At 67.4% G+C, this 55,404-nt stretch carries 50 protein-coding genes and 1 pseudogene (1 of these 51 only partly in view); 29 read left to right on the top strand and 22 right to left on the bottom strand.

Annotated elements, in window-relative coordinates; genetic code table 11:
• Nucleotides 1-366, bottom strand: partial view of an SGNH/GDSL hydrolase family protein gene (locus AC3A3X_RS15595; protein ID WP_487583936.1) — the start only. It extends 936 nt beyond the left edge of the window; 366 of the gene's 1,302 nt are visible here — the first part of the coding sequence; the start codon lies at nt 364-366; its stop codon lies beyond the left edge, outside the window.
• A 31-nt stretch (nt 367-397) separates the two neighbouring features.
• Nucleotides 398-1,642: an MFS transporter gene (locus tag AC3A3X_RS15590; RefSeq protein WP_487583935.1), complete on the bottom strand. Its 1,245-nt coding sequence runs from the start codon at nt 1,640-1,642 to the stop codon at nt 398-400.
• A 109-nt stretch (nt 1,643-1,751) separates the two neighbouring features.
• On the opposite strand from AC3A3X_RS15590, the gene AC3A3X_RS15585 reads away from it, so the two are divergent.
• Nucleotides 1,752-2,657 carry a LysR family transcriptional regulator gene (locus tag AC3A3X_RS15585; RefSeq protein ID WP_487583934.1) on the top strand — a complete coding sequence of 302 codons (906 nt, stop codon included), beginning with the start codon at nt 1,752-1,754 and terminating at the stop codon, nt 2,655-2,657.
• A gap of 238 nt (nt 2,658-2,895) precedes the next feature.
• Here AC3A3X_RS15585 and AC3A3X_RS15580 read toward each other — a convergent pair whose 3' ends face one another.
• Nucleotides 2,896-3,687 (bottom strand): DODA-type extradiol aromatic ring-opening family dioxygenase, encoded by a 792-nt coding sequence (locus tag AC3A3X_RS15580; protein WP_487583933.1) that lies wholly within the window; start codon nt 3,685-3,687, stop codon nt 2,896-2,898.
• Nucleotides 3,688-3,850: 163 nt separating this feature from the next.
• On the opposite strand from AC3A3X_RS15580, the gene AC3A3X_RS15575 reads away from it, so the two are divergent.
• The 6 genes from AC3A3X_RS15575 to AC3A3X_RS15550 all read left to right on the top strand — a co-directional run bounded on the left by AC3A3X_RS15575 (nt 3,851) and on the right by AC3A3X_RS15550 (nt 10,059).
• Nucleotides 3,851-5,314, top strand: a complete 1,464-nt coding sequence (locus tag AC3A3X_RS15575; protein WP_487583932.1) for a bifunctional 2-methylcitrate dehydratase/aconitate hydratase — start codon at nt 3,851-3,853, stop codon at nt 5,312-5,314.
• A gap of 173 nt (nt 5,315-5,487) precedes the next feature.
• Complete coding sequence (locus AC3A3X_RS15570) at nt 5,488-6,570, top strand: OmpA family protein (protein ID WP_487583931.1); 1,083 nt, start codon at nt 5,488-5,490, stop codon at nt 6,568-6,570.
• Nucleotides 6,571-6,825: 255 nt separating this feature from the next.
• Complete coding sequence (locus tag AC3A3X_RS15565; protein WP_487583930.1) at nt 6,826-7,905, top strand: OmpA family protein; 1,080 nt, start codon at nt 6,826-6,828, stop codon at nt 7,903-7,905.
• Nucleotides 7,906-8,143: 238 nt separating this feature from the next.
• Entirely contained in the window at nt 8,144-8,650 is a 507-nt protein-coding gene (locus AC3A3X_RS15560; RefSeq protein WP_487583929.1) for a hypothetical protein, read from the top strand.
• Nucleotides 8,651-8,767: 117 nt separating this feature from the next.
• On the top strand, nt 8,768-9,514 hold the full coding sequence (locus AC3A3X_RS15555; RefSeq protein ID WP_487583940.1) for a pseudouridine synthase: 747 nt from the start codon (nt 8,768-8,770) through the stop codon (nt 9,512-9,514).
• Between the two features lie 104 nt (nt 9,515-9,618).
• Nucleotides 9,619-10,059, top strand: coding sequence for a hypothetical protein (locus AC3A3X_RS15550; protein WP_487583928.1), 441 nt, complete (start codon nt 9,619-9,621; stop codon nt 10,057-10,059).
• A 185-nt stretch (nt 10,060-10,244) separates the two neighbouring features.
• On the opposite strand, the gene kbl is transcribed toward AC3A3X_RS15550, so the two are convergent.
• A complete protein-coding gene (kbl, locus tag AC3A3X_RS15545) occupies nt 10,245-11,450 on the bottom strand; it encodes a glycine C-acetyltransferase (RefSeq protein ID WP_487583927.1) in 1,206 nt (401 codons plus the stop codon).
• Between the two features lie 580 nt (nt 11,451-12,030).
• Between kbl and AC3A3X_RS15540 the strand changes: the two genes are divergently transcribed.
• The gene (locus tag AC3A3X_RS15540) at nt 12,031-12,705 is read left to right on the top strand and encodes a hypothetical protein (protein WP_487583926.1); all 675 of its coding nucleotides are present in this window, start codon (nt 12,031-12,033) and stop codon (nt 12,703-12,705) included.
• A gap of 48 nt (nt 12,706-12,753) precedes the next feature.
• Here the strand turns inward: AC3A3X_RS15540 and tdh are convergent, their stop codons facing one another.
• Complete coding sequence (tdh, locus tag AC3A3X_RS15535) at nt 12,754-13,788, bottom strand: L-threonine 3-dehydrogenase (RefSeq protein ID WP_487583925.1); 1,035 nt, start codon at nt 13,786-13,788, stop codon at nt 12,754-12,756.
• A gap of 156 nt (nt 13,789-13,944) precedes the next feature.
• Here tdh and AC3A3X_RS15530 point away from each other — a divergent pair.
• Both AC3A3X_RS15530 and AC3A3X_RS15525 read left to right on the top strand, forming a co-directional pair.
• A pseudogene (locus AC3A3X_RS15530) lies at nt 13,945-16,106 on the top strand (S46 family peptidase).
• Between the two features lie 204 nt (nt 16,107-16,310).
• Nucleotides 16,311-18,473: a S46 family peptidase gene (locus AC3A3X_RS15525; RefSeq protein WP_487583924.1), complete on the top strand. Its 2,163-nt coding sequence runs from the start codon at nt 16,311-16,313 to the stop codon at nt 18,471-18,473.
• Nucleotides 18,474-18,569: 96 nt separating this feature from the next.
• Here AC3A3X_RS15525 and AC3A3X_RS15520 read toward each other — a convergent pair whose 3' ends face one another.
• Nucleotides 18,570-18,974 (bottom strand): DUF3224 domain-containing protein, encoded by a 405-nt coding sequence (locus AC3A3X_RS15520; RefSeq protein ID WP_487583923.1) that lies wholly within the window; start codon nt 18,972-18,974, stop codon nt 18,570-18,572.
• Between the two features lie 151 nt (nt 18,975-19,125).
• Here AC3A3X_RS15520 and AC3A3X_RS15515 point away from each other — a divergent pair, with 151 nt between their 5' ends.
• The 7 genes from AC3A3X_RS15515 (at nt 19,126) to AC3A3X_RS15485 (ending at nt 25,623) form a co-directional block, all read left to right on the top strand.
• Nucleotides 19,126-19,767: a histidine phosphatase family protein gene (locus AC3A3X_RS15515; protein ID WP_487583922.1), complete on the top strand. Its 642-nt coding sequence runs from the start codon at nt 19,126-19,128 to the stop codon at nt 19,765-19,767.
• Nucleotides 19,768-19,883: 116 nt separating this feature from the next.
• Entirely contained in the window at nt 19,884-21,173 is a 1,290-nt protein-coding gene (folC, locus tag AC3A3X_RS15510; RefSeq protein WP_487583921.1) for a bifunctional tetrahydrofolate synthase/dihydrofolate synthase, read from the top strand.
• A gap of 95 nt (nt 21,174-21,268) precedes the next feature.
• Nucleotides 21,269-22,303, top strand: a complete 1,035-nt coding sequence (locus AC3A3X_RS15505; RefSeq protein WP_487583920.1) for an SPOR domain-containing protein — start codon at nt 21,269-21,271, stop codon at nt 22,301-22,303.
• 48 nt (nt 22,304-22,351) lie between these two features.
• A complete protein-coding gene (locus tag AC3A3X_RS15500; RefSeq protein WP_487583919.1) occupies nt 22,352-22,936 on the top strand; it encodes a CvpA family protein in 585 nt (194 codons plus the stop codon).
• A gap of 46 nt (nt 22,937-22,982) precedes the next feature.
• A complete protein-coding gene (gene purF, locus AC3A3X_RS15495) occupies nt 22,983-24,449 on the top strand; it encodes an amidophosphoribosyltransferase (RefSeq protein ID WP_487583918.1) in 1,467 nt (488 codons plus the stop codon).
• Between the two features lie 21 nt (nt 24,450-24,470).
• The gene (locus tag AC3A3X_RS15490) at nt 24,471-24,809 is read left to right on the top strand and encodes a ribonuclease E inhibitor RraB (protein ID WP_487583917.1); all 339 of its coding nucleotides are present in this window, start codon (nt 24,471-24,473) and stop codon (nt 24,807-24,809) included.
• Nucleotides 24,810-24,816: 7 nt separating this feature from the next.
• Nucleotides 24,817-25,623: a ferritin-like domain-containing protein gene (locus tag AC3A3X_RS15485; protein ID WP_487583916.1), complete on the top strand. Its 807-nt coding sequence runs from the start codon at nt 24,817-24,819 to the stop codon at nt 25,621-25,623.
• A 353-nt stretch (nt 25,624-25,976) separates the two neighbouring features.
• On the opposite strand, the gene lpxH is transcribed toward AC3A3X_RS15485, so the two are convergent.
• Nucleotides 25,977-26,711 carry a UDP-2,3-diacylglucosamine diphosphatase gene (lpxH, locus tag AC3A3X_RS15480; RefSeq protein ID WP_487583915.1) on the bottom strand — a complete coding sequence of 245 codons (735 nt, stop codon included), beginning with the start codon at nt 26,709-26,711 and terminating at the stop codon, nt 25,977-25,979.
• A gap of 152 nt (nt 26,712-26,863) precedes the next feature.
• On the opposite strand from lpxH, the gene gltX reads away from it, so the two are divergent.
• Nucleotides 26,864-28,270 carry a glutamate--tRNA ligase gene (gene gltX, locus AC3A3X_RS15475; RefSeq protein ID WP_487583914.1) on the top strand — a complete coding sequence of 469 codons (1,407 nt, stop codon included), beginning with the start codon at nt 26,864-26,866 and terminating at the stop codon, nt 28,268-28,270.
• Between the two features lie 27 nt (nt 28,271-28,297).
• Complete coding sequence (locus tag AC3A3X_RS15470) at nt 28,298-28,792, top strand: transcriptional repressor (RefSeq protein ID WP_487583913.1); 495 nt, start codon at nt 28,298-28,300, stop codon at nt 28,790-28,792.
• A 33-nt stretch (nt 28,793-28,825) separates the two neighbouring features.
• Here the strand turns inward: AC3A3X_RS15470 and AC3A3X_RS15465 are convergent, their stop codons facing one another.
• The 4 genes from AC3A3X_RS15465 to AC3A3X_RS15450 form a co-directional block, all read right to left on the bottom strand.
• A complete protein-coding gene (locus tag AC3A3X_RS15465; RefSeq protein WP_487583912.1) occupies nt 28,826-29,116 on the bottom strand; it encodes a hypothetical protein in 291 nt (96 codons plus the stop codon).
• Nucleotides 29,117-29,355: 239 nt separating this feature from the next.
• Entirely contained in the window at nt 29,356-30,597 is a 1,242-nt protein-coding gene (locus AC3A3X_RS15460) for an MFS transporter (protein WP_487583911.1), read from the bottom strand.
• Complete coding sequence (locus tag AC3A3X_RS15455; RefSeq protein ID WP_487583910.1) at nt 30,594-31,031, bottom strand: MarR family winged helix-turn-helix transcriptional regulator; 438 nt, start codon at nt 31,029-31,031, stop codon at nt 30,594-30,596. Before AC3A3X_RS15455 ends, AC3A3X_RS15460 begins: the two co-directional genes overlap by 4 nt.
• A 354-nt stretch (nt 31,032-31,385) precedes the next feature.
• Nucleotides 31,386-33,551 (bottom strand): TonB-dependent receptor, encoded by a 2,166-nt coding sequence (locus tag AC3A3X_RS15450; RefSeq protein ID WP_487583909.1) that lies wholly within the window; start codon nt 33,549-33,551, stop codon nt 31,386-31,388.
• Between the two features lie 101 nt (nt 33,552-33,652).
• On the opposite strand from AC3A3X_RS15450, the gene AC3A3X_RS15445 reads away from it, so the two are divergent.
• Together AC3A3X_RS15445 and AC3A3X_RS15440 are read left to right on the top strand one after the other, a co-directional pair.
• The gene (locus AC3A3X_RS15445) at nt 33,653-34,057 is read left to right on the top strand and encodes a MerC domain-containing protein (RefSeq protein ID WP_487583939.1); all 405 of its coding nucleotides are present in this window, start codon (nt 33,653-33,655) and stop codon (nt 34,055-34,057) included.
• Nucleotides 34,058-34,351: 294 nt separating this feature from the next.
• Entirely contained in the window at nt 34,352-34,546 is a 195-nt protein-coding gene (locus tag AC3A3X_RS15440; protein ID WP_487583908.1) for a 30S ribosomal protein THX, read from the top strand.
• Nucleotides 34,547-34,953: 407 nt separating this feature from the next.
• On the opposite strand, the gene AC3A3X_RS15435 is transcribed toward AC3A3X_RS15440, so the two are convergent.
• A complete protein-coding gene (locus AC3A3X_RS15435) occupies nt 34,954-36,156 on the bottom strand; it encodes a dipeptidase (RefSeq protein WP_487583907.1) in 1,203 nt (400 codons plus the stop codon).
• Between the two features lie 48 nt (nt 36,157-36,204).
• Complete coding sequence (gene hutI, locus AC3A3X_RS15430) at nt 36,205-37,431, bottom strand: imidazolonepropionase (protein ID WP_487583906.1); 1,227 nt, start codon at nt 37,429-37,431, stop codon at nt 36,205-36,207.
• Between the two features lie 77 nt (nt 37,432-37,508).
• On the opposite strand from hutI, the gene AC3A3X_RS15425 reads away from it, so the two are divergent.
• On the top strand, nt 37,509-38,855 hold the full coding sequence (locus AC3A3X_RS15425) for a formimidoylglutamate deiminase (RefSeq protein WP_487583905.1): 1,347 nt from the start codon (nt 37,509-37,511) through the stop codon (nt 38,853-38,855).
• A gap of 30 nt (nt 38,856-38,885) precedes the next feature.
• Here the strand turns inward: AC3A3X_RS15425 and AC3A3X_RS15420 are convergent, their stop codons facing one another.
• From AC3A3X_RS15420 to AC3A3X_RS15410, 3 genes are all read right to left on the bottom strand, one after another.
• Nucleotides 38,886-39,395, bottom strand: a complete 510-nt coding sequence (locus AC3A3X_RS15420) for a methylated-DNA--[protein]-cysteine S-methyltransferase (protein WP_487583904.1) — start codon at nt 39,393-39,395, stop codon at nt 38,886-38,888.
• On the bottom strand, nt 39,392-40,969 hold the full coding sequence (locus AC3A3X_RS15415) for a DNA-3-methyladenine glycosylase 2 family protein (protein ID WP_487583903.1): 1,578 nt from the start codon (nt 40,967-40,969) through the stop codon (nt 39,392-39,394). Before AC3A3X_RS15415 ends, AC3A3X_RS15420 begins: the two co-directional genes overlap by 4 nt.
• A 153-nt stretch (nt 40,970-41,122) precedes the next feature.
• On the bottom strand, nt 41,123-41,536 hold the full coding sequence (locus AC3A3X_RS15410; RefSeq protein ID WP_487583902.1) for a winged helix-turn-helix transcriptional regulator: 414 nt from the start codon (nt 41,534-41,536) through the stop codon (nt 41,123-41,125).
• Nucleotides 41,537-41,587: 51 nt separating this feature from the next.
• Here AC3A3X_RS15410 and AC3A3X_RS15405 point away from each other — a divergent pair, with 51 nt between their 5' ends.
• The gene (locus AC3A3X_RS15405; protein ID WP_487583901.1) at nt 41,588-42,172 is read left to right on the top strand and encodes a hypothetical protein; all 585 of its coding nucleotides are present in this window, start codon (nt 41,588-41,590) and stop codon (nt 42,170-42,172) included.
• Between the two features lie 108 nt (nt 42,173-42,280).
• Here the strand turns inward: AC3A3X_RS15405 and AC3A3X_RS15400 are convergent, their stop codons facing one another.
• The 3 genes from AC3A3X_RS15400 to AC3A3X_RS15390 form a co-directional block, all read right to left on the bottom strand.
• Nucleotides 42,281-43,117 (bottom strand): DUF2182 domain-containing protein, encoded by an 837-nt coding sequence (locus tag AC3A3X_RS15400; protein WP_487583900.1) that lies wholly within the window; start codon nt 43,115-43,117, stop codon nt 42,281-42,283.
• 9 nt (nt 43,118-43,126) lie between these two features.
• On the bottom strand, nt 43,127-43,759 hold the full coding sequence (locus tag AC3A3X_RS15395; protein WP_487583899.1) for a DUF1326 domain-containing protein: 633 nt from the start codon (nt 43,757-43,759) through the stop codon (nt 43,127-43,129).
• A 108-nt stretch (nt 43,760-43,867) separates the two neighbouring features.
• On the bottom strand, nt 43,868-45,145 hold the full coding sequence (locus tag AC3A3X_RS15390) for an alkaline phosphatase family protein (RefSeq protein ID WP_487583898.1): 1,278 nt from the start codon (nt 45,143-45,145) through the stop codon (nt 43,868-43,870).
• A 214-nt stretch (nt 45,146-45,359) separates the two neighbouring features.
• Between AC3A3X_RS15390 and AC3A3X_RS15385 the strand changes: the two genes are divergently transcribed.
• Together AC3A3X_RS15385 and AC3A3X_RS15380 are read left to right on the top strand one after the other, a co-directional pair.
• Nucleotides 45,360-45,719 carry a hypothetical protein gene (locus AC3A3X_RS15385; RefSeq protein WP_487583897.1) on the top strand — a complete coding sequence of 120 codons (360 nt, stop codon included), beginning with the start codon at nt 45,360-45,362 and terminating at the stop codon, nt 45,717-45,719.
• A 10-nt stretch (nt 45,720-45,729) separates the two neighbouring features.
• Nucleotides 45,730-46,191, top strand: coding sequence for a hypothetical protein (locus tag AC3A3X_RS15380; protein ID WP_487583896.1), 462 nt, complete (start codon nt 45,730-45,732; stop codon nt 46,189-46,191).
• 80 nt (nt 46,192-46,271) lie between these two features.
• Here AC3A3X_RS15380 and AC3A3X_RS15375 read toward each other — a convergent pair whose 3' ends face one another.
• Entirely contained in the window at nt 46,272-46,856 is a 585-nt protein-coding gene (locus AC3A3X_RS15375; protein ID WP_487583895.1) for a TetR/AcrR family transcriptional regulator, read from the bottom strand.
• 170 nt (nt 46,857-47,026) lie between these two features.
• Between AC3A3X_RS15375 and hutU the strand changes: the two genes are divergently transcribed.
• Together hutU and AC3A3X_RS15365 are read left to right on the top strand one after the other, a co-directional pair.
• Nucleotides 47,027-48,691, top strand: coding sequence for a urocanate hydratase (gene hutU / locus AC3A3X_RS15370; RefSeq protein WP_487583894.1), 1,665 nt, complete (start codon nt 47,027-47,029; stop codon nt 48,689-48,691).
• Between the two features lie 290 nt (nt 48,692-48,981).
• Entirely contained in the window at nt 48,982-49,668 is a 687-nt protein-coding gene (locus AC3A3X_RS15365) for a GNAT family N-acetyltransferase (protein WP_487583893.1), read from the top strand.
• A gap of 64 nt (nt 49,669-49,732) precedes the next feature.
• Here the strand turns inward: AC3A3X_RS15365 and AC3A3X_RS15360 are convergent, their stop codons facing one another.
• Entirely contained in the window at nt 49,733-50,557 is an 825-nt protein-coding gene (locus AC3A3X_RS15360; protein ID WP_487583892.1) for a helix-turn-helix domain-containing protein, read from the bottom strand.
• A 144-nt stretch (nt 50,558-50,701) separates the two neighbouring features.
• Between AC3A3X_RS15360 and AC3A3X_RS15355 the strand changes: the two genes are divergently transcribed.
• A complete protein-coding gene (locus tag AC3A3X_RS15355) occupies nt 50,702-51,688 on the top strand; it encodes an alpha/beta fold hydrolase (protein WP_487583891.1) in 987 nt (328 codons plus the stop codon).
• Between the two features lie 6 nt (nt 51,689-51,694).
• On the opposite strand, the gene AC3A3X_RS15350 is transcribed toward AC3A3X_RS15355, so the two are convergent.
• Nucleotides 51,695-53,014, bottom strand: coding sequence for an aminotransferase class V-fold PLP-dependent enzyme (locus tag AC3A3X_RS15350; protein ID WP_487583890.1), 1,320 nt, complete (start codon nt 53,012-53,014; stop codon nt 51,695-51,697).
• Between the two features lie 246 nt (nt 53,015-53,260).
• Between AC3A3X_RS15350 and AC3A3X_RS15345 the strand changes: the two genes are divergently transcribed.
• Complete coding sequence (locus tag AC3A3X_RS15345; RefSeq protein WP_487583889.1) at nt 53,261-54,934, top strand: PQQ-dependent sugar dehydrogenase; 1,674 nt, start codon at nt 53,261-53,263, stop codon at nt 54,932-54,934.
• The last annotated feature ends 470 nt before the right edge of the window (nt 54,935-55,404 follow it).

Raw genomic sequence — 55,404 nt, 5'->3', positions numbered from 1 at the left:
GACCACTGACGTCTTGCCGCCGAACGTCAGTGCGCGATCGCTCGCAGCGACGATGCGACCTTCGCCCTGGCTTCGCGCAACGCGCGCCGCGCCGATCCGCAACGGCTTGCTGCCGTACTCGTTCGAAAGCAGCAAGCGCACGCGCGGTCCGCCGATGCTCACCCGCGCGGTCTGCCGCACGGTCTGGTTCCACAGGTGATGGGGAACATTGGTGGGCAGTACGAAATCGCCTGCCCACAGCGGCTGCGGGCTCGCGGTCCAGGTGGTGGCCCAGTGCGTCGTTTCGCCCGCACGTGCGGGCAGCGGCGCTGCAGTGGCTGCGAACAGCAGCGCGACGAGCAGGGCGGGGGAGGCAATGTGGTTCATGGCACGCAAATCCTTCGCGAGTGGTTGAGAGTCAGGAACGCTCGGGCACGCAGCCCGCAGGCAATGCGGCGCCGCGCTCACGCACGCCTTCCAGCCGCACGCTCCACAATGCGACGGCCAATCCCGCGACGGTCACCGCCGCTGCCGCCCACGTCACCGCTTCCAGGCCGGGCCCACGTTCGATGACCACGCCGCCGAGCCACGCGCCCATCGCGTTGCCGAGGTTGAATGCGGCGATGTTGAAGCTCGATGCCAGGTTCTCGCCGGCACCGGAGGCGTGGCGCAGCACGCGCAGTTGCAGCGGCGAGACCGTGGCGAACGCAGCGATGCCCAGCGCGGTGACGAAGGCGACGATGGCGAACTGGTTGTGCAGGGCGAAGCTCATCAGGCCCAGCACGATGGCAAGCGCGGCCAGCGTGCCCAGCAACGCCGGCGTCGGCTTGCGGTCGGCGAGATGGCCGCCGAGCAGGTTGCCCACCACCATGCCGGCGCCGAACAGCAGCAGGATCGGTGAGACGGCGGTTTCGGAGAATCCGGCCAGGCCGGTCAGCAGCGGCTGGATGTAGGTGATCACCACGAACACGCCGGCGAAGCCCAGCATTGTCATCAGCAGACCGAGCAGGACCTGCGGGCGCACGATCGTGCGCAGTTCTTCGCGCACGGCAACCGGGGTCTGCACCTCGCGGCTGCGCGGCACCAGCAGTGCGATCACCAGCAGCGAGACCACGCCGACCAGGCTCATCGCCCAGAAGGTGGAACGCCAGCCCAGGTGCAGCCCGAGCCAGGCACCGGCCGGCATGCCCAGCAGTGTGGCCAGGGTCAGGCCGGAAAACATGATGGAAATGGCCGAGGCCTTGCGGTCGGCCGGTACCAGCCCGGTCGCCACGACCGCGCCGACGCCGAAGAAGGTGCCGTGGGTCAGCGAGGTCAGCACGCGCGCGGCCATCAGCGTGGTGTAGTCCGGCGCCAGCGCACAGGCGGCATTGCCGATGGTGTAGATCGCCATCAGTGCCAGCAGCACCGCCTTGCGCGGCATGCGCCGGGTCAGCAGGGTCAGCACCGGGGCACCGACGAACACGCCCAGGGCGTAGCCCGACACCAGCATGCCGGCGGCAGCGATGGAGACCTGCAGGTCGGCGGCGACCTGCAGCAGCAGGCCCATGATCACGAACTCGGCGCAGCCGATGCCGAACGAGCCGGCGGTCAGGGCGTACAGGGCCACCGGCATGCGGCCGGAGGTCGGGGCTGGAAGGGTCGGGGCGGTGGCGAGGGCCATGCTGCGGCGTCCACTCGAAGAGGAAGGGGAGGTGCGCAGGCTAGGCCGTTGCATATTCCGCAAAAACCGGCAGGATGGCTAAGCAGTTTCAACGTGGCGTTGATAATCCATGGATCGCATCGGCGACATCGGCCTGTTCCTGCGCGTGCTCGACCTGGGCTCGATCAGCGCCGCCGCCCGCAGCCTCGATCTGTCGGTCGCCGTCGCCAGCCAGCGCCTGAAGCGGCTGGAGCGCGACCTTGGGGTACGCCTGCTGCACCGGACCACGCGCCGGCTGCACGCGACGCCGGAGGGCGCTGCGCTGGCCGAACAGGGCCGCGCGCTGGTGGAGGACCTGGAGGCCCTGACCAGCAGCCTGGGCCTGGGCGGCAGCGAGATCGCCGGCACCCTGCGGGTGACGACGTCGGCCTCGTTCGGACGTCTATATGTATCGCCGCTGGTGCCGGAGTTCCTCGAGCGCCACCCGCGGGTGCGGTTGAGCCTCAACCTCAACGACCAGATGGTCGACCTGGTCAGTTCCGGGTTCGACTTGGCGATCCGGATCGGCGAGCTGGCCGATTCCAACCTGGTGGCGCGCCAACTGGCGCCGAACCGGAGGGTGCTGTGCGCTTCGCCCGACTACCTGCGCCGGCGCGGCGTGCCACGCACGCCGCAGGAGTTGGCCGAGCACGATTGCGTGCTGCTGGTCGGCAGCCAGGGGCGGCAGGACGTGTGGCGGATGAGCGATGGCGCCGGCGGTGAAGTGGCGGTACGCGTGCATGGCCGCATCGAAAGCAACTACGGCGAAGTGGTCCGCGATGCCGCCGTCGCCGGACTCGGCATCGCCCTGCATTCGACCTGGCATGCCGCCGACGATCTGCGCAGCGGCCGGCTGCAGCTAGTGCTGGCCGACTATCCGCTGGCCGAGACCGGCATCTACGCGGTGATGCCGCAACGCCGGCTGGTGCCGCCGCGCGTGCGTGCGTTTGTCGACTTCATGGAGGAGCGGTTGGCGCAGGTGTTGCCGCGGGACTAGGCCTGACAACTGTCATTCCCGCGCAGGCGGGAATCCATGGACGTCGCCTTTATTCCGTCATTCCCGCGCAGGCGGGAACCCAGCGTCTTCGCTGTTGCGTGAGGAGGTTCGCCACGACGCGAGAAGGAGCAGCGTCCATGGATTCCCGCCTGCGCGGGAATGACGAGTCGCTGGGTTCCCGCCTGCGCGGGAATGACGGGTTGGGGCGAAGGTCGCGCTTGGCCTCACGCACCGCAGCTCAGTCGAATGCGAACGCATCCAGCGACAACGAGCCCAGCTGGTGCGACCGATGGATCGCGCGGACGTTGGGCGTGTCCCCCGCGGCACCGAGTGCGACGAACAGCGGCATCAGGTGCTCGACCGTGGGATGCGCGTGCTGCGCGTGCGGCGCGCGCTGTTGCCAGTCCAGCAGGGCCGGCCAGTCGTGCGCGGCCAGCATCGTGTGCATCCAGTCGCCGAACGCCTGCGCCCAAGGTGCCAGCGGTGCCTGCGGATGCTTCCAGTCCAGATCGCCCAGGTTGTGCACGAAGCCGCCCGATCCGATCACCAGCACGCCTTCGTCGCGCAGCGGCGCCAGCGCCTGGCCCAGCGCGTAATGCTGCGACGCGTCGCCGTGCGGCATCACCGAGACCGGCACCACCGCCACGTCGGCGTCTGGATACATCCGCAGCATCGGCACCCAGACGCCATGGTCGAGGCCGTGGTTTTCGCGCACGCGCGGATTGAACCCGGCATCGGCGAGACGTTGCGCGATCTGTTCGGCCAGGTCGGGCGCGCCGGGCGCCGGGTAGCGGATCTGGTAGAGCGGTTCGGGGAAGCCGCCGAAGTCATGCACGGTGTGCGGCTGGATATGTCCGCCCACCATCGGCCGGTCGGTCATGAAATGCGCGGAGACGACCACGACCGCCCTCGGCCACGGCAGCTGCCGGCCGAGGCCGTCAAGGAAGCGGCCGGCAGGTGAGTCCTCCACCGCCAGCATCGGCGAGCCATGGGAGAGGAACAGCGTCGGAAGGCGGGTAGGGACGTCCATGCATCAAGGGTGGGCCTGTGGCGCGGCTTTTCCAAGCGCCATACGCGTGCCGGTGCGTTCCGCTGTGACCGACAGTCACGCTGGGTGAAATCTCGAGGCGCGCTCACACCCAGGCCACCGCCGCCCGCCGACAATGCGCACGGCACTGTCCACGGGATTGCTCATGAGCCACGCCGACCTGCGCTCCGCCGTCCGTCCGCCGCCCGATGCGGCGATGGCGGACATCGCCGACTACGTCGTCGACTACCGGATCGATTCGAGCGAGGCCTACGACACCGCCCGCACCATGCTGCTCGACTCGCTGGCCTGCGCGGCGCTGGCGATGGACCACCCCGAGTGCGTCAGGCACCTGGGGCCGCTGGTGCCCGGCGCGGTGCTGCCCGGCGGCGCGCGCGTGCCGTTCACCGCGCACGAGCTCGACCCGGTCCAGGCCGCCTACAACATCGGCGTGCAGATCCGCTGGCTCGACTTCAACGACACCTGGCTGGCGGCGGAGTGGGGCCATCCGTCGGACAATCTCGGTGCGATCCTCGCCGTGGCCGACTACCTGGGACGCAACGCGCAGGTCCAGGGCGGCGCGGTGATGACCGTGCGCGACGTGCTGGGCCATGCCATCAAGGCGCACGAGATCCAGGGCTGCTACGCATTGAAGAACTCCTTCAACCGCGTCGGCCTCGACCACGTGATCCTGGTGCGCCTGGCCTCGACGGCCGTTGCCACCGCGATGCTGGGCGGTGGCAAGGAGCAGATCGTCACCGCCATATCGCACAGCTGGATCGACAACGGCGTGTTGCGCACCTACCGGCACGCGCCCAACACCGGCCCGCGCAAGAGCTGGGCCGCCGGCGATGCATGCCGTCGCGCGGTCACCCATGCGCTCAACGCGGTCAAGGGCGTGGTCGGATATCCCAGTGCCCTGAGCGCACCGACATGGGGCTTCCAGGACGTCGCCTTCGAGGGCCAACCGTTCGAGTTCGAGCGGCCGTTCGGCAGCTACGTGATGGAGAACATCCTGTTCAAGATCAGCTACCCGGCCGAGTTCCATGCGCAGACCGCGGTGGAGTGCGCGATGCGACTGCACGCGCAGGTCGGAGCGCGAATCGATGCGCAAGGCGTGGACGCGATCGAGGCGATCGTCATCCAGACCCAGCAGGCGGCGATGCGCATCATCGACAAGACCGGCCCGCTGGCGAACTACGCCGACCGCGACCATTGCCTGCAGTACATGGTCGCCGTGCCGCTGCTGTTCGGGCGCCTGCGTGCCGACGACTATGGCGACGTGGTGGCGGCCGATCCGCGCATCGACGCACTGCGTGAGCGCATGCGCGTGGAGGAAGACCCGCGTTTCACCCGTGATTATTTCGATCCCGACAAACGGTATATAGGAAACTCCGTTCAGGTCTTCTTCAAGGACGGAACGCGGAGCGAAAAGGTTTCTGTCGATTATCCGGTCGGCCACCGTCGCCGCCGCGGCGAGGGTATTCCGCTTCTGATGGCCAAGTTTGAAGCGGCTGTCGCGGCAAAACTGCCGGACCGGCAGGGCGCCGGGCTGCTCGCGCTGGCGGCCGATCCCGAGCAACTGCTGGCCCTGCCGATCACCCGGCTGATGGACGGCCTGGCTTGCTGAATCCCGACCAATTGCCGGACGTTGGCCGGGGAACTTCCCGGATTGTTAGATCACCGTTAACACGGCTTTCACATAAGCAAATTTAACCTCCGCCCCGATGGCGTCGTCTGGCGGCCGTCCTAAGTGGGAACTCGCAGACGCTGTTTCCGTTTTTTGATCAAGGAGCTGGATATATGAATAAGAAACTCCTCTGCGCCGCCCTGCTGGGTGGTCTGAGTCTGGCCCAGGCTGCCAATGCGCAGGAATTCGATGATCGCTGGTACCTGACCGGCGCCGCCGGCATGAACATCCAGGACAACGATCGCGGCACGCGCAATGCGCCGTTCGGTTCGCTTGGTGTCGGCAAGTTCCTTAATCAGAACTGGTCGATCGACGGTGAACTGAACTACCAGAACCCCAACAACGACGACAACCAGGATCTCAACTGGAGCCAGTACGGGATTTCGTTTGACGGCCGCTACCATTTCACCGAGGAAGGCCGCAACTGGGCCCCGTACATCCTGATGGGCCTGGGCTACCAGCAGTCGGAAGAGGAGTGGGATGCGTTCCCGGATACGAACTCTCCGCGCCAGCGTGACGAAGGCAACTTCGCCGCCAAGGTCGGCGTCGGCGTGCAGAGCGCCCTGTATGGCAAGCGCGCTGCGATCCGCACCGAACTGGCTTACCGCGCCGACTTCGACGACGGCAGCATCAACGCCCCGGACGAAGACTGGTTCGGCGATCTGCTCGCTTCTGTCGGCGTCGTGATCCCGCTGGGTCCGCCGGTCGTGGCGGCCCCGCCGGCTCCGGCCGCGCCGAGCTGCGCCGACCTGGACGACGACGGTGACGGCGTCAACAACTGCGACGACAAGTGCCCGGGTTCGCAGGCCGGCCAGACGATCGGTCCGGACGGTTGCCCGGTGCCGGTGTCGATCGACCTGAAGGGCGTGAACTTCGACTTCGACAAGGCCACGCTGCGTCCGGATGCGGTCTCGATCCTGTCGGAGGCCACCGAGATCCTGAAGCGTTATCCCGAGCTGAAGGTCGAAGTCGCCGGTCATACCGACCAGTGCGGCAAGGACGCGTACAACCAGAAGCTGTCGGAGCGTCGTGCGACCACGGTGTACGACTACCTGACCAGCAATGGCGTGGACGCTGCTCGCCTCGTGGGCCCGATCGGTTACGGCGAGAGCCGCCCGCTCGAGGACCTGGGCCAGGCCTTCCCGGCCTGCAAGAGCGAGAAGAACCGTCGTACCGAGCTGAACGTGCAGAACTAAGCTCGCGACGCGGACTCCGCAGCGCAACCTTCGAAGCCCGGCCTCTGGCCGGGCTTCGTCGTTTTGGGATATTGCCGTATCAGATTAATTCCCAGAAAAACGTTAACCAGTATTAACAAATACAATCACGGTGTATGATCGCCGCCGTCAGTGACCCCCTTGGCCCCCGCCAAGGCCGATTCAGCTACCGCAACGCGCATGCCTGCAGTACGCCTGTATTTCCCCGTCCGTTTCTGACCGATCAAGGAGTGACACATGAAGACCCGTTTGTTGAGCACCGCCCTGCTGGCCGGTCTGGCCGTTTCCCAGGTCGCCAGCGCCCAGGAATTCGATGACCGCTGGTACCTGACCGGCTCCGCCGGCATGAACATGCAGGACAACGACCGTGGCACCCGCAATGCGCCGTTCGGTGCGCTGGGCGTCGGCAAGTTCCTGAACCCGAACTGGTCGCTCGATGGCGAGCTCAACTACCAGAACCCGCACAACGATGCCAACCAGGATCTCAACTGGAGCCAGTACGGCATCTCGTTCGACCTGCGCCGCCACTTCCTGGCCGAAGGCCGCAACTGGGCGCCGTACCTGCTGATGGGCCTGGGCTACCAGCAGGCGGAAGAAGAGTTCGATGCAAACCCGAATCCGAACTCGCCGGGCCAGCGTGACGAGGGCAACCTCGCCGCCAAGGTCGGCGTCGGCCTGCAGACCGCACTGGGCGAGCGCGTGTCGCTGCGCACCGAGCTGGCCTACCGTGCCGATTTCGACGACGGCAGCGTCGCTGCTCCGAACGAAGACTGGTTCGGCGACATGCTGGCCTCCGTCGGTGTCGTGATCCCGCTGGGCGCGCTGCCGGTCGCCGCCGCACCGGCTCCGGCCGCGCCGAGCTGCGCCGACCTGGACGACGACGGTGACGGCGTCAACAACTGCGACGACAAGTGCCCGGGTTCGCAGGCCGGCCAGACGATCGGTCCGGACGGTTGCCCGGTGCCGGTGTCGATCGACCTGAAGGGCGTGAACTTCGACTTCGACAAGGCCACGCTGCGTCCGGATGCGGTCTCGATCCTGTCGGAGGCCACCGAGATCCTGAAGCGTTATCCGGAGCTCAAGGTCGAAGTCGCCGGTCACACCGACCTGTGCGGCAAGGACGCGTACAACCAGAAGCTGTCGGAGCGTCGCGCCACCACGGTGTACGACTACCTGACCAGCAATGGCGTGGACGCTGCTCGCCTCGTGGGCCCGATCGGCTACGGCGAGAGCCGTCCGCTGGAGCCGACCGAGCAGACCATGCCGGCCTGCAAGAACGAGAAGAACCGTCGCACCGAGCTGAACGTGCAGAACTAAGCTCGCGACGCGGGAGTCTCGGCAACGGGTCTCCGCACCGCAATCTTCGAAGCCCGGCCTTGTGCCGGGCTTCGTCGTTCGTCAGGCGAGCGGGGATCCGCCATGGCGTCGCCGTGATGCGCGCGTGACGCTGTTTTTCCGGCAGTTTTTGCGGTTGTCGCCAGTTGCATCGGCGCCTACACTGCCGACGCAACCCCGCGACGTTCCGGTCGCGGGGACGAATGGAAGGAGCCGTGCCATGCGCGCGATGATCGCTGTGTCGTTGTTGTTGCTCGCCGGAGTAGCGCAGGCGCAATCGGCGCAATGCGGTTCGATGGCGGCACCGGCTGCGCTGCCGATCCGTCCGACCGTGGTCGCGCCGATCGCGCCGGAACTGGTCGTGCCCAGCCATCAGCTCGGTGCGCCGACCGGCGTGCTGTCGCAGGCGTTCGATGAAGCACTCGCCGTGGACCAGGTGCTGTTCCGGCTGCGACTGGAAGGTTGCCAGGTGGCCAAGGCGTTGCCCGCTGCCGCTCCGGCGGCGGCGATGCCGAGCGCGAATGATCCGGCCGCCTACAAGCCCAAGACGCAGTTCGACAACACGCCTTGGCGGTTCGACATGAACCAGAACGGCAAGAAGATGACGGCCGAAGAGTTCGATGCCTGGATGAAGGCGAAAGGCGTGCGCGTGGCCAAGGGCAAGGGCGGCGCCGTGGCGCCGGCGGCAACGACGCCGGCCGCACCGGTCAAGGACGAGAAGAAGTGAGCACGCGGGGCGCATTCGCGCCCCGTTGTCCGCGTGGCACCACGCGCGCTGCGCGGGTGCTTGCGCAACGTCGCCCATGAAAGCGAGCGACATGAAGTCAGCGAATCGAGCGAGTCGATGATGGCGTCCGTGCCTCGCCACGGCCTTGCGCGCGTGCTTTCAAAACAGGGTGTGTGTTCGCGCAGCGAGGCCGCGCGCTGGATCCTGTCCGGTCGCGTCGAAGTCGATGGTCGCGTGATCCGCGATCCGGAGTTCCCGATCGTGCAGGGCCGCCACCGTGTCGTCGTCGACGGCAGCGAGCTCGGCCAGTCGCGGCGCATCCACCTGATGCTCAACAAGCCGCGCGGCCTGGTCACCACGACCCAGGATGAGCGCGGTCGAGATACCGTCTACCGGTGCTTCGACGGTGCCGGCCTGCCGTGGCTGGCGCCGGTTGGCAGGCTCGACAAGGCCAGCGAGGGCCTGCTGCTGTTCAGCAACGACCCCGCCTGGGCGGCCCGCATCACCGACCCGGAAACCGGTCCCGACAAGACCTACCACGTGCAGATCGACACGCTGCCGGACGAGGCGTTGCTGGCGGCACTGGTGGCCGGGGTGGACGAGGAAGGGGAGTGGCTGCGCGCCAGCCGGGTGAATCTGCTGCGCAGCGGCGAACGCAATGCCTGGCTCGAGATCGTCCTCGACGAAGGCCGCAACCGGCAGATCCGCAGGCTGCTTGCCGCGTTCGGGATCGACGTGCTGCGCCTGGTCCGGGTCGGCATCGGCCCGCTGGTGCTGGGAGATCTTGGCAAGGGGCAATGGCGTGAACTGAGCGAAGCCGAAGTGGCTGCACTGGTCTCGCCTCCCTGTTCATCTGAGTGTTGAATGCCGGCAGTGCCGGATTGTGGGCGGCATCACCTTTTTAACGTTTCCTTTGCGCGGTTTTGACGCCTACACTGCCGCCAACTTCGTCGTGGGGAGAGCTTGAGATGCGCAAGATGTCGATGGTGGTTTCGCTGCTGCTGGTGTCGGGAGTTGCCGCAGCGCATACGGGTATGAATGATCGTGGCCCGGCCGGCGCCACCCAGTCCGACGTCGCTCGTTCGGCCGTGCGCATGGATCAAGGCGTGATGGTTGCCGCCGGCAAGAAGACCAAGGCCGCCGAAGCCGCTCCGAAGGCCGAGGAAGCCAAGGCCGAGGTCGCAGCCGAATCCACGCTGCCGGGCGAGTACAAGCCCAAGACCCAGTTCGACAACACGCCGTACCGTTTCAACATGAACCAGAACGGCAAGAAGATGACCGCCGAAGAGTTCGATGCCTGGATGAAGTCGCGCGGCATCCGCGTCGCCAAGGGCGCACCGGCTGCCGGTGCCCAGCCCGCCGCTGCGCAGGGCGGCGCCCAGGTCGCGAGCGACGCCAAGGGCAAGTAAGCGCACCACATCCTCGTCGGATGCAAAGCAGAAGGCCGGTCAATGACCGGCCTTTTGTTTTCTTCAACCACATCACGCCACCAACCACATCACGTCACCAACCACATCACGTCATCCCGGCGAACGCCGGGATGACGGTGAGGGGTCGTCACGGTAAGTGAGTCCGTCGCCGTGCCTTGCTTTCGTCAGGCCTTCACCACACCCAGTTCGCGACCAATCTTCACGAACGCCGCGATTGCCTGGTCCAGTTGTTCGCGCGTGTGTGCGGCCGATATCTGCGTGCGGATGCGCGCCTGCCCCTGCGGCACCACCGGGAAGAAGAAGCCGATCGCGTAGATGCCTTCTTCCAGCAGCCGCGCTGCGAACTTCTGCGCCAGCGGTGCGTCATACAGCATCACCGGGCAGATCGGGTGCACGCCCGGCTTGATGTCGAAGCCGGCGGCGGACATCTGCTCGCGGAAATAAGCAGTGTTGGCGGCCAGCTGTGCGCGCAGTTCGCCTGCCGAAGAAAGCATCTCGAACGCCTTGATGCCGGCAGCGACCACGTGCGGCGGCAGCGAGTTGGAGAACAGGTATGGGCGCGAGCGCTGGCGCAGCATTTCGATCACTTCGCGGCGCGCGGTGGTGAAGCCGCCGAGCGCGCCGCCCATGGCCTTGCCCAGGGTGCCGGTGAAGATGTCGATCTTGTCCATCACGCCCTTCACTTCGGCCGAGCCGCGGCCGCTGGCGCCGAGGAAGCCAGTGGCGTGGCATTCGTCGATGTGCACGAGTGCGTTGTACTTCTTCGCCAGTGCGGTGATCTCGTCGAGCGGGGCGATGAAGCCGTCCATCGAGAATACGCCGTCGGTGGTGATCAGCTTGGTCCTGCAGCCAGCGGCATCGGCGGCCTGCAGTTGCTTCTCCAGGTCGGCCATGTCGCAGTTGGCGTAGCGGAAGCGCTTGGCCTTGCACAGGCGCACGCCGTCGATGATCGAGGCGTGGTTGAGGGCGTCGGAAATGATGGCGTCTTCTTCGCCGAGCAGGGGTTCGAACAGGCCGCCGTTGGCGTCGAAGCAGGCGGCGTAGAGGATGGTGTCCTGGGTGCCGAAGAAGTCGGCGATGGTCTGTTCGAGTTGTTTGTGCAGGTCCTGGGTGCCGCAGATGAAGCGCACCGAGGCCATGCCGAATCCGTGGGTGTCGAGTGCGGCCTTGGCGGCGGCGATCACGTCCGGGTGGTCGGCAAGGCCGAGGTAGTTGTTGGCGCAGAAGTTGAGCACGGTGCGGCCGTCTTCGAGGGTGATCTGCGCCGACTGCGGCGAGGTGATCACGCGCTCGGCCTTGAACAGGCCCTGGCTGCGGATGGTGTCGAGTTCTTCCGCGTAGCGGGCGGTCAGGGCAGGGGAGTCGGTCATGGCGGGATTCCGTCGGTGGCAGGGCGCTGCGGCAAGCGGGCATTTTAGCTGTTACGTGGTTGCTGCATGGGTAGTCGGGAATGTCGCGTGGCGCTGGCCGCGGAAGTGCGTCGTTCGCAGAGGCAAGAGCGCTGGCTGCGGAAGGGCGCCGTCCGCCGGGCTGGGGATTGCTCCGCCCCTTAGTCGGACATCCTGTCCGAATGCGGGGCGCGGGACATCCATGTCCCGCTGCGGAGCAATCCCCAGCCCGGCGGACGACGCTTCGGCAATTCGTTGCCCGGTCTTCGGTGGCCCTCACCCCAACCCCTCTCCCGTAAACGGGAGAGGGGCTTTATGTCGTCATCCCCGCGAAGGCGGGGACCCAGCGACGTTGCTTTCGCCGTCATGCCCTCACCCCAACCCCTCTCCCGTAAACTGGAGAGGGGCTCACACCGTCATTGGAAGACCGTCATCCCCGCGAAGGCGGGGACCCAGTGACGTTGCTCTCGCCGTCATGCCCTCACTCCAACCCCTCTCCCGCAAGCGGGAGAAGGGCTTCTAGCCGCGGCAACTGGTTACCATCCGCCCCATGAGCCCGAGCGTGCCCCTCCGCACCACGCTGCCGCTGTGGCCGCTGCCGTTCCTGGCTGCGCTGCTGCCGTTCGCGGTAAGCCACCTGGCGTGGTGGCTGTCGGTGCGCGACGGTCTGATTCCTTCCTGCAACCCGTACTGGGACGGTTGCGTGTCGATCAGCCGCGCGGCGCGATACGGTCTGGGCAACCATCTCTTTCGCATGGTGATGCTGCCGAGCGCGACGATCCAGGCGCTGTGCTGGCTGGCGGCTACCTCGTGGCTGCGTCAGCAATGGCAGGTGCGCGCGCGGGTGTTGCCGTGGCTGGGCCTGGCGACAGGTGTGTTTCTTGGCATGTACGCCACGTTTCTTGGCAGCGACGGCGAGGTTTATCAGGTGCTGCGCCGCTACGGCGTGTACCTGTACTTCGGCTGCAGCTACATCGCGTTGATGCTGGTGCTGCATGCGTTATCGAGCCTGCAACCGCGGCCGCGTGCCTACGCGCCGTTGCTGGCGGTCGCGTGGGGGTTCCTTGCCATTGGCGTAACCGCGGTCGCGCTGGCCTATGCGCTGGCCGCCACGCCGTATGGCGATCGCTGGGAGAACGTGCTCGAGTGGCACGTCGGATTGTGGCTGACCGCGATGTTCGCGACGCTGGCGTGGAACTGGTGGCGCGAGGGTCTGCGCGTGGCGTTGCTGGACTGACGGGCGCCTGGTTGCGCCCGTCAGTTGCGCCGGATCAGTTCAAGTCAATCAATTCCAGCTCAGCACGACCTTGCCGGCCTTGCCCGATTCCATCAGTTCGAAGCCTTGCTGGAAATCGTCGATCGGCAGCTGGTGCGTGAGCACCTTGCCGAGCGGGAAGCCGCCGAGCACGAGCTGCGTCATCTTGTACCAGGTCTCGTACATCTTGCGGCCGTACATGCCGTGGATGGTGAGGCCCTTGAAGATGATCTTGTCCCAGTCGGCGCCGGCGCCCTTGGGCATGATGCCGAGCATGGCGATCTTGCCGCCGTGGTACATGCAGTCGAGCATGTCGTTGAAGGCGCGCGCGTTGCCGCTCATCTCCAGGCCGACGTCGAAGCCTTCCATGTGCAGGTCGGCCATCACATCCTTGAGCGAGGTGTTGGCGACGTTGACCACGCGCGTGGCGCCCATGTCGGCGGCGAGCTTGAGGCGGTAGTCGTTGACGTCGGTCACCACCACGTTGCGCGCGCCGATGTGCTTGCAGATGCCGGCGGCGATGATGCCGATCGGGCCGGCGCCGGTGATCAGCACGTCCTCGCCGACCACGTCGAATTCCAGCGCGCAATGCGCGGCGTTGCCGTAGGGATCGAAGAACGCGGCCAGCTCGCTCGGGATCTGGTCGGGGATCGGCCACAGGTTGCTGGCCGGCATCACGATGTACTCGGCGAAGGCGCCGTTGCGGTTGACGCCGATGCCGATGGTGTTGGGGCACAGGTGCTGGCGGCCGGCGCGGCAGTTGCGGCAGTGGCCGCAGACGATGTGGCCTTCGGCCGACACGCGCTGGCCGATCTTGTAGCCGGTCACGCCCGGGCCGACTTCGGCGATGTGGCCGACGAATTCGTGGCCGATCACCAGGCCCGGCTTGATCGTGCGCTGGCTCCACTCGTCCCACAGGTAGATGTGCAGGTCGGTGCCGCAGATCGCGGTCTTTTCGAGCTTGATCAGGACTTCGTTCGGGCCGGGTGCGGGGACCGGCACCTCTTCCATCCAGATGCCCTTGCCAGCTTCGCGCTTGACCAGCGCCTTCATCGATTGCGTCATTGGGATCGTCCGCGGTTTGGCGGTAAAGAGACGGCAATTATACGCCGCCGACCCGGTCCGGCCGGTGGGCGGGTTTGCCCGGGGCGGCAGGATTGGCCTATCGTCGCCGGCTTCCCGAGCCGCCAGATTCAATTCATGTCCCCGCCCATGCCGACCATGCGCCACCGTTTGTCCGCCCTGTCCGTCTCGCTGTTGCTGGGCCTGGGAGTGGGCGCCGCCCATGCCGACGAGGGCATGTGGATGCCGTCGCAGCTGCCCGATATCGCCCGCCAGCTCAAGGCGGCCGGCTTCAAGGGCAAGCCCGGCGACCTCGCCGAGCTGGCGCGGCCGCCGATGAATGCGGTGGTCAAGGTCGGCGGCGCCAGCGGCGCGTTCGTGTCGAAGGATGGCCTGGTGCTGACCAACCACCACGTCGCTTTCGGTGTGATCCAGTACAACTCCAAGCCTGATCGCGACCTGATCAAGGACGGTTACATCGCCAGCGACCGCGCCGGCGAACTGCCCGCCAATCCCGACTATCGCGTCCTGGTCACGACCGGTTTCGACCGCGTCACCGACACCATCCTCGCTGATGCGCTCGGCAAGCAGGGTCGCGCCTATTACGACGCCGTCGACAGCGCCAGCAAGGCCGCGGTCGCCAAGTGCGAAAGCGAACCGGGCTATCGCTGCAGCATCGCCAACATGTACTACGGCACCGATTTCTATCTCGTGCGCCAGCTCGAGCTGCGCGATGTGCGCCTGGTCTACGCGCCGCCGAACGACATCGGCAACTACGGCGGTGAAGTCGACAACTTCGTCTGGCCGCGCCATGCCGGCGACTTCACGCTGCTGCGCGCCTACGTCGGCAAGGACGGCAAGCCGGCCGACTACTCCGCCGACAACGTGCCGTACGTGCCGCCGGCGCACCTGCAGATGTCGACGCGCAACGTCAAGGACGGCGATTTCGCCATGCTCGCCGGCTACCCGGGCGTGACGTTCCGTCATCGCATGGCGTCGGAGTTCGACAACCAGATCCAGTGGCAGCTGCCGTCGCGCGTGGCGCTGTACCAGCGCATGATCGATGTGGTCGAGGCCGGTGGCAGCAAGGATGAAGCCGCGCGCGTGAGCTACGCCTCGCAGGTGCGCGGCATGAAGAACACCCTCAAGCGCGCGCAGGGCGAACTCGATGGCCTGCGTCGCAGCGACGCGGCCAAGGTGCGTCGCGACGACGAGTCGGCCATGTACGCCTGGCTCGACAAGCAGGCCGATGCCGCCGCCACGCGCGCCGACATCGACCCGCGCAGGCGGTCATCGACCAGGGCGTGGCCACGCGCGAGCGCGACCAGTTGCTGGGCGCGATCCAGTCGCAGATGCAGTTGCTGCGTGCGGCGATCACGCTGCAGCGCTGGGCCGCCGAGCGTCCCAAGCCGGACACGCAGCGCGAGACCGGTTACCAGCAGCGTGATGAAGTGCTGATCACCGGTCAGCTCAAGCAGGTACAGAGGCGATACGCGCCGGCGATCGAGAAGGCACTGCTGACCGAACTGCTGACGCAGTACCAGGCGTTGCCTGTGACGCAGCGCGTGGCCGAGTTCGATGCGGTGTTCGGCACCAGGCCGGCGCAGCTGAAGACGCGGTTGGATGCGCTGTACGCAGGCACCAAGCTGGGTGACGAAGCCACGCGCCTGGGCGCGATGGAGTCCGACAGCGACACGCTGGCCAAATCTGACGACACGCTGCTCAAGGCGGCGGCGACGCTGCTGCCGGCAATCCAGCGCCTGGAAGACGAGAACAAGGCCAGCGCCGGCGAGCTGCTGCGTCTGCGCCCGGCCTACATGCGCGCGCTGATCGCCTATCGCAAGTCGCAGGGCCGCGCCGTCTACCCGGACGCCAACTCGACCCTGCGCGTGAGCTATGGCCGCATCAGCGCGATGGACCCGCGCGATGGCGTGCACTACCTGCCGCTGACCACGGTGCAGGGCATCGTCGAGAAGCACACCGGCGAGGAGCCGTTCAACGCGCCGCAGCCGCTGCTTGACGCGATCGCCAAGGGCGACTTCGGCAGCACCGCCGAGCTGAGCCTGGGCACGCAGACGGTGGACCTGATGACCAACCTCGATACCACCGGTGGCAACTCCGGTTCGCCGGTGCTCGATGCAAAGGGCGACCTGATCGCCCTGAACTTCGACAGCAACTGGGAGGCGGTGAGCGCGAGCTGGATGTTCGATCCGCGCTACAAGCGTGCGATCCATGTCGACATGCGTTACCTGCGCTGGCTGCTGGCGAAGGTGTATCCGGCGCCGCATCTGCTCAGGGAAATGAACCTGCCGGCGGAATGAGGACAGGGAACATTCAGGATCCTTCTCCCGCTTGCGGGAGAAGGTGCCCGGAGAGCCTGCCCCGTACTTGATACGGCGGCGGATGAGGGCGATTTTGATTTCTCGCGGCGGCTGCCCTCACCCCAACCCCTCTCCCGTAAACGGGAGAGGGGCTCAGGCGATGGGCTAGACTCGCCCGTTGATCTTCCTGCTCGGAGTGGATGCATGCGTCTTGCGGTGTTGGCAGTTGCGGTACTGGGTGCGATGGCCGGCGTCGGCGTCGCCCGGGCAGGCGAGGGCATGTGGGTGCCGCAGCAGTTGCCGGAAATCGCCGGCCCGCTCAAGAAGGCCGGCCTCAAGCTCAATCCCAAACAATTGGCCAACCTCACCGGCGACCCGATGGCCGCGGTGGTCTCGCTGGGCGGTTGCACCGCCAGCTTCGTTTCGCCGCAGGGCCTGGTGGTGACCAATCACCACTGTGCCCATGGCGCGATCCAGCTCAACTCCACGCCCGACAAGAACCTGATGAAGGACGGCTTCAACGCCGCCACGCAGGGCGAGGAAGTTTCCGCCGGACCCAATGCGCGCATCTATGCGCTCGACACGATCCAGGACGTGACCCGCCAGGTGCAGGACGCGATCGCGGCTGCACCCGACGCGATCGGGCGCACGGCTGCCCTGGAGAACATCGAGAAGCAACTGGTGGCCTCGTGCGAGCGCGAAGCCGGATTCCGCTGCCGCCTGTACAGCTTCTCCGGCGGCAATGCCTATCGGTTGTTCCGCAACCTCGAGATCCGTGACGTGCGCCTGGCCTATGCGCCGCCCGGCGGCGTCGGCAACTTCGGTGGCGAAGGCGACAACTGGACCTGGCCGCGCCATACCGGCGACTTCGCGTTCTATCGCGCGTATGTCGGCAAGGACGGCAAGCCCGCCGCGTACTCGCCCGACAACGTGCCCTACCGGCCCAGGGCCTGGCTGAAGTTCGCCGACAAGCCGCTGGTGGCCGGTGACTTCGTGATGGTGGCCGGTTACCCGGGTCGCACGGCGCGCTATGCGCTGACCGAGGAGTTCGAGGAAACCGCGAACTGGACCTATCCGACCATCGGCGGCCACTACAAGGATCTGGTCGCACTGGTCCAGGCCGAGGGGCGCAGGAACCCCGATGTCGCGGTGAAGTACGCCAACACCGTGAAGGGCTGGCAGAACACGATGAAGAACTACGACGGCCAGCTCGCCGGCTTCAAGCGCATCGACGCCGCCGGCCGCAAGCAGGCCGAGGAAACCGCGGTGCTGGAATGGTTGCGCCAGCAGGGCGGCCAGGGCGAGGCGGCACTGGCCGCGCACGCCAAGCTGGTGAAGCTCGACGATGCGGCCCGCTTCAATCGCGAACGCGACCTGGTATTCGGGCAGCTGCGCAGCACCGGCGTGCTCGGCGCGGCGACGCAGCTGTACCGGCTTTCGCTCGAGCGCGCCAAGCCCGATGCGCAGCGCGAGCAGGGCTACCAGCAGCGTGACCTGGCGACGTTCGAAGGCGGCATGCGGCAGATGGAGCGTCGTTACGTGCCGGCCATGGATCGCCAGCTGCAGGCCTACTGGTTGCGCGAGTACACCAAGCTGCCGGCATCGCAGCGCATCGCCGCGATCGAGAAGTGGCTCGGTGGCAGCGACGACAAGGCGATCAACCGCGCCCTCGACAAACTCGCCAGGACCAACCTTGGCATCACCGAGCAGCGGCTGAAGCTGATGTCGGCCAGCAGCGCCGAGCTGGAAAAGAGCAAGGACCCGGCGATGCAGTTTGCCGTGGCGATCATGCCGACCGTGCTGCAGCTGGAAAGCGAAGGCAAGGCCCGCGCCGGCGACGCCTTGCTGGCGCGCCCGCTGTACCTGCAGGCGGTGGCGGACTACCGCAAGAGCAAGGACCAGTTCGTCTATCCCGACGCCAACTCCTCGCTGCGCATCACCTTCGGCAATGTCACCGGCTATACCAAGCTAGATGGCAGCAAGCAGGTTCCGTTCACGCGTCTGGAGGAGGTCGCGGTGAAGGCGACGGGCCAGGATCCGTTCAATGCGCCCCAGGCGCTGCTCGATGCGGTTGCGGCGAAGAACTACGGGGGGCTGGCCGACAAGAAACTCGGCACGGTGCCGGTGAACTTCCTGTCCGACCTGGACATCACCGGCGGCAATTCCGGATCGCCCGTGCTCGACGCGCAGGGCAAGCTGGTGGGCCTGGCGTTCGACGGCAACTGGGAATCGGTGAGCAGCAACTGGGTGTTCGATCCGGCGATGACGCGGATGATCTCGGTCGACCAGCGCTACATTCGCTGGGTCATGCAGGAGGTCTATCCGGCGCCGCAACTGCTGCAGGAGCTGGGTGTTCCGAAGAGGTAACTGTCGTCCCGAACGCAGTGAGGGGCCTGCTTCACAGCAGATCCTTCGCTGCGCTCAGGATGACAAGGTGATGCTCAGGATGACAGTGGCAGACTCTTACTCCTGCCGCGGCAGCTCGTAGTCAAACGCGTAGAAGTGCGTGCCATCGCGGATGTCGATGGTCATGCGCCCGCTGAGACCCTTCAGCTCGCCGGTGCCCGAGTCCGGCACCACGCTCACCGTCAGTGTCGGTGCGCCGCGGTCGAGCGTGCCGTTGTGCTGGGTGAGGAAGGCGCCGACGCGGCCATCGAGCGTTCCGGAAATGCGCTCGACCGCGACGTAGGCCGCCGAACCTTCGACTTCGGTGCCGACCGCGAGCATGTGCACCACCGACGTGGCATCGAGCGTGCCGTGGAAGCGCTTGTCGAAACGGAAGTGGCCGGCGACGACGCCATCGCCCAGGTCGCAACCGCCTTCCGGCGTGCGCTTGACTTCGAATTCGCCTTTCACCTGCTGTGCCATGGTCGTGCTCCTTGCGGCCGATCTGAAGGGTATGCACTGAATCCTCGCGCACGGCCACGGCGGTTGCCAGTGCAACGGTTGTGCCGCCGCCGGCATTTGCCTAGGCTGCGCAGCTGTCGTCCCATGGACCGTCGTCCCCACAGACCAGAGCATGCGCATCCTCTTAGCCCGTCACGGCGAGACGCCGTGGAACGCCGAAGGCCGCTACCAGGGCCAGGAAGACATCCCATTGTCGCCGGTCGGCATCGGCCAGGCGCGTGCGCTGGGCGAGCGCCTGCGCGACTTGTCGATCACCCGCGCCGTGGCCTCGCCGCTGACGCGGGCCCGCCAGACCGCCGAGTTCGCCCTGGGCGAGCGCGATCTGCCGCTGACCCTCGATCCGGGCCTGATGGAAATCGCCCACGGCACCTGGGAAGGCCTGCTCGCCAGCGAAATCCGCGAGCGCGACGGCGAGCGTCTGCAGGCCTGGCGCGATGCGCCGCATGAAGTGCTGATGCCCGAAGGCGAGTCGCTGCAGCATGTGTTCGACCGTGCCTGGCCGGCTTTCGCCCGCGCCACCGAAGGCCTGGGCGATGGCGACACCCTGCTCGTGGTCGCCCACGACGCGGTCAACCGCGTGCTGCTGTGCCACGTGCTGGGCATCCCGCTGGCGCGACTGTGGGGCTTCCGCCAGGCGCCGACGACGATCAACCTGCTCGAAGGCCCCGACGTCGACCGTCTCGACGTGGTCCGCCTCAACGACTGCAGCCACCACACGCTGCTGTTCGGCGAAGCGGTGCACCGGGCCCTGTAAGCGCCGTGTCGTAGGAGCGAGCTTGCTCGCGATCGGGCGCTGATCGAAGCTGATCCGCCCGATCGCGAGCAAGCTCGCTCCTACGGGAAGGGGGGAGTCGGGCGATAATGCGCGCCATGACCCGCACGCTTGCCGACTGGCTCGAGTACATCGAGCGCATCCATCCCAAAACCATCGACATGGGCCTGGAGCGCATCGGCGAGGTCGCCAGGCGCCTGCGCCTGAAGCGCCCGGCGAAGAAGGTCATCAGCGTCGGTGGCACCAACGGCAAGGGCTCCACGGTGGCCTTCATCGAGGCGATCGCCCGCGCCGCGGGCCGCACGGTCGGCGCCTACACCTCGCCGCACCTGCTGGCCTACAACGAGCGCATCCGCATCGACGGTGCCGACGTCGGCGACGCCGACCTGATCGCCGCCTTCGAAGCCATCGAGGCGGCCCGCGGCGAGGTCGAGCTGACCTATTTCGAGTACGGCACGCTGGCGGCGCTGTGGCTGTTCGAACGCGCCGGGCTGGACCTGGCGATCCTCGAGGTCGGCCTGGGTGGGCGCCTGGATGCCACCAACCTGGTCGATGCCGATGTCGCGGTCGTCACCACCGTCGACCTCGATCACCAGGACTACCTCGGCGACGAGCGCGAGGCGATCGGCGCCGAGAAGGTCGGGATCGCGCGGATGGGCAAGGCGCTGGTGCTGGGCGACGACGATCCGCCGTCGAGCGTGCTCGGCCACGCCTACCGCATCGGCGCGTCGACCTGGCGCATCAGCAACGATTTCTTCTTCGAAGTGCTCCCCGTCGAGCTGGACGGCAATGGCGAACTGCTGCCGCCGCGCTGGCGCTGGCGCGAGGTCGGCTACCGCCAGGAGCTGCCGATGCCGCGTCTGGCGGCGCCGGTGCAACTGCGTAATGCCGCCGTCGCCATCGCCGCCCTGCGCGCGCTGGGCAAAGCCGTGCCGCGTGCAGCCATCGCCGAGGGCGTCGCCAATGCGCAAGTCAGTGGCCGGTTGCAGCGCTTCGACCGCGGCGGCGTCGAGGTCGTGGTGGATGTCGGCCACAACCCGCAGGCGGCGCGTGCGCTGTCGGCGTGGCTGGCCGCCAACCCGGTTGCCGGCACGGTGCACGCGGTCTATGCGGCGCTGTCGGACAAGGACGCGGCCAGCGTGGTCGACGCGATCGCGCCGCAGGTCGCGCATTGGCACCTGGCGGGCCTTCCAGGACCGCGCGGTGGCAGCGTCGAAGGGTTGGCAACGCGCTTGCAGGGCACCCGGGCGGCGACAGCAACACGTCATGAGCAGGTCGAGGATGCGCTGCAACAGGCGCAGGCGCAGGCACGTCCGGGGGATCGGGTGCTGGTGTTCGGTTCGTTCCATACCGCCGCCGCCGCGCTGGAGTGGCTCGGCCGCGACTGAACGATGCGGCGCGATCCCTTTTCACCGGACCGCGGTCGCGGCGGGCGGCGAGGGTATAATTCGCACGGCAATCCGCCTGCGGTGTGCGAGACCCGATGGAACCTGCCCTGAAACAGCGACTGATCGGCGCGACGGTACTGGTCGCGCTGGCAGTGATCTTCCTGCCCATGCTGATCAAGGGCCCGGCGCCCGAAAGCGGAGCCTCCGACGTTCCCCTCAAGCTTCCCGATGCCCCGCAGGGCGAATTCGAGACGCGAGAGTTGCCATTGGTTACCCCCGGCCAGGCGCCGCAAGGTGGCGCGGTCGGTATGGACGCAGGCGACGCCGACAGACTGGCGACGGTCGATACCACGCACGCAGCGTCGCCCGATGACGCCACGCCCGCACCTGCCGGCACCGCGGGAGGCGATTACGCCGTGAGTTTCGGCAGCTACGCCTCCGCAGCCGACGCCGACCGTGTGGTGAAGGCGCTGACTTCGGCGCAGTTGCCCGGTTTCCAGGAGGCAGCACCGGGCAGCGGTGGCCGTACCCTTTATCGCGTCCGCATCGGACCGTATGCGACCCAGGCCGAGGCCGAGGCCGCGCGCCTGCAATCGGCGCGCGTGCGCAGCGACGTCGGTGCCAGGGTCGTGACCTTGAATGCCGCCGCGGATGCGGATGCCGCCGCGCCGGCGGCGCAGACCGCGGCCGTGCAGCCCGCACCGGCGGTGTCGGCGGCGGTACCGCTGGCCGACTCGACGCCGGCAGCGCGACCGGCGCCGCTGCCGCCGGAGCCGTCCAAGCCGGCGACCAAGCCTGCCGTCGAGGCCCCGGCCAAGCCCGTCACCAGGCCAGCACCGACCACGGTCGCCAGCGCCGCCCCAGCGGCAGCGCCGGCCCGGCCGGCCGCCGCCGATACCGGGTTTGCCGTGCAGCTGGGCGCCTTCGGCAGCGCCGAGGAAGCCGGCAAGCTGCGTGACCGCGCCCGCGCGGCCGGCTTCAGCGCCTTCGTCGAGCAGGTCCGGACCGACAAGGGCGTGCTCAACCGGGTCCGGGTCGGGCCGGTGGCCAGCCGTGCCGATGCCGACCAGCTCAAAGGCCAGGTCGCGGCGAAGCTCGGCGTCGGCGGCATTGTCCGACCGCACCCCTGACCCCATCTAGGCCGGGTAGACCATGAGCGCACATGAGTGCCCCACTACATGAGCGCGATTGACTGGGTGCTGCTGGCGGTGGTGGCGGCATCGGCCCTGTTCGGGTTGATGCGGGGCTTCGTCGGCGTGCTTGCTTCGCTGGCGGCCTGGGTGCTGGCCGGATGGGCGGCATTCCGGTTCGGTGCGCAGGTCGCGCTGGTCCTGGCCGGTGATGGCGACGCCGGTCCCGGCGAGCTGCTCGCCGGTTACGCGCTGAGTTTCATCTGCGTGCTCATCGTGGTCGGCCTGGTGGGCTGGCTGGTACGCAAGCTGGTGCAGTCGGTCGGCCTGTCCGGGCTGGACCGGTTGCTGGGCCTGGTACTGGGCCTGGCGCGTGGCGCGTTCGTCGCCTGCGCGCTGGTGCTGCTGCTGGGCCTGACGGCGATGCCAAGCGAGCCGCAGTGGCAGCGCTCGCAGGTGGTGCCGGTGTTCGTTCCGGGTGCGCAGTGGCTGCGTACCTGGCTGCCCGACTGGGTGGCCGCGCAAGTCGACCTGGATGGTCGCGAAGAAGCACTACCGGCACCGCAATCGCCGGCACATGGACCGTCACATGATTCGGGGCAGGCATTGCCTGCGCCGGTCAGCGAGGCCTGACGGCCGCGCCCGCAACAACCCTCTTTACTCAGCAGGACTCATCACCATGTGCGGCATTCTCGGTATCGTCGGCCATAACGACGTCGCGGCGCAGCTCTACGACGGCCTGACGGTGCTGCAGCATCGCGGCCAGGACGCCGCCGGCATCGCCACCGCCAACGGCAGCAAGCTGCGGGTGCACAAGGGCAATGGCCTGGTCAGCGAGGTCTTCGACGCCAAGGCGATGGCCCTGCTGGAAGGACGCGTCGGCATCGGCCATTGCCGGTATCCCACCGCCGGCAGCGAGGGCTCCGACGAGGCGCAACCGTTCTACGTCAACTCGCCCTTCGGCATCGCCCTGGCCCACAACGGCAACCTGATCAACACCGACGCGCTACGCCGCGAGGTGTTCGAGCAGGACCGCCGCAACGTCAACACCGAGTCGGACTCGGAAGTGCTGCTGAACGTGTTCGCGCATGAGCTCGACACGCAGAAGGCGCTCAACCCCGAGGCCACGTTCCGCGCCATCGAAGGCGTGCACAAGCGCTGCGTCGGTGGCTTCGCGGTGGTCGCCACCGTGCTTGGCCTGGGCCTGGTCGCGTTCCGCGATCCCAACGGCATCCGTCCGCTGGTGCTGGGCAAGCGCCAGGGCAACGGCCAGGACGAGTACATGGTCGCCTCCGAATCGGTCGCCCTCGACCTGCTTGGTTTCGAGCGCCTGCGCGACGTCCGTCCCGGCGAGGCGATCGTGATCACTCCGCGCGGCGAACTGTTCACGCGCCAGTGCGCCGAGCCGCGCATGCATACGCCGTGCATCTTCGAGTACGTCTACTTCGCCCGCCCCGATTCGATGATGGACGAGGTTTCGGTGCACAAGGCGCGCATGCGCATGGGCCAGAAGCTCGGCGAGAAGATCCTGCGCCTGCGTCCGGACCACGACATCGACACCGTGATCCCGATCCCCGACACCTCGCGCGACGCCGCGCTGGAAATCTCCAACGTGCTGGGCGTGAAGTACCGCGAGGGTTTCATCAAGAACCGCTACGTCGGCCGCACTTTCATCATGCCGGGGCAGGGCGAGCGCGCGAAGTCGGTGCGCCGCAAGCTCAACCCGATCCCGCTGGAGTTCCGCAACCGCGTCGTGCTGCTGGTCGACGACTCGATCGTGCGCGGCACCACCTCCAAGCAGATCGTGCAGATGGCGCGCGACGCCGGTGCGCGCAAGGTCTACCTGGCCTCGGCCGCGCCGCCGGTGCGCTTCCCCAACGTCTACGGCATCGACATGCCGTCGGCCGAAGAGCTGGTCGCGCACGACCGCACCGACGATGAAGTGCAGACGCTGCTCGGCTGCGACTGGCTGATCTACCAGGACCTGTCGGACCTGGAAGAGGCGGTGTCCGGGCCCAAGCACAACATCGAGTATTTCGATTCGTCGTGCTTCAACGGCGAATACGTCACCGGCATCGAGCCGGGTTACTTCGAGCGCATCAAGCAGCTGCGCTCGGACGAAGCCAAGAAGACGCGGAGGGCCTGAGCCATGCACGAACTTCGCCGAATGATGATCCCTGACGACGAGAACGGCCAGGTGCTGCGGCAGATGCTCGACGACGGCGACGACCTGGACGTGCCGCGCGGGATCGAGTTCTTCCATGTGTTCGCCGAGCAGGAGGACGCCGACGCCTTCGTCGAAGCCGCCGCCGCATTGCCCGACCTGATGGTCGAGGATGCCGAGGTGGACGAGGAAGGCATCTGGCAGGTGTGCGTGGTGCGCGTGATGGCACCGTCGCACGCGGCCATCACGGCGCTGGAACTTCAACTGGGCGAGTTGGCCGAGTCTCACCGCGGCTATGCCGATGGCTGGGGCTGCCCGCCGGCGGATGAGACCGCGCACTGACCCTGGTATGGACGGCTCGCTGTTTTCCGCGGCGCGGGCCTGCCTCGACGCATCCACGCCGGACGACAAGCTGGCGCTGACATTCGCCGCGGCCGAAGCTTTCGCCCGCGGCGAGCTGGTAGTCGACGATCACGCACCTTTGCCTGAGCCGATCCGCATGCCCGGGAGGCCGCAGCGCCCGCTGCTGGTGCATCCACGCGACCTTCCCAGGCGCGGCTTCGGCACCAGCGACGGTCGCGCGGCGTTCGTCCACGCCATTGCCCACATCGAGTTCAACGCGATCGACCTGGCATGGGACGCGGCGTACCGGTTTCGTGGCATGCCCGCCGATTTCTACGCCGACTGGGTAAGCGTGGCCGCCGACGAGGCGCGCCACTTCGCGATGTTGCGTGCGCGCCTGCAGGAGTTCGGCCGCGACTACGGCGACTTCGATGCCCACAACGGCCTGTGGGAGATGGCCGAGAAGACCGCACACGATGGCCTGGCGCGGATGGCGCTGGTGCCGCGCGTGCTGGAGGCACGTGGCCTGGATGTGACGCCGGCGATGATCGTCAAGCTGCGTTCGCTCGGCGATGACGCCACTGCCGACATTCTTGAAGTGATCCTGCGCGAGGAAGTCGCGCACGTCGCCGCCGGTTCGCGCTGGTTCCGCTGGTATTGCGAGCGCGCCGGCGTTGCCCCTGCGCCGCGTTTCCGCGAGTTGCTCGCCGAATATGCGCGTGCGGTGCTGTACGGCCCGTTCAATCACTCCGCGCGCAGTGCGGCGGGGTTCGACGACGAGGAACTGGCTGCGCTGGAAAAGCTGGCGGGATAACCGCGGTAATCCGTCATCCCGGCGAACGCCGGGATCCATTTGCCGTTGACGTTGCTCGACAGTCGCTGGGTTCCCGCCTACGCGGGAATGACGGGGTGGTGGCGCAATCACGATCTCTCACCGTCATCCCCTTGTCCCGTCATCCCGGCGAACGCCGGGATCCAGGCCCGCAGTGCATCAGCCCCTGTCACCGTCGTCCCGGCGGACGCCGGGACCCAGGCCGTCACGGATCCAGCCTTGTCACCGTCATCCCGGCGAACGCCGGGATCCATTGGCCGTTGACGTTGCTCGACAGTCGCTGGGTTCCCGCCTACGCGGGAATGACGGGGTAGTTCGCGGGAATGACGATGCGCTCAACCAATCGCCTGCAAATCGTACCCATCCGGACTCACCCGCAGCACCGACCCCTGGTCGTACCAGTCGCCCAGCACGATGCGCAGGCAGGCATGTCCATCGACGTCCAGTTCATGCATCGCCGGGCGATGGGTATGGCCGTGGATCATCGTGTCGATACCGTAGCGGCTGAAGGTGCCAGCCACCGTCGCCGGCGCGACGTCGGTGATGGTTTCCATCGTGCCCTGGGTCTTGAGCCCGCTCTGATGCGCCTTGCTGGCCGCGCGCGCCTGCTGGGCAAAGGCGATGCGTGCCGCCAGCGGTTGCGACAGGAACTGCACCTGCCACTGCGGATGGCGCGTCTGCGCGCGGAACTGCTGGTAGGCGACATCGTCGGTGCACAGCAGGTCGCCGTGCAGCACCAGCGTCGGGCGGCCGTACAGCATCACCACCGACGGGTCCGGCAGGATCCGCGCGCCGGCGCGGCGCGCGAAGTCGTCGCCGAGCAGGAAGTCGCGATTGCCGCGGATGAAATACACCGGCACGCCCGACTGGTTCAGTGCATGCAGTTCGCCGGCGACGAAGGCGCCGGTGTCGGACGGATCGTCGTCGCCGACCCAGGCTTCGAACAGGTCGCCGAGGATGTACAGCGCATCGGAACCACGGGCTTCGTTACGGATGAACTGGCCAAACAGTTGTGTGATCTGCGGGCGCTCGGCGTCGAGGTGAAGGTCGGAAATGAACAAAGTGGTCATGGTGGGATTCTAGGGCACCGCGTTGCGGCTGCGGCCGGCGGGTCCTTCAACTCCGCGCCTGCGGCGCTACGCTCGGGACGAACGGTCAGGGAATCGGTGGGCCGGCCCCCACTCCGGTAAAATCCCCGCTTTCCGCCGTCCGAGCCCCCCGCATGAGCTGCCGTACCCGTTTCGCCCCCAGTCCCACCGGCTACCTGCACATCGGCGGCGCACGCACCGCGCTGTACTGCTGGCTGGAAGCGCGGCGTCGCGGCGGGCAGTTCATCCTGCGCGTGGAGGACACCGACCGCGAGCGCAGCACTCAGGCGGCGATCGACGCGATCCTGGAGGCGATGGACTGGCTGGGCCTGGGATACGACGAAGGCCCGATCTACCAGACCCAGCGCCTGGATCGCTACCGCGAGGTCGCCGAGCAGATGGTCGCGGCCGGCACCGCGTACTACGCGTACGAGACCAAGGCCGAGCTCGAGGCCATGCGCGAGGCCGCCATCATCGCCGGCGACAAGCCGCGCTACAACGGCGCCTATCGCGAGCGCAACGAGGGCTATCGCGATGATCCCAACCGCGTCATCCGCTTCAAGAACCCGTACGACGGCGTGGTCGCCTGGGACGACAAGGTCAAGGGTCGCATCGAGTTCGCCAACGGTGAGCTCGACGACCTGGTGATATTCCGTTCCGACGGCTATCCCACCTACAACTTCGCCGTGGTGGTCGACGATCTCGACATGGGCATCACCGATGTCGTGCGCGGCGACGACCACGTCAACAACACCCCGCGCCAGATCAACATTTACCGCGCACTGGGGGCCGAAGTCCCGTATTTCGCCCACCTGCCGATGATCCTCGACCCGGAGGGCGCCAAGCTGTCCAAGCGCACCGGCGCCGCCGACGTCATGCAGTACCGCGAGATGGGCTACCTGCCGCACGCGCTGCTCAACTACCTGGTGCGACTGGGCTGGTCGCACGGCGACCAGGAAGTGTTCTCGATCGCGCAGATGACCGAACTGTTCGACCTCAAGGACGTCAATTCCAAGGCCTCGCGCCTGGATCCGGCCAAGCTGGGTTGGCTCAACCAGCAGTACCTGAAGGCCGACGACCCGGCCGAGGTCGGCGAGCACCTGCAGTGGCACCTGCGCGAGCACGGCTATGACCTCGACAAGGGGCCGGCGGCGAAGGACGTCGTCATCGCCCTGCGCGACCGCGTGCAGACGCTCAAGGAGATGGCCGAGCGTGCCGCGGTGTGGTTCCAGCCGCTGACGCATTACGACGATGCCGCGGTCGCCAAGCACCTGGTCGCGGCCGCGCGCGCGCCGCTCGCCGATGCGCGTGAGCGACTGGCAGGCCTGTCGCAGTGGAGCGCCGAGAGCGTGTCGGCGGCCCTGCACGAGACCGCCGAAGCGCTCGCCATCGGCATGGGCAAGGTCGCCCAGCCGCTGCGCGTGGCCATCACCGGTACGCAGGTCAGCCCGGACATCTCCCAGACCGTCTACCTGGCGGGACAGGGCGAGGCCGTGGCGCGCATCGACGCGGCCCTTGCAAAAGTGCCGGCCGGGGCCTAAATCGAGTGCTAGCCTGACGATCCGCTGATGAGCCACCACGACCACGCCTGCACCGACCCCAAGCACCACGTCCACGATGGCGACGCCTTCGTGCAGGAGGTGGAGCGGTCGTGCGAGCAGCGTGGCCTGCGGCTCACGCCGATCCGCGCGCACGCGCTGCGCCTGATCGCCGATGCCGGCCGGCCGGTCAAGGCCTACGAACTGCTCGACCAGATGAAGGCCACGCACGACGCCGCGGCGCCGCCGACGGTGTACCGCGCGCTCGACTTCCTGCTCGAGCACGGCTTCATCCACAAGCTGGCCTCGATCAACTCCTACGTCGGCTGCCACCATCCGGGCGCGGCGCAGCATGCGGTGCCGTTCCTGATCTGCGACCGTTGCCAGTCGGCGACCGAGCTCGAAGACGAGCGCATCGTCGAACTGCTCGATGCGCGCGCGCGCGCGCTGGGTTTCACCGCTCAGGCGCAGACGCTGGAAGTGCACGGCGTCTGCGCGGACTGTACGGGCAAAGAGGCGGCCTGAGCCAAGCAGGATGGTCGCCGACCGGGATGCGTGCTACTCGTACGCGACCGTTTTCACGGACAGCTGCGATCGCGCTGTTCCGCGCTCGCGCATGTAGTCGGCGAAGTAGTCGAGCAACTCGAACTGCGCTTCCTGCGGCAGGAGCCGTAGCGCGCTCGTGTGGCGCGGCACCAGTTCGTCCGGGGTGCGAGGCGCCTGGAGGCGCGGGTCGCGGGTCGAAAGGACGATCTCGCCGCTGAAGTAGATCGTTCCGTCCGATGCGTGTGTAGCGCCGAGCGTGACCAGGCTGGTCAACACCACGGCGCTTGCTGCGAGAACATTCATTGCGACCTCCGGAGGAAGAAGTCGGACACCGTCCGTGGCGACAGTCCGGGTCGCCAGCCGGCAACCGTCGCTTGCATTGCGCGCCGTCGTGGCCCGGATGCCGGGCAAGACGTGGCGCATGGGAATTTTCCCCACCCCATGTGCAGCTTCTGTTTGTGCGCTGCGGGTGTCGCATTGCCCTCAGGCCCGACTGTGAAGATCGACCCGATTCCGGCAATGGCAATTGCTGCTTTTGAGGATCACGCTGCCGCTGGCTGCAAAACGGGCCGGCTCTCGCGAATCGGCAGGTTGGCAACCGCCGCCGCGCCCGCCAGGGCCATGTCGGCGTACCACATCCAGCTGTAGTCGCCGAAGCGTTCCATCACCAGACCGCCGACCCAGGCGCCGAAGAAACCGCCGAGCTGGTGCGACAGCAGGGTCAGGCCGAACAGCGTGCCCAGGTAACGCGGACCGAACAGCTTGCCGACCAGGCCGGCGGTGGGCGGCACGGTGGCCAGCCAGGTCAGGCCGAGTCCCGCCGAGAACACGAAGAAGGTCAGCGGCGTCGGCGGCGAGACGAGGTAGATCGCGATCATCACCGCGCGGCTGGCGTACATTGCCGCGAGCAGATGCTTCATCCGGTAACGCTGGCCAAGCCAGCCGGCGCCGAGGCTGCCGGCGACGTTGAACAGACCTATGAGCGCCAGCGATATCGCCGACACGCTCGCCGGCAAACCGCACAGTGCGATCTCTCCCGGCAGGTGCGTGACCAGGAAGGCGATATGCACGCCGCAGGTGAAGAAGCCCAGGTGCAGCAACCAGTAGCTGCGATCGCGCAGGGCGATGTGCAACTGCTGGCGCAGGCTGATCCCGGCAGCAGCCTGAGAGTGTGTCGTCGCGTCGTCCTCGGCGCGACGTCGCAGCGGCCAGGCCAGCGGCAGCGTTGCCAGTGCCGACAGCGCCAGTGTCCACATCGCGGCCGCCCAGCCGGCCGCGCTGATCACCGCCTGCACCAGTGGCGCGAACAGGAACTGCCCGAACGAGCCACCGGCATTGATGACGCCAGCCGCCATCGAGCGCTTCTCGGCGGGCATGTGCCGTGCGGTCGCGCCGATCAGGATCGAGAAACTGCCCGCACCTGCGCCTGCGGCCGACAGCACGCCAACCGTCAGCAGCAGGCCCCAGGAGGAGTCCAGTACCGGCGCCAGCACCATGCCGACGGCCAGCAGCAGACCGCCGAAGACCAGCACGCGCCCCGGGCCTTTCTGGTCGGCGATCGCGCCGAACACCGGTTGCACCGCGCCCCAGACGAACTGGCCGACGGCGAGGGCGAAACTGATCTGCGCCACGCCCAGTCCGGTGCTGCGTCCGATCGGTGCGACGAACAGCCCCAGCGACTGGCGCACGCCCATGGTGATCATCAGCATGGCGGTCGCCGCCAGCACCAGCGGCCAGTAGCGGGTCATGGCGTGGGGAAGGGGTTGCGCGATTGCGGTGCTCATGCGCGAGCTCCGCTGTCGAGCGAATGTGCGGCCTGGTCGAGACGCGCATGCAGGGCGTCCATGTTGGCCTTGCCCATGCTGGCCTCGATCGCGTCCTGGGCCTGGCGCCAGATCGGCTGCGCGCGAGCCACCAGGCGCTTGCCGTTGGCAGTGACCTTGACCAGGCGCTGGCGCGCATCCTCGCCGCTGGCCAGTTCGACCCAGCCGGCGGCGATGAGCGGCTTCACGTCGCGGCTGAGCGTGGTGCGGTCCATCCCCAGTTCACGGGCCAGTTCGCCCAAGGCCCGCGGGCGGGCGCTGGCACGGCGCAGGATCGAGTACTGGTTGATGTTGATGCCGACCTGGGCCAGCTCGCGGTCGTAGCGCTGGCTGACCAGCCGCGCCAGTTTGCGCAGACGGAAGCAGGTGCATTGGCTGTGGGTAGGGGTTTCCATAAAGGTGCATATACACCTATTTTGGAAAAACGGAAAGGCTATCTCCATATGGCAAGTGGAACGTCCATGGATCCCCGCCTTCGCGGGGATGACGGGGTGATGGCGCGAACGATCATTCACTCGTCCCCTGTCCCGTCATCCCGTGTCCCGTCATCCCGGCGAACGCCGGGATCCAGGCCCGCAGCCGGTCAGTCCGGTCACCCTTTGCCGCTTGTGCCGTCATCCCGGCGAACGCCGGGATGCATTTGCCGTTGATGTTGCTTGAAAGTCGCTGGGTCCCCGCCTTCGCGGGGATGACGGTATGCGGATGCGGGTGCGGTGACGGTGCGGATGCGCGTGCGTCTGCGGCGTGCGTCAGAAGAACGCGCGTACGCCGAAGGCGAAGCCGCGGCCGGGCAGCGGGGCGACGTCCTTGAGGAAGGACGTGTGCACGCGGGCTTCCTCGTCGAGCAGGTTGTTGCCGTCGACGAACAGTTCCCACGCGTTGCCGGCGGCGGTGTCGGCATGCCAGGCCACGTGCGCATCGACGAGCGTGTATCCCGGCGTTGCGGTCTCGAACTCGGCCACGTCGTCCTGCTTGGCGTAGCGCACCGCGCCGAGCGAGGCGCGCCACTGGCCACGCTCCCAGCGCACTTCGCCACCGACACGGCCGGGCGCAATGCGCGGAAGGTTGCCGCCGCGGGCGAGGTCGATGGTGTACTCGTCGCTGTGATCGCCGTGCGGCACCGAGAAGGTCAACTCGCGCGTACCGCTGCCGCTGAGTTCGCCGCGCACCATGTCGCCGAAGATGCGAAGTTCCCAGTCGGCTCCCGCGCTGTCGGCGAAGTTCCAGCTGGCCTCGGCTTCGGCGCCGTTGAATCGCGCGTTGTCCTGCGTCCACACACGCACCGGGCCGTCGGCGTCCTCGATGCCGGTGTCGGCGAGGTAGATGAAGTCGTCATAACGCACGTGGTAAAGCGAGGCTCCCAGCTTGAACGGACCGTTGTGCCAGTGCAGTCCGATCTCGGCGCGGTTGGCGGTCTCGGCGTCGAGTTCGGGCGAGCCCAGCTCGATGCTCGAGGTAGCGACGTGCAGGCCGTTGGAATACAGCTCTTCGGCGGTCGGCGAACGTTGTGCGCGATCGAGCCCGAAGGACAGGTGCCAGGACTGGTTGATGTCCCACTTCAGGGCCGCCGACAGGCTGCTGGTGTCGAAATCGCGGTCGGGACCGATCGCGATCGCATTGTCGACGTCGATCTTGTTGCGATCGAGGCGTGCGCCGAGCTCGGCCTTGAACGCGCCGAAGGTGCGATCGCCGAGCCAGAACAGGCCGGCGTCGTTCGACTTCGACGGCGGCACGAACGCCTCGTCTCCGATGGCTTCGAAGTCGCGCTGACCCCATTGCAGGCCGACCGCGCCGTCCCAGCCCAGCAGCGGCTCGTGGACGAGTTCGACGCGACCTTCGGTGCTGGTGTTCTCGAACACCGTGCCGGTTTCCTCGCCCTCGAACTCGGTATGCGTGTACTCGGTGCGTGCGACCTTGGCGCGCAGCGACTTGAACGGTCCGAGGTTGTCGAGACCGCCGCGCAGTTCGTAGCGGTGCTGGTCCATGGAGATGGTGACCGGGCCTTCCTCCTCCTCGACCGGCGCACCGGGGGATTCGTCGGCGTGTTCGTGCGCGGCACCGGGGATGCCGTAGCGGGTGTTGAACAGGCTGGCACCGACGCCGAGGAAGCCGCGGCTGCCGACCCAGGTCACGCCGAGCGCGCCGCTGTCGGTGCGCACCGCGCTGTTGGGCAACGTGCCCTTCTCGGCCGGGTCGGGGGTTTCGCCTTCCTCTGCCATGCGCTGGGCGCTTTCCGGATAGCCGGGGATGTCGTAGTCGCCGGTCTCGCGATGCAGGCCGTCGATGTGGAAGACGAAGCCGCCGCCGGAGGAAGTGCCGTCGAGGCGGAACATGCCGGTGGTCTCGTCGTTGACCGAATTGCCGCGCAGTTCGGCGCGGCCCTGCAGCGGCTCGTCGGTCACCGCCTCGGGGATGCGCCCGTCGACGACGTTGACGGCGCCGCCGATCGCGCCGCTGCCGTAGAGCAGGGTCGCCGGGCCCTTGAGCACCTCGATCTGGTCGGCCAGGAACGGCTCGACGGTGACCGCGTGGTCGACGCTGACGGTGGACACGTCGCCGGAGCCGAGGCCGTCGCTGAGCACTTGCACGCGGGCGCCATCGAAGCCGCGCACGATCGGCCGGCCAACGCCCGGACCGAAATACGAGCTCTGCACCCCCGGCAGCTTGCTGACGGTCTCGCCGATCGAGTTCGCCTTCATTTCGTCGAGCTTCTCGCCGGCCAGTACCTCCACCGGCCGTGCCAGGTCCTCGGCGGTGCCCGCCAGCGGCGTGGCCTTGACCTCGACCCCGGCCAGGTCGGTGGGCTGCTGGTGATCGTGCTGATCGGCTGCGTCGGCGGGCTGGGCGGCCTGGGTGGCGAAGGGGAGGGCGATGGCCAGGGCCAGGGCGAGGGCGAGGGGGAGGCGGCGGGGCATGCGGCGGTTTGGCATGGGTTCGGGTAAAGTGGCGTGGCGGATTCCGTGGAATGTTATATTATAACAACCAAGGTTGTCGCACTCCCCCGGAAGTCATGCTCATGCCACTAATCCGCCCCCGCCGACTGCTCGACCGCCTTGGCGCCTTCGGCTCGCTGCTGTGCGCGATCCACTGCGCGCTGCTGCCGGTGCTGATTGCGACGTTGCCGTCGCTGGGCGTGGCGAGCTGGCTGGGCAGCAGCTTCGAGGCGGGCTTCGTGATCTTCGCCACCGGGCTGGGGCTCTTCAGCACGCTTTGGGGCTATCGCCGCCACCATGGCCTGCGGGCGCTTTCGCTGGTCGTGCCCGGCCTGTTGCTGCTGTGGCTCGGCGTGCTGTACCGCCCGCTGCATGAAAGCCTGATCCCGCATGCCATCACGATGACCCTGGGCGGCACGCTGGTGGGACTGGGGCACTTGGCCAACCTACGCCTGGGTCACATACACGATGCCACCTGCGTGCATTGACCTCACTGCTGCGCATTGAGGTCAATCCCAAAATTTGCTGAAGCAAATTTTGGGCCCCGGCTCTTGTCTTCCAATCCCTGCCCCTGCCGGGGCGCCCCCTTACTAAGGGGGCTCTGCTCCCGTTGGGCTCCTTGCTCGTCGTGCTGGCCCTCGCCGGGATGCGGCGTGGGGGCGTTGCGGGGCCGGATCGGGAAGATGGGGGCCGTGGGCGGGCGCGTGATAGACTTTGCGGCCGCGCATTCTTATAACGCCGCACCCTTCGTGCGGATTTTCGATAGTTCCAGGAGCACGACCATGGGTAAGGGCGACCGCAAGACCGCCAAAGGCAAGCGCTACAACTCCAGCTACGGCAACGCCCGCAGCAGCAAGACCGTGACCAAGGCCACCGGCAATGCCGCTGCGCCGGTCGCCAAGAAGGCGACCAAGACCGTGGCCAAGGCTCCGGTTGCCAAGAAGGCTCCTGCCAAGAAGGCCGCTTCCAAGGAATAAGCGCCCCGGCGCTGTTCCGAACGAAAAAGCCCCGCTCCGGCGGGGCTTTTTTGTGGCTCTGAGTCCCGCTCGCGAGTGCTACGTCCATGGATTCCTGCCTTCGCGGGAATGACGGTGTAGAGCAACGTCACTGGGTCCCCGCCTTCGCGGGGATGACGGTCTTCCAATGACGGTGGGAGCCCTTCTCCCATTCAGGAGCCCCTCTCCCGCTTGCGGGAGAGGGGTTGGGGTGAGGGCCACCGAAGACCATGCAATGAAATGCCGAAGCGTCATCCGCCGGGCCGGGGATTGCGCAGCAGTGGGCCATGGATGGCCCACGCCCCGCATTCGGACAGGATGTCCGACTAAGGGCGGAGCAATCCCCGGCCCGGCGGACGCCGCCGCTCCGCAGACGCAAGCTCCAGGCCTCAGCGCGAAGTCGCCGCCTTCTCTACCGCCGTCCACACCCGCAGCAGGTTGCCGCCAAGGATCTTGCGGATGTCCGCATCGGAGTGGCCGCGTGCCTGCAGGCCGGCGACCAGGTTGGGATAGTCGGCGACCGACTTCAGCTCGACCGGCAGGTTGCCGCTGACGCCGTCGAAGTCCGAACCGATGCCGACATGGTCGATGCCGATCAGCTTGACCGCGTAGTCGATCTGATCGAGTACGGCGTCTATGTGCGTGACCGGCGTCGGATGCGCATCCTTCCACGCCTTCTCGAAATCGTCCTTCGAACGCGCCGGCTTGCCGGCCGCGACCAGCGCCGCATTCTCGCGATCGAAGTCCGCTTCCGCCTGGAACGAAGCCTGCAGATCGGCCGCCGCCTTGGCATCGATGAAGCCCGTGCCGAACACCAGCTGCACCACACCGCCCTCGGCCGCCACCGCCTTGGCCAGCTCGTCGCTGATGTTGCGCTCGAAGCCAGGAGTGAAATGACGCATGCCCGAATGGCTGGCGATCACCGGCACGTCGGTGACTGCGAGTACGTCGCGGATCGAATCATCCGACAAGTGCGAGACATCGACCATGATGCCCAGGCGGTTCATCTCGGCAACGACCTTCTCGCCGAACGGACTCAGCCCGCCCCACTTCTTCTGCAGCGCGTAGGACGAATCGCTGATGCGGTTGTTCTCGCTGTGGGCAAGGGTGATGTAACGCACGCCGCGCTTGTGGAAGGCCGCGAGCTGCGACAGGTCGGCGCCGATCGGCGCACCGTTCTCCATCCCCAGCGCCAGCAACACGCGACCGCCACTGCGCAGGCGCGCCACGTCGGCGGGCGAGGTCAACTTGGCGAACTTGTCCGGATGCCGGCCGACCATCGCCTCGACCGCATCGATCTGCGTGTTGGCGCTCTGCCAGGCGGTGCCGGCGTTGTCCTGGTCAGGCGAGGTGTAGATCGACATGAACGCAATGCCGAGCCCGCCCTGGCGTGCGCGCGGATAGTCGAACTCCTTGCCGGGTGTCGCCACGCCCAGATCATCCCAGTGCGACATCAGCTCGCCGGGGGCATCGATGTGCGTGTCGACGATGATCGAATCCTGGGCGAGCCGCTGCGCGGCCTCGTTGCTGGCGGCCAGCGCAGGAACGGCGGCCATGGACAGGGTCAGGCCGAAGACGAACGGAAAACGCATGCTGTATCCCCAAGTTGAGCGTGATGAACGTGATGCCGAAGCCGTGACTCAGATGACGCGGTGCCCACCTGCATAGACCGCCTGCGCCAGGCGGCCGCCGAGCCAGTAGCACAGCTCGGCGGGGTGGTGGATGTCCCACAGGGTGAAGTCGGCGCGCGTCCCCACGCGCAGGACACCGCGGTCGTGCAGCCCGAGCGCGCGCGCCGCATGCACGGTGGCGCCGCGCAACGCTTCTTCCGGGGTCAGGCGGAAATGCGTGCACGCCAGTTGCATGGCCTGTCGCAGCGATTGCAGCGGCGAGGTGCCCGGGTTGCAGTCGGTGGCCACGGCCATGGCAACGCCGTGCTCGCGGAATGCATCCAGCGGCGGCAGCCGGGTTTCGCGCAGGACGTGGAAGGCACCGGGCAGCAGCACCGCGACGGTGCCGTGGGCGGCCATCGTGCGCACGCTGTCCAGGCTGGTGTGCTCGACGTGGTCGGCCGACAGGCCGTCGAACGAGGCAGCCAGTGCGGCACCGCCCAGGTCGCTGAGCTGGTCGGCGTGCAGCTTGACCGGCAGGCCGAGCGAACGCGCCGCCTCGAACAGCTTGCGTGTCTGCGCCGGACTGAAGCCGATGCCTTCGCAGAACGCATCGACCGCGTCGACCAGGCCGTCCTGGTGCAGGCGCGGCAGCCATTCGATGGCCGCGTCGATGTAGTCGTCGCTGCGCCCTGCATACTCGGGCGGCAGCGCGTGCGCGGCGAGGTAGGTGGTGCGCACGCCGACGCCGAGCTGATCGAGTCGGCGCGCGACGCGCAGCATCTTGCGCTCGTTCTCGAAATCGAGGCCGTAACCGGACTTGATCTCCAGCGTGGTCACGCCGTCGGTGATCAGCGCGTGCGCGCGCGGCAGCGACTGGCGCAGCAGTTCGCTTTCGTCCGCGGCGCGGGTGGCGGCGACGGTGGAGAGGATGCCGCCACCGGCGCGGGCGATGTTTTCGTAGCTGACGCCCTGCAGGCGAAGCTCGAACTCGCGTGCGCGATCGCCGGCGAACACCAGGTGGGTATGGCAGTCGACCAGGCCCGGCGTGATCCAGCCTTTGCTTTCGATCACTTCGCGGGCAAGGCGTTGCGGTGCGTCGGGCAGGTCGGCGCGGGCGCCGACGAACGTCAGCAGGTCGCCCTTCCAGGCAAGCGCGCCATCGCTGATTTCGGCATAGCCCTGCGGCGAGTCCAGCGTGGCCAGCGAAACGCCGAGGACGATGCCGTCCCAGGCCGGTTGGGTACTTGCGGTCATGCCGGCGATTCTAGCCATGTTTACCAGCCAGGTTGGCCCATTCGCCAATGCGCGCCGACCGGGCGACAATCCGCTCCATGAAGACACTCGACGCCGCGATGCTGTGGGCCCCGGACGGCTGGCAGGCCGATGCCGGATTCGACATCGACGAATACGGCCGCATCGCCGCGGTCGACGCCGCCGAACCCACCGCCAGTGCCAGCTGGATCGTGCCGGGCATCGCCAACCTGCATTCGCACGCCTTCCAGCGGGCGATGGCGGGCATGGCCGAGCGCCAGACCCATCCCGAGGACTCGTTCTGGACCTGGCGCGAGACGATGTACCGGTTCGCCGCGCGCTTCACCCCGGAGCTGCTGAAGGATGTCGCCGCGCAGCTGTACGCCGAGATGCTGGAGGCCGGTTACACGACGGTCTGCGAATTCCACTACCTGCACCATGCGCCCGACGGTCGCCCCTACGACGATCCGGCGGCGATGTCGCGTGCACTGATCGCCGCCGCCCGCGAAACCGGCATCCGCCTGACGCTGCTGCCGGTGCTGTACATGACCGGCGGTTTCGACGGTCGCGCCCTGGGCGAACGCCAGCGCCGATTCGGTCACGGTCTCGATGCCTACCTGCAATTGATCGACACGCTGTGCGAGGAAGCCGCGCCCGACCTGCACATCGGTTGCGCGCTGCACAGCCTGCGCGCGGTCCCGGCCGATGCGATGAAGGCGGTGCTGGCCGCGTTGCCGCCGGCCATGCCGGTGCACATCCACATCGCCGAGCAGGTCGGCGAGGTGCAGGACTGCCTGGCGATCCGCAATGCGCGGCCGGTTGAATGGCTGCTCGACAACGCCGCCGTCGACGCGCGCTGGACCCTGGTCCATGCCACCCATCTCAATGCCGTGGAAGTGCAGGGCATCGCCCGCACCGGCGCGACGGTCGCGATCTGCCCGACCACCGAGGCCAATCTCGGCGATGGCCTGTTCCCGCTGCGCGACTTCCTTGCCGCCGGCGGTCGCTGGGGCATCGGTTCGGATTCGCACATCTCGGTGTCGCCGGTGGAAGAGCTGCGCTGGCTCGAGTACGGCCAGCGCCTGATCACCCGTCACCGCAACATCGCGGTGCGAGCGGCGTCACCGAGTGTCGGTGAGACATTGCTGGGCGATGTGTCCGCCAGCGCGCGGCAGTCGACCGGTCATGCCATCGGCCGCCTCGCCGTGGGCGAGTTCGCCGATGCGGTCGTGCTCGACACCGATGCGCCGCCGCTGTTCGGGCTGACCGCCAATGATGCGATCGATCGCTGGATCTTCAGCGGCAACCGCAACCTGGTGCGCGACGTGCATGTGGGCGGGCGACGCGTGGTGGCAGGCGGGCATCACGTGCAGCGTGATGCGATCGCCGCGCGTTACCGTGCTGCGATGACGCGGTTGATGGCCTAGCGGCGACGTGGATCGCGAGCAAGCTCGCTCCTACGGGGCGGTGGCGAAGAGGTCGCTGGCCGCGGGCAAGGCGCCTTCCATCTGCAGCAGGTACTGCTTGGTGGGCAGACCGCCGCCGAAGCCGGTCAGGCTGCCGTCGCTGCCGATCACGCGGTGGCAGGGCAACACCAGCGGCAAGGGGTTGCGGCCATTGGCCGCGCCGACCGCGCGCACCGCGCTCGGCTTGCCCACGCGCTGCGCCAGTTGCGCGTAGCTGATCGTCTCGCCGTAGGGGATCGCCGCCAGCGTGTGCCAGACCTCGCACTGGAATGGCGTGCCCTGCGGCGCCAGCGGCAATTCGAACTGGCGGCGTTTGCCGGCGAAGTATTCCCCAAGCTGACGCCGGGCCATGCGCAGCAGCGCGTTGTCGCCTTCGCGCCAGTGGGCATCGCGACGCATCGGGTGGCGCGGGGTGTGGAACTCGATCAGGTGCATGCCGTCATCGCTCGCCGCAAGCAGCAGCGGGCCGACCGGGCTGGCGATGGTGGTGTGCACGATCATGGTGTCGCGCCCGTGGCTTCCGCGCCGCGGCGCCTGGTCGCCGTCGTCTTGCGCGCCGGCTTGCGTGCCGGTGGAGTCGCGGCCGGCAACGGCGCCGTCATCGTGTCGCGCCACAAGTGGATGACTGCGTAGCCGCGCCAGGGACGCCAGGCCTGCGATGCGGCAGTCAGTGCCTTCGCAGTCAGGCGCGACCCGTCCGCGGGGACCGCGCGCTGCAGCACCAGGTCCTCGGCAGGGAACGCATCCGGGTGGCCGAGTGCGCGCAGGGCGATGTACTGCGCCGTCCACGGTCCGATCCCGGGCAATGCCACCCAGCGCGATGCGAAATCGTCGAGCGTGCGCTCGGCGCGGAAGTCGACGCGGTCGTCGAGCAATGCGCGTGCGACGGTGCGTACCGTTTCGGCGCGCGCACGGGTCATCCCGCTCGCGCTCAGGTCGGCATCGGCCAGTGCCTGCGCAGTCGGGAACAGGTGCTCCAGGCCGGGTGCGAACGGATGCGGCAGGGGCTGGCCGAAACGTTGTGCCAGGCGCGCAGCGACGGTGCGCGCCGCGGCGACGGAGACCTGCTGGCCGATGATCGCCCGCACCGCGATCTCGAATCCGTCCCAGCCGCTGGGCAGGCGCAACCCGGGCCGTTTCGCCAGCAGCGGTGCCAGTCTGGCGTCGCCCGACAAGGCCGCGGCGATCGCCTGTGGATCGGCATCGAGGTCGAACATGCGGCGCAGGCGTTGCACGATCTCCAGCAGTCGCGCCGGCGCCGGACCGTACAACTCCAGCTTCAGCGCGTGCTCGCCACCGGGCCAGGCGCTCACGCGCAACCAGCCGGCTTGTTCGATCGGGCCGATGACGCGCGAGTAGCCGTGCGCGTCGACGACTTCGACGCCGGGCAGGGCGCGGCCACGGAGGAAATCCAGCATCGCCGCGAAGTCGTACGGCGGCCGGTAGCCCAGGCGCAGGGTCAGGGCCTGGCTGGCGTCGTGGTGCTGATGGTCGCGTTGCTTGCGCAGCTCGCGCGGGGCCATGCGGTAGGCAGTGAGGAATGCATCGTTGAAGCGGCGCAGGCTGCCGAAGCCAGATGCCAATGCGACCTCGGTGATCGGCAGCGTCGTCTCGGTCAGCAACTGCTTGGCGAACAGCAAGCGTCGTGTGCCGTGCACGCCGATAGGAGCCACACCTACGCGGTCGACGAACAGGCGCCGCAACTGCCGTTCGCCCAGACCCACGCGCTCGGCCAGCGCCGACAGCGGCTGCTCGGCCAATGCGCCGTCGTCGATCAGTTTGAGCGCGCGCGCCACCGCCGCATCGCCGCGGCGCCAACTACCGTCGTCGGGCGACAACTCGGGCCGGCAGCGCAGACAGGGACGGAAACCGGCGGCTTCGGCCGCTGCGGCATGGCGGTAATAGGCGACCTTCTTCGCCATGGGCGCCGGACACACCGGACGGCAATAGATGCGTGTGCTCGGCACGGCGGTAAAGAACAGGCCGTCGAAGCGCGGGTCGCGACTCTTGCGCGCCTGCTCGCAGACCTGCCAGTCGGGAAGCGAGTCGGAATGGGTGGGGGATACGTTCGACATGGGTGCAGGCTAGCACCGCGGGAGGGTCCGGACTGGCCGGATTCGGACATGGACGTGGAGGCCCGCCCATCCTGTCGTACCTGGCGAAGGGAGGAGTCGCTTCACGCCGCTGAACAGCAGAGCCCCGCTGCGCTCGCGAAGACTTCCGAGCTTTCAAACGCGACGCTGCAACGGTATCCCCGCGCCGCACCCCATGCCATCGGACCGCGGTTTCGACGACGAGCGCCGCAGGTGGCCTTCACCCCACACGCGCACGATTTCGACAACAGGCAACAAGGTTTTCCCGTAATCCGTCAGTTGGTAGATCACTGGCGCCGGCACCGCGCCGGTCGGCACACGATCGACGATGCCATCGGCCTCCAGTTCCCGCAGTTGCTCGGCGAGCACCTTGTGCGAAATCGGTGCAGCACGTCGCTGCAGGCCCGCGAAGTGCAGCTCGCCATGCGCGAGCCAATACAGGATCGTGAGCTTCCACTTGCCACCGATGGCCGCAAAGGCCGCCGCCAGCGGGCAACCTTCGACTGGATTGGGCCGGGCATGGTTACCTTCAGGTGCCTTCTTGTTCATGGTGGCCTCGCGCTGGCAGCCTGACCGCATCATGGGATACGGGACGAGACGATGCAGAACGCCAAGCGGACCTGGCTCAGCCTTGCCTGTCTGGCGGTGGCGTTGCTGACACTGAGCGCGTCGGCGCAGTCGCCGCAAGCCATGCCCCACGTGGCGCCGGGCGACGGCCAGAAGGGCTTCGATTGGGAAATCGGCGCGTGGAAGACCGAATTGCGACGGCTGGCAAAGCCACTGTCAGGATCGCAGGAGTGGGTCGAGTACTCCGGTACCAGCGTCGTGCGGAAAGTGCTGGATGGCCGCGCCAATCTGGCCGAGCTGCGCGTGGAAGGTTCCGCGGGAAAGATCGAAGGCGTGAGCCTGCGCCTGTACAACCCGCAGGCCAGTCAGTGGAGTCTGAACTACGCCAGTGCGCGCAACGGCGTGCTGACCCGCCCGGTCCATGGTGGCTTCCGCAACGGCCAAGGCGAGTTTTATGGACAGGAGGATCTCGACGGCAAGGCGATCCTCGTGCGCTTCGTCATTTCACACATCACGACCGATTCGGCGCGATTCGAACAAGCGTACTCGGAAGACGGCGGACGCAGCTGGGAAGTCAACTGGATTGCGACCGATACGCGCATTGAAAACTCAGATTAGGTCGCAAGGCAGCCAGTCAACGAACGATTGGCGGGCATCAGGGACTACCTGGGCGCCGGGACCAGTGCCAGCGTCCGCTGCCGGAAGCGGACGCCTCGTCAGAAGGTGTCAGCCCAGAAGGATCGCCGCGCCCCACGCGACCAGCACGATGCCCGCGGCGCGTCCCACCCATCTGCCGGCCGCCAGGACCTTCTCGGCCAGCACCAACAGGGAAAGCGCTGCGATCCAGGCGAGATTCATGACTCCACCCACAAACAGCAGGGCCATAAGCATCCAGCAACAGCCGATGCAGTACGCGCCGTGCATCATGCCCACCCGCAATGCGCCGACGGCGCCTGGACGCCAATGGCGAGAGAGGAACGCTGCCGGTGTGCGGCAGTGGGTCAGGCAGGCATTCTTCAGCGGGGACAGTTGGTATAGGCCCGTGACGATCAGCGCCGTGGCCGACAGCCACGGAACCTGCGAGCCCATCGTCATCGCCGAGATGATTCCGGCACGCTGCAGCGTCTGATGCAACGCGGCGGCGGCGATCGAGAAGACCAGCCACATCAGGAAATAGCCGGCCGCGAACGTAGCGGTGGGGGCAAGGCTCGCCTGGGTTCGGCCTTGCGTGAGGGCGTTTCGATGCGCGTGTGCGTACAGCAGGATCGTCGGTGCGGCGCTGGGCGTCATCATCGCAATCATCATCGTCCACCACATGCCGACCACCAGTGCCCAGTACTTTGGCCCCCACGTCATCGGCGTCATGGCTCCCGCTTCCGTAGACGAACCGACGGGGTGTTGTTGTGGAAACAGCGCCAGCGTGGTCATGTCCCACGCACTCATGCCGAGCCCCGCGCCCGCCACGATGTACACCCAAGTGAGAACGCATAGAACCAGCAACCCGACGACCGTGATCGCGCTGTCCCGTCTGAGCAGGCGTTCGAGTGACGGCGTTGCGGGCATCGCTGCGGCTCAGGCGCGAACGACACCGTGATTGTTGAGGTGCAACCGTGCGAACTGCCCATAGGTGTCGGTCAGCGACAGCTCGAGCGGTCCGGTGGTCTTGCTAGATGCACTGCCGATCTCGGCGACCGTGTACTCGAATCCTTCCGGCAGCACTATCTGCGCCCGGGACTCGACGCCGGTGGCTTTGTTGACGATGGGCTTACCGATGGTGTCGATGTAATCCTTGACGAAGATGCGCCCCTTCCTGCCATCGATATCGAGCTGGATATCGAGTTCGGTAAACACCGGGTCATTCATCCGGGTCACGGTCGAGGCATAGACGGCGAACATCGTGGCGAAGGGATCGGTATCCTGCCCGGTCATGATCTTCAGAAGCGCTTCACGTTGTTTTGCATCAGCGTTGACATCCACGAACGCGATCGCTTCGCCATTGCCCTCGTGAATCGGGCCTGGCCATTTGAAGATCGCCGCGATGCGCAGGCCGTCCAGTCGCGTGTCGCCGTGATGACCCTGATCGATCAGGATGCCCGCGACTGCGTGGCAGTGCCCCTTGTCTGGCAGCGCATTGAACTGGCAGTTGCAGCCATACTCGCAGCTGCAGTTGACCAGTTCGCGGCCTTTGATTTCCCATGAAGTCATGGCACGCCTCCCGGGTCGGTGTAAAAGATCGTACTACTCGGCGATCGACCGTCCAATTGTCCGGTGGCAATGGACGAATCCATCGCGTTTCACTTTCGTGAATGGCCTCTAGCGCCCCTGGTCGCGCAACGCCGGCAACAACGTCGCCGGATCGCCGTCATTGGGCGCAGGCGCGACGTCCAGCAACCTGGCCAGCAGCGGATAGACATCGACATTGTCGAACGCCGGCAACACCGCGCCGCGGCGGAACGACGGGCCGCGAGCCAGGAAGATCGCACGCATCGACGGCAGTGCCGGATCGAAGCCGTGCGAACCGCGGGTAATGCCGGGCGGTCGTTGCGCGACTTTCTCGCGCGGCAGTGCATCCCAGCCTTCATGCATCTGACAGACGATCGGCGGCACGCGCGGGTTGCTGCCGTAGTGCCAGCGTGCGGGCAGTTCGCCCTTGCGCCAGCAGTCGTATCGCGTGTGCGCACCGAGCAGGCGCTTCTCCACGAATGCCTGGCGACCGGGTTTGGGCGCGATACCGATCGACTGGCCGATCGAGACGACGGTGGCGTCATCGGGTTCGACCATGTCCTCCACTGCAATCGCGTGGCCGGGGCCGACGCTGGCCATGCCGTGGTCGGAAACGATGACCAGATTGATGCGATCGAGCTGGCCGCGCACATCCAGGCGATCGAGCAGGCGGCCGACCGCGGCGTCGAGTTCGACGATGGTCTGGCGTACCTGTGGCGAGTCCGGGCCGTGGTCGTGGCCGGCGACATCGAGCTGATCGAAGTACAGCGTCGCCAGTTTTGGACGTGTCGATGCCGGTTCGTCCAGCCATGCCAGGATCTGGTCGACGCGGGCATCGGCGCTGACGTCCTTGTCGAACGGCTGCCAGCGCTGTGGGCGACGGCCCTGGATCGGCGCTTCGCTGCCCGGCCAGAACATCGTCGCGGTAGTCAGTCCCGCCTTGTCCGCACCCACCCAGATCGGCTCGCCACCCCACCACTGCGGAGTGCCGACCGCCTCGCGGTCGGCCGCCCGGAACGCACCCAGGCCGTCATCCCACATGCTGTTGTGGACGATGCCGTGATGATCCGGGCGCAGCCCCGTCACCAGCGTGTAGTGATTGGGAAAGGTCAACGACGGGTAGGACGGATTCATCCATTGCGCGCGCACACCCTGCGCGGCGATGCGCGCCAGGTTGGGAGTGATGCTCCGGTCGAGGTAGTCGGCGCGGAAGCCGTCGATGGATACCAGCAGCAGGCTGTCTGCATTGGCCCGTAGCGCGGGCGGCGCGGACGCCGCCGCTGCGCGCGGCGGGGCACTGGAACAGCCGATGAGGGCGCAAGCGAGGACGAGGCAGGCGGCCGTGGCCGCGGAACGTATCGAGGGCATCGGGCGATGATAGCCAGCCTGTGTTGCGGCATGACTTTAGTCGCTGGCAGCCTTCCGTGAAGGCCGCCAGGCGGCCTGTCCACAAGCCTGACGACGGACTAAACGCCGGCGCGCACGTAACCGCCGTTGCCGCGGCGCCGGCGTATCGTGGAATGGCGGCAATGCCTGCCGCTGTATCCCTGGCACAGATGCCAAAGGTGATGCCATGAACCGCATGACCCCCACCCTGATCGCGGTCTGCCTGCTGGCGGCCACGTTCGTGGTCTCCGCACAGTCCGCTCCGGCGACTCCGTTCGCTGCGCCAGCGCAGGCCGATATGCAGATGGCCGCGCAGTCCGATCTCGGCCAGGCCGACGCCACCGTCAACAACGCCCCTGGCGACAAGGCCGCCGAGCAGATGCCATCCAACTGCCTGCAGTACACCGGCTCGCGCATCCGCACCGCCGACCGCAAGACCGGCAAGCCGGCGTGTGCGCAGGGGCCGGGGCGCTCCTACGGTCGCGACGACCTCGGCCGTACCGGCCAGGCGGACACCGCCGATGCCCTGCGCCACCTTGATCCCTCGATCAAGTAATGCCCTGCGCATGAAACTGGCGCTGCCAATCCTGTTGGCCACGTGGCTGGCGGCATCGGCGTATGCGCAGGCGCAGTCGAACTCGCTGCAACCGCCGCCGCTGGTCGCGCCGATCCCGCCACCGACATCGCCGGTGAGCAGCAAGCCCACGCGTACCGGCAACGACGCCAGCAAGCTGGGACGCGACATCGACGCGGCCAGTCGCCGCGTGCAGGCCGACGGGGTGCGCAACGACATCTACCGCTCCGACCAGCAGTTGCAGTCCGATCGCGCCCGCCTGGATCGCGAGCGTGGCGCCAATCCGGCGCGCGGCAACGAGTTGCGCCAGGAGTACGACCAGAAGCAGGCCGACCACGATGCCTGGCGCGTGGGCAAGGAACGCGAACTCGATCGGATTGAAGCCGAGCCGATGCCGGAGCCGCCGCCGCCGAACGACATCCCGCCGGTGGAGCCGCGCGTGCGGGTTCCGTAGGAGCTAGCTTGCTCGCGAGCGGGCGCTTGGCTCGCGAGAAGTGTCGGTCGCTGGCAGGTGGTTCGCGAGCAAGCTCGCTCCTACCGCTGCAATCCCACCATCAGCCGCTGCAGCGAAGCGTCGTAGTAGCGACGGAATGCCGCCTCGTCGAAACTGAAGCGCCCGGCGCGGTACAGCGCGATCAGGCCGTGGGTGTGTGCCCAAAGCGTCATCGTCACGTCCCAGACATCGTCCGTGCGCAGCAGGCCGGCGCGCATCGCGTCGGCGACCGCGTCGGCGACGACGTTGAGGGTCGGCGACAGGCGTGCATGGAAGTCCTGCGGAAATCGCCGCGCGTCGTTGCGCGGAGTCGAGAAGGCATGGTCGAAGCGGTGCGGGTAGGCGAGGGCGAAATCGAGGTAGATGCGCTGCACCGCCAGCAGTCGTTCGCCGACATCGCCGCCGCTGCCGCGCGCGTGCCAGTGACGTGCGATCGCGTCGAAGCTGTCGTCGCTCATGCGCTTGAGCAACGCCTCGCGGTTGGGGAAGTGTCGATAGATCGCCATAGGTGTCAGGCCGACGGCCGCAGCGACACGGCGCATGCTGACGCCCTGCGCACCTTCACGGTCGAACAGCACCTGCGCGGCGCGCAGGATGCGGGTGGCGGTGTCGGCGGGGCGGCTCATGTGTACAGCGTATACAAAACCGCTTCCTGGAGCGCGTAACAGGTTCGAAAGGCGTGGTTTGCGCCCGATCGGCGACACCGCGTCGCGAACCCGGCGCGATAATTCCTCTCCAACCCTTCGTTGCGGCCATGCCCCCGCATGGTCGGCCCGTCGCCTGCCGGAGTCGTCCGATGTCCACCCGCAAAGATCCCTCCCGCGTCATCCGTGCCCCGCGCGGTACCGAGTTGAACTGCAAGTCGTGGCTGACCGAAGCCGCCTACCGGATGATCCAGAACAACCTCGATGCCGAAGTGGCCGAGAGTCCGACCGAGCTGGTGGTCTACGGTGGCATTGGCCGCGCCGCGCGCGACTGGGAGAGCTATGACGCCATCCTCAAGTCGCTGCGCGAGCTGGAAGACAACGAAACCCTGCTGATCCAGTCCGGCAAGCCGGTGGGCGTGTTCCCGACCCATGCCGATGCACCGCGCGTGTTGCTGGCCAATTCCAACCTGGTGCCGCACTGGGCGACCTGGGAACACTTCAACGCCCTCGATAAGAAGGGCCTGATGATGTACGGGCAGATGACCGCCGGCAGCTGGATCTACATCGGCAGCCAGGGCATCGTCCAGGGCACCTACGAAACCTTCGTCGAGATGGGCCGTCAGCACTACGGCGGCAGCCTCACCGGCAAGTGGATCCTCACCGCCGGCCTGGGCGGCATGGGCGGCGCACAGCCGCTGGCGGCATCGCTGGCCGGTGCCTGCAGCCTCAACATCGAGTGCCAGCAGAGCCGCATCGACATGCGCCTGCGCACGCGTTACGTCGACGAGCAGGCCAGCGACCTCGACGACGCGCTGGCGCGCATCGAGAAGTACTGCGAGGCCGGCGAGGCGAAGTCGATCGCGCTGCTGGGCAATGCCGCCGAGATACTGCCGGAGCTGGTGCGTCGCGGTGTGCGTCCGGATGCGGTCACCGACCAGACCAGCGCGCACGACCCGGTCCACGGTTACCTGCCGATCGGCTGGAGCGTGGAGCAGTGGCAGCGCATGCAGGTCGAGGACCCGGGTCGCGTGCGCGATGCCGCCAAGAAGTCGATGCGCACGCATGTCGAGGCGATGCTCGCGTTCGAGGACATGGGCATCCCGGTGTTCGACTACGGCAACAACATCCGCCAGATGGCCAAGGACGAGGGCTGCGAGAATGCATTCGACTTCCCGGGCTTCGTCCCGGCCTATGTGCGCCCGCTGTTCTGTCGCGGTGTCGGCCCGTTCCGCTGGGTCGCGCTGAGCGGCGATCCGGAGGACATCTACAGGACCGATGCCAAGGTCAAGGAGCTGATCCCGGATGACGCGCACCTGCACCGCTGGCTCGACATGGCGCGCGAGCGCATCAGCTTCCAGGGCCTGCCGGCGCGCATCTGCTGGGTCGGCCTGGGCCTGCGCCACAAGCTCGGACTGGCGTTCAACGAGATGGTGCGCAATGGCGAGTTGAAGGCGCCGGTGGTGATCGGCCGCGACCATCTCGACAGTGGTTCGGTTGCTTCGCCCAACCGCGAGACCGAGGCGATGAAGGACGGCAGCGATGCGGTCAGCGATTGGCCGCTGCTCAACGCGATGCTCAATGTCGCCGGCGGTGCGACGTGGGTGTCGCTGCATCACGGTGGTGGTGTCGGCATGGGCTATTCGCAGCACTCGGGCGTGGTGATCGTGTGCGATGGCAGCGAGGAGGCCGACAGGCGCATTGCGCGCGTGCTCTGGAACGATCCGGGCACGGGTGTGATGCGGCATGCCGATGCGGGTTATGACATCGCCAAGGCGTGTGCGAAGGAGCAGGGGCTGAAGTTGCCGATGGTGTGAGCGTCGTCCCGGCGAACGCCGGGACCCAGGCCCGTAGCCCATCAGCCTCGTCACCGTCATCCCGGCGAACGCCGGAATCCATTTTGACTTTGCTCTTGTGATCGTAGGAAGCAACATCAAGCGCCACTTCCGTCTGCGGAATGGCGTCGTCCGACGGGTTGGCAATTCGTTGCCCGGTCTTCGGCGGCCCTCACCCCAACCCCTCTCCCATAAATGGGAGAGGGGCTCCACTGTCATCCCCGAGACCACGTGGTCTTGCCCAGCGTGTCGATCTCTGGTTGCATCCGGGTATGGCCGATCACGTCCTCGACAACCCGATCTGGGAATCGCTGCGCAGCCGCCATCGCGACCTGGCAATCCGCGCCGGCGATGCAGCCCGCTACCCGGCGCAGGTGGCGCCGTTCCTCGGCGTTGCCGCCGACGGCGTCGATGTCGGCGCCGCGCTGGCGCAGCTGGTACCGCCCGATGACACCGTGCTGCTGCTCGGGGTGACGCCCGCCGTGGCCGATGGCTGGCGCCTGGACAAGCTGGCGATGCTGGCGCAGATGGAATGCCCGCAGCACATGGCCGAGGTCGAAGGCCCGCCGATCCTGGAACTGGGCGAGGCGCACCGGCAGGACGTGCTGGAGCTGACCGCGCTGGTGTATCCGCACTACTTTCGTCCGCACACGATGGACCTTGGCCGCTATTTCGGGATCTACCAGGACGGGCGCCTGGCGGCCATCATCGGCGAACGCATGGGCATGGACGAGTTCCAGGAAATCAGCGCGGTGTGTACGCATCCGGACTTCAACGGTCGCGGCTATGCGCGCCACCTGCTGGCATGGCTGAGCAACGACGTGCTCGATCGCGGGCGAACCCCGTTCCTGCATGTCGCCCACGAGAACCATCGCGCCAAGCAGCTGTACGAGCGCGGCGGTTATCGCGATCGCCGCGACATCGGCTTCTGGTCGCTGCGCCGCGTCGCGCCGTTGTAGGAGCGAGCTTGCTCGCGAACGGCGTATCGGCCGCGGACACGCCTGTTCGCGAGCAAGCTCGCTCCTACGGAAGCGTGCTTGCTGCTAGTTCGCGGCACAACCGCGTGGTCGCTTCGTCGACCGGGAAGCAGCACTCGATCCGCAACTCGTCCAGGGTCACGTCGCGCGGCGTGCCGAAGGTGGTGATGGTCGAGAAGAATCGCAACTGCCGGTCGTCGCGCTGCAGCACCGTGGTCAGCAACGGCGCCGGTGCGGTATCGAGATCGCGCATGCGCCAGCGCGCCGGCACGCCGGGGTAGGCCAGCACCTCGTCGAGCAGTTCGCGCGCGGCCAGGTCCGACGGCGCGGCCGCCACTTCGCTGTGCAGATGGTGGATCAGGTCGCCGGCCACTTCTTCCCAGTTCGCCACCGCCGCGCGCAGGTCGGCGGGATCGAAGATCTGCCGGATCATGTTGCGGTGCGCACTGGCGCGGCCGTGCATCACGTAACCGTTGACGCGCAACGCGGCGTCATTGGCCATCAGTACGTCCCAGCGGCGATTGAGGACGAAGGCGGGGTAGGGTTCCTGCTGGGCGAGGATGAACTCGATCGCGCGGCGGACCTGGGCAAGCTCCGGTGTCGCAAGGGCGGTTTCCGGATAGCGCGGTGCGAAACCGGCGGCCACCAGCAGCGCGTTGCGTTCGCGCAATGGCATGTCGAGGGCATCGGCCAGGCGCGTCACGACGTCGCGGCTGGGCTGCGCCTTGCCAGTCTCGATACAGCTGAGGTGACGCGGCGATATGCCGGCATCGAGCGCGAGGTCGAGCTGGCTCAGGCGCCGCGCCGCGCGCCATTCGCGCAACAGGGCGCCCAGCTGGGGGCGGGATAGCGGATGGGCGAGGTTGTTCACGGGCGCAGGATACGGCCGGCCTGCGCGCAGTTCCATGACCTCACAGGTCATGGCGCCATGACCTGCGACTTCGTTGATCGCATGCCCTGCCAGGCGAATCATTTGCCGCGACAAACGGGGATTGGCCCCGTGGAGACGACGATCATGCTTCGCAGGCAGTTCCTCTCGATGGCCATGGGCACGCTGGCGGCAGGCGCGCTGGGTGGGTATGCATCGGCGCGCGGCGCGCGGCCCGGCGCTTCGGGCGCGGTCGCGGCGAGCAGCGACGACGCCATCGCCGCGGCGGCGTTCCGCGCCGCCAGCCGCTTCATGAAGACACCGTTCGGCAACATCGCCTACGCCGAGCGCGGCCGCGGCGAGGCGGCATTGTTCCTGCACGGATTCCCGCTCAACGGATACCAGTGGCGCGGCGCGCTGCAGCGCCTGTCGCCGTTCCGCCGCTGCATCGCGCCGGATTTCCTCGGCCTGGGCAATACCGAAGTCGCGCCCGGCCAGAGCGTTGCGCCAGATGCGCAGGTGGCGATGCTGGCCGACCTGCTCGATCGCCTCGGCATCGACAGCGTCGATCTGGTCGCCAACGACAGCGGCGGCCAGGCCGCGCAGCTGTTCCTCGCACGCTATCCGCAGCGGGTGCGCACCCTGCTACTGACCAACTGCGACTCGGAGATCGAATGCCCGCCGCCGGCGCTGCTGCCGGTGCTGGAGCTGGCAAAGCAGGGCAGGTTCGTCCAGGAATGGCTGGCGCCGTGGCTGGCCGACAAGGCGCTGGCGCGCTCACCGCAGGGACTGGGCGGACAGACGTTCACCTATTCGGCGCATCCCACCGACGAGGCCGTCGATACCTACCTCGGCCCGCTGGTGCGCAATGCCGAGCGCACCCACGCCTATGCGATCGGCCTGGACCGGAACTGGCTGCAGGGCATCGGCCCGACGCTGGCACGCTTCGAAGGACCGACGCGGATCATCTGGGGCACCGGCGACAGCATCTTCTCCGAGCGCGGCGCCGAGCATCTGGATCGCAGCTTCGGCAATTCGCGCGGCGTGCGTCGCATCGAAGGTGCGAAGCTGTTCTTCCCGGAGGAATTTCCGGACGTCATCGCCGAGGAAGCGCGTGCGCTGTGGGGCGTCTAAGCCACGTCAGGTGGCAAGTTCGTGGACCGCGCGCGCGGCTCGCTCCACTTCTTCCGCCGTGTTGACCAGGCTCGGAGCCAGGCGCGCGTAGCTGACGGCATAGGGACTGGTGCTGGCGATGATCCTTTGCTCGAGCAGGCGCTTGACCACGTCTTCGGGCTTCATGCCGTCGATCTCGAACGCGACCAATCCTGCCGACAGATCGGCCGACATCGGCGTATGGATCGTGATCCTGCGGTTCTGCGCCAGGTTCTTCTTGAGCTGGTCGTTGAGGCTGGCGATGCGGGCGGCGACGCGTTTCCGTCCCATCGCCTGGTGCATCTGGAATGCGGCCGCCATCGCCCACTGGTGTTCAAAGGCGTGGAAGCCGCCGGGGCACATGCGCGCGGCATTGCCGGGCGTCTTCGGGTCGCGGTTCTCCGCCCAGGCGTTGTACGACTCCCATTCGCTGAAGGTCGGAATGGTCGGACGCAGACGCGCCCAGTTCTCGGCGCTGGCCCAGACCAGGGCGGTACCACGCGGCGCGAACATCCATTTATGGCAGCCGGCGCAGAAGTAATCGGCGCCCATCGTGGCGATGGTCTCGTCGGCCGCACCGATGCCATGCACGCCGTCGACCACCAGCAGCACGTCCGGATGTTTGGCTTTGAGGGCAGCAGCGAGCTGGCGGATCGGCAGGCGGATGCCGGTGCTGGAGTGCACCCAGGTCAGGCCGACCACGCGCGTGTTGGGCTGCACGCCCTTCAACAGGCGCGCGATCAACTGGTCGGTGCTGGCTTTCGCGGAATCGTCGAACAAGGTGATCTTGCGCATGCCCGCGCCGCTGCGCTCGCACGCCAGGCGGATCGACTCGTGATGCGAGTAGTGGTCGTGGACCGTGGTGAGTACGTCGTCGCCGGACTTGAGCAGGAGGCCGTGGTAGACCAGCGCGAGGCTTTCGGTCGTGCTGCGGGTGAGGCAGACCTGGTCGGGCTGGCCGCCCAGGTAGGCGGCAATGGTCTTTTGCACCTGCAGCGGAACGTTGTGTGCATCGTCCTCGAACAGGCCCTGCTCGACGACCAGGAACGGGTTCTGGTCGATGGAGTGACGGTAGGCCTCGATCGCCTCGCGTACCGGCGCCGGGTGGCTGGCGATGAAGAAGCTGGAGAAATGGGCATAGGCCGGATCGAGGACGAACTGTGCGCGCACCTTGGTCCAGTCCGACAAGTCGGGCAGGGCGGGCGTTTCGCGCGCGAGCGCGCCGAGCAGGCCGGCGGGAAGCAGGGCGGCGGCGCCGGCGGCGGCAGGAAGTGCCAGGAACTGGCGGCGCGAAACTGAGGGGTTCATGGCGGTCTCCGTTGCGGCTCACACGCGACCGGCGCAGCCTGCGCCGGGTCTGGTTCAGATCAGGTCAATGCGGTCAAACGCGATGTGGCGGCATGGCCGGCGCGCTCGACCGCGGGTCGGAGGAGGCGGCCGTCCGGCAACCGTGAAGTGGCTCTTCACACCCGAGCGGCACGGGTTCTGCCAGCCTCTTCGGCGCGGGACCGCCCCGGACCATCGCGGTCGGTCGCGGACACGGAGGAGCAGCGCATGGTGCAGAGCGGACGACGTGCATTGCAGGGGTGGCTTGCCCTGATCCTTGTTGCCGTACTGACCGCCTGTGGCGGCGGTGGCGGCAATCCTCGCGCCGGTGTCACGCCGCCGCCCACGCCAGCCAACCGGCCTCCTGTATTCACCTCGGGCGCGACGGCGACGGTTCCCGAAGACACCACGTCGGTCTTCTACACCGCCACCGCGAGCGACCCCGACGGAAATCCCGTCACGTTCTCCCTCGCCGGCGGCGCAGACCAGGCCCGCTTCCGCATCACCGCGGAAGGCGCACTGGCGTTTGTCAACGCGCCGGACTTCGAGAACCCGGGCGACGCCAATGGCGACAATGTCTACCTGGTGACTCTCGCCGCCAGCGACGGAACCGTCAGCGTGACGCAGTCGCTGTCGGTCACCGTCACCGACTCCCTCGGCGCCGCCTTCCGAGTGCGGCGGGTCGCGAGCGGATTCAACTTCCCGATCTTCCTGGCGCCCATGCCCGACAGCAGCGGCCGTTTGTTCGTGGTCGAGCGCGAGGGCCGCATCCGCATCATGACCGCGAACGGCGCGGTCACGGCCACGCCTTTCCTCGACATCACCGGAACCATCTCGATCGACGGCGAGCGTGGCCTGCTGGGCTTCGCGACGGCGCCGGATTTCTTCACCAGCGGCCGCTTCTACATCTTCGTGACTGCGCCGGACGGGACGCTGGAAGTGCGGCGTTACCTGACGTTTGCCGGCGACCTCAACCGCGCCGACCCCACCAGCGGCGACGCGATCCTGCGCGTGCCGCACGCGCGCAACAACCACAACGGCGGCTGGATCGCCTTCGGCCCGGACGGCATGCTTTACATCGCCATCGGCGATGGCGGCGGTGCCGGCGATCCGGACAACAACGGCCAGAACACCAACACGCTGCTGGGCAAGATCCTGCGCGTGGACCCTGCCAGCGACGCATTCCCGTCCGAGTCCGACCGCGACTATGCGATCCCGGCAGGCAATCCGTTCATCACCTCCGGCGGCGCGCCGGAAGTCTGGGCGTACGGGCTGCGCAATCCGTTCCGCAACAACTTCGACCCGCAGACCGGCAACCTGCTGATCGGCGATGTCGGCCAGGGTGCGATCGAGGAGATCGACCTGATGCGGCCCAGTGATGCAGGCGCGAACTTCGGCTGGCCGATCCTCGAGGGCACCGTGGCGTTCCGCGGCGGCCCGACCACAGGGATGACGCCGCCGGTGGCGCAGTACTCGCACGGCACCGGGCCGGTCAACGGCAGCTCGGTGACCGGTGGCGTGGTGTATCGCGGCCAGGTCGAGTCGCTGCTCGGCGAGTACATATTCGCCGACTTCGTGCGCCCCAACATCTGGTCGCTGCCGATCTCGCGGCTGGTGCCGGGCACGACCCTGCAGGCGAACGAGTTCACCTTGCGCAACGGCGACTTCACCCCCGACGCCGGCGCGCTCACCAACATCGTCAGCATCAATGCCGACAGCGGCGGGCAGGTGTACCTCGTCGATTTCGACGGCGAGATCTTCGTGATCGAGACAGTGGTGCTGGGGTTGCCGTTTGCGGCCTCGCAGATGACGCCGCAGCAGCTGTTGCGCGAGGGCCTGTCCAGGCGGTTTGGCGGGCGCCAGGGCGCGAGCATTCGGCCCCCGCAGGGAATCCAGCCGTAACCGCGGCAAGCGCCACGCGTCCGTGCCTCGACTGATTCGCGCGGCTGCTCGGTGAGTTCGGGCCCGGATGCCCGCGAGAGGGTCAGGTGGTTTCAAACCCGCTTGATTGCGGAGCCCAGTGTTCCTGACACGTGTACACGGGAGCAACGTCGCTGGGTTCCCCCCTTCGCGGGAATGACGGTCTTCCAATGACTGTAAAAAGCCCCTCTCCCGCTTGCGGGGTGAGAGGACACTGCTTGCGAGCCATTGGCTCGCGTGTCCTCGAACGCCCGAGCGCTATGCGCTCGGGCCGGGGCGCGGGTTGGGGTGAGGGCCACCGAAGACCGCGCAACGAAATGCCGGCCCGGCGGACGACGCCGCTCCGCGGACGGAGGCCCAATCCGCAACAGCGAGCACCAGCAGGTCCCTTGTAAGTTGTTTCACTCCGCGCCAGACCGTTATCCCTCGGATTCCCAGATCGTCAGTGAGCT

This window comes from Lysobacter sp. Soil_N_23, assembly GCF_057656135.1.
Note: the sequence above shows the minus strand (reverse complement) of the source record. Positions and strands in the feature narration are given on the sequence as shown.

Excerpts from the sequence above, each read along its gene's own strand:
- AC3A3X_RS15420 (WP_487583904.1), bottom strand. The coding sequence starts at position 39,395 with ATGATCGTGCACACCACCATCGCCAGCCCGGTCGGCCCGCTGCTGCTT.
- AC3A3X_RS15445 (WP_487583939.1), top strand. The coding sequence starts at position 33,653 with ATGCCACTAATCCGCCCCCGCCGACTGCTCGACCGCCTTGGCGCCTTC.
- AC3A3X_RS15580 (WP_487583933.1), bottom strand. The coding sequence starts at position 3,687 with ATGGACGTCCCTACCCGCCTTCCGACGCTGTTCCTCTCCCATGGCTCG.
- lpxH (WP_487583915.1), bottom strand. The coding sequence starts at position 26,711 with ATGACCACTTTGTTCATTTCCGACCTTCACCTCGACGCCGAGCGCCCG.
- AC3A3X_RS15590 (WP_487583935.1), bottom strand. The coding sequence starts at position 1,642 with ATGGCCCTCGCCACCGCCCCGACCCTTCCAGCCCCGACCTCCGGCCGC.
- AC3A3X_RS15565 (WP_487583930.1), top strand. The coding sequence starts at position 6,826 with ATGAAGACCCGTTTGTTGAGCACCGCCCTGCTGGCCGGTCTGGCCGTT.
- AC3A3X_RS15400 (WP_487583900.1), bottom strand. The coding sequence starts at position 43,117 with ATGCCCGCAACGCCGTCACTCGAACGCCTGCTCAGACGGGACAGCGCG.
- AC3A3X_RS15465 (WP_487583912.1), bottom strand. The coding sequence starts at position 29,116 with ATGAATGTTCTCGCAGCAAGCGCCGTGGTGTTGACCAGCCTGGTCACG.
- AC3A3X_RS15485 (WP_487583916.1), top strand. The coding sequence starts at position 24,817 with ATGGACGGCTCGCTGTTTTCCGCGGCGCGGGCCTGCCTCGACGCATCC.
- AC3A3X_RS15525 (WP_487583924.1), top strand. The coding sequence starts at position 16,311 with ATGCGTCTTGCGGTGTTGGCAGTTGCGGTACTGGGTGCGATGGCCGGC.
- AC3A3X_RS15515 (WP_487583922.1), top strand. The coding sequence starts at position 19,126 with ATGCGCATCCTCTTAGCCCGTCACGGCGAGACGCCGTGGAACGCCGAA.
- AC3A3X_RS15435 (WP_487583907.1), bottom strand. The coding sequence starts at position 36,156 with ATGCGTTTTCCGTTCGTCTTCGGCCTGACCCTGTCCATGGCCGCCGTT.
- AC3A3X_RS15555 (WP_487583940.1), top strand. The coding sequence starts at position 8,768 with ATGATGGCGTCCGTGCCTCGCCACGGCCTTGCGCGCGTGCTTTCAAAA.
- hutU (WP_487583894.1), top strand. The coding sequence starts at position 47,027 with ATGTCCACCCGCAAAGATCCCTCCCGCGTCATCCGTGCCCCGCGCGGT.
- AC3A3X_RS15550 (WP_487583928.1), top strand. The coding sequence starts at position 9,619 with ATGCGCAAGATGTCGATGGTGGTTTCGCTGCTGCTGGTGTCGGGAGTT.
- AC3A3X_RS15425 (WP_487583905.1), top strand. The coding sequence starts at position 37,509 with ATGAAGACACTCGACGCCGCGATGCTGTGGGCCCCGGACGGCTGGCAG.
- AC3A3X_RS15575 (WP_487583932.1), top strand. The coding sequence starts at position 3,851 with ATGAGCCACGCCGACCTGCGCTCCGCCGTCCGTCCGCCGCCCGATGCG.
- AC3A3X_RS15505 (WP_487583920.1), top strand. The coding sequence starts at position 21,269 with ATGGAACCTGCCCTGAAACAGCGACTGATCGGCGCGACGGTACTGGTC.
- AC3A3X_RS15440 (WP_487583908.1), top strand. The coding sequence starts at position 34,352 with ATGGGTAAGGGCGACCGCAAGACCGCCAAAGGCAAGCGCTACAACTCC.
- AC3A3X_RS15395 (WP_487583899.1), bottom strand. The coding sequence starts at position 43,759 with ATGACTTCATGGGAAATCAAAGGCCGCGAACTGGTCAACTGCAGCTGC.
- AC3A3X_RS15350 (WP_487583890.1), bottom strand. The coding sequence starts at position 53,014 with ATGAACCCCTCAGTTTCGCGCCGCCAGTTCCTGGCACTTCCTGCCGCC.
- hutI (WP_487583906.1), bottom strand. The coding sequence starts at position 37,431 with ATGACCGCAAGTACCCAACCGGCCTGGGACGGCATCGTCCTCGGCGTT.
- AC3A3X_RS15365 (WP_487583893.1), top strand. The coding sequence starts at position 48,982 with ATGGCCGATCACGTCCTCGACAACCCGATCTGGGAATCGCTGCGCAGC.
- AC3A3X_RS15410 (WP_487583902.1), bottom strand. The coding sequence starts at position 41,536 with ATGAACAAGAAGGCACCTGAAGGTAACCATGCCCGGCCCAATCCAGTC.
- AC3A3X_RS15450 (WP_487583909.1), bottom strand. The coding sequence starts at position 33,551 with ATGCCCCGCCGCCTCCCCCTCGCCCTCGCCCTGGCCCTGGCCATCGCC.
- AC3A3X_RS15490 (WP_487583917.1), top strand. The coding sequence starts at position 24,471 with ATGATGATCCCTGACGACGAGAACGGCCAGGTGCTGCGGCAGATGCTC.
- folC (WP_487583921.1), top strand. The coding sequence starts at position 19,884 with ATGACCCGCACGCTTGCCGACTGGCTCGAGTACATCGAGCGCATCCAT.
- AC3A3X_RS15355 (WP_487583891.1), top strand. The coding sequence starts at position 50,702 with ATGCTTCGCAGGCAGTTCCTCTCGATGGCCATGGGCACGCTGGCGGCA.
- AC3A3X_RS15455 (WP_487583910.1), bottom strand. The coding sequence starts at position 31,031 with ATGGAAACCCCTACCCACAGCCAATGCACCTGCTTCCGTCTGCGCAAA.
- tdh (WP_487583925.1), bottom strand. The coding sequence starts at position 13,788 with ATGACGCAATCGATGAAGGCGCTGGTCAAGCGCGAAGCTGGCAAGGGC.
- purF (WP_487583918.1), top strand. The coding sequence starts at position 22,983 with ATGTGCGGCATTCTCGGTATCGTCGGCCATAACGACGTCGCGGCGCAG.
- AC3A3X_RS15460 (WP_487583911.1), bottom strand. The coding sequence starts at position 30,597 with ATGAGCACCGCAATCGCGCAACCCCTTCCCCACGCCATGACCCGCTAC.
- AC3A3X_RS15385 (WP_487583897.1), top strand. The coding sequence starts at position 45,360 with ATGACCCCCACCCTGATCGCGGTCTGCCTGCTGGCGGCCACGTTCGTG.
- AC3A3X_RS15560 (WP_487583929.1), top strand. The coding sequence starts at position 8,144 with ATGCGCGCGATGATCGCTGTGTCGTTGTTGTTGCTCGCCGGAGTAGCG.
- AC3A3X_RS15520 (WP_487583923.1), bottom strand. The coding sequence starts at position 18,974 with ATGGCACAGCAGGTGAAAGGCGAATTCGAAGTCAAGCGCACGCCGGAA.
- AC3A3X_RS15500 (WP_487583919.1), top strand. The coding sequence starts at position 22,352 with ATGAGCGCGATTGACTGGGTGCTGCTGGCGGTGGTGGCGGCATCGGCC.
- AC3A3X_RS15570 (WP_487583931.1), top strand. The coding sequence starts at position 5,488 with ATGAATAAGAAACTCCTCTGCGCCGCCCTGCTGGGTGGTCTGAGTCTG.
- AC3A3X_RS15415 (WP_487583903.1), bottom strand. The coding sequence starts at position 40,969 with ATGTCGAACGTATCCCCCACCCATTCCGACTCGCTTCCCGACTGGCAG.
- AC3A3X_RS15380 (WP_487583896.1), top strand. The coding sequence starts at position 45,730 with ATGAAACTGGCGCTGCCAATCCTGTTGGCCACGTGGCTGGCGGCATCG.
- kbl (WP_487583927.1), bottom strand. The coding sequence starts at position 11,450 with ATGACCGACTCCCCTGCCCTGACCGCCCGCTACGCGGAAGAACTCGAC.
- AC3A3X_RS15390 (WP_487583898.1), bottom strand. The coding sequence starts at position 45,145 with ATGCCCTCGATACGTTCCGCGGCCACGGCCGCCTGCCTCGTCCTCGCT.
- gltX (WP_487583914.1), top strand. The coding sequence starts at position 26,864 with ATGAGCTGCCGTACCCGTTTCGCCCCCAGTCCCACCGGCTACCTGCAC.
- AC3A3X_RS15405 (WP_487583901.1), top strand. The coding sequence starts at position 41,588 with ATGCAGAACGCCAAGCGGACCTGGCTCAGCCTTGCCTGTCTGGCGGTG.
- AC3A3X_RS15375 (WP_487583895.1), bottom strand. The coding sequence starts at position 46,856 with ATGAGCCGCCCCGCCGACACCGCCACCCGCATCCTGCGCGCCGCGCAG.
- AC3A3X_RS15470 (WP_487583913.1), top strand. The coding sequence starts at position 28,298 with ATGAGCCACCACGACCACGCCTGCACCGACCCCAAGCACCACGTCCAC.
- AC3A3X_RS15585 (WP_487583934.1), top strand. The coding sequence starts at position 1,752 with ATGGATCGCATCGGCGACATCGGCCTGTTCCTGCGCGTGCTCGACCTG.
- AC3A3X_RS15345 (WP_487583889.1), top strand. The coding sequence starts at position 53,261 with ATGGTGCAGAGCGGACGACGTGCATTGCAGGGGTGGCTTGCCCTGATC.